The 51834-nt window shown below is 46.8% G+C and carries 43 protein-coding genes and 1 pseudogene; 20 read left to right on the top strand and 24 right to left on the bottom strand.

Features of this window, described 5'->3' with window-relative positions:
- Positions 1–261 precede the first annotated feature (261 nt).
- A complete protein-coding gene (gene rpe, locus PMG71_RS10480) occupies positions 262–948 on the bottom strand; it encodes a ribulose-phosphate 3-epimerase (RefSeq protein WP_283753625.1) in 687 nt (228 codons plus the stop codon).
- A 312-nt stretch (positions 949–1260) separates the two neighbouring features.
- On the opposite strand from rpe, the gene PMG71_RS10485 reads away from it, so the two are divergent.
- Positions 1261–2889, top strand: coding sequence for a S8 family serine peptidase (locus tag PMG71_RS10485; RefSeq protein WP_283753626.1), 1629 nt, complete (start codon positions 1261–1263; stop codon positions 2887–2889).
- Between the two features lies 1 nt (position 2890).
- The gene (locus PMG71_RS10490) at positions 2891–3253 is read left to right on the top strand and encodes a VOC family protein (protein WP_283753627.1); all 363 of its coding nucleotides are present in this window, start codon (positions 2891–2893) and stop codon (positions 3251–3253) included.
- Positions 3254–3364: 111 nt separating this feature from the next.
- On the opposite strand, the gene PMG71_RS10495 is transcribed toward PMG71_RS10490, so the two are convergent.
- The 3 genes from PMG71_RS10495 to dapF all read right to left on the bottom strand — a co-directional run bounded on the left by PMG71_RS10495 (position 3365) and on the right by dapF (position 7969).
- Positions 3365–5008, bottom strand: a complete 1644-nt coding sequence (locus tag PMG71_RS10495) for a glycoside hydrolase family 10-like protein (RefSeq protein WP_283753628.1) — start codon at positions 5006–5008, stop codon at positions 3365–3367.
- A 963-nt stretch (positions 5009–5971) separates the two neighbouring features.
- On the bottom strand, positions 5972–7120 hold the full coding sequence (locus PMG71_RS10500) for a hypothetical protein (RefSeq protein WP_283753629.1): 1149 nt from the start codon (positions 7118–7120) through the stop codon (positions 5972–5974).
- Positions 7121–7132: 12 nt separating this feature from the next.
- The gene (gene dapF, locus PMG71_RS10505; RefSeq protein ID WP_283753630.1) at positions 7133–7969 is read right to left on the bottom strand and encodes a diaminopimelate epimerase; all 837 of its coding nucleotides are present in this window, start codon (positions 7967–7969) and stop codon (positions 7133–7135) included.
- A gap of 175 nt (positions 7970–8144) precedes the next feature.
- Here dapF and PMG71_RS10510 point away from each other — a divergent pair, with 175 nt between their 5' ends.
- The 5 genes from PMG71_RS10510 to PMG71_RS10530 all read left to right on the top strand — a co-directional run bounded on the left by PMG71_RS10510 (position 8145) and on the right by PMG71_RS10530 (position 11468).
- The gene (locus PMG71_RS10510) at positions 8145–8357 is read left to right on the top strand and encodes an Hfq-related RNA-binding protein (protein WP_283753631.1); all 213 of its coding nucleotides are present in this window, start codon (positions 8145–8147) and stop codon (positions 8355–8357) included.
- Between the two features lie 45 nt (positions 8358–8402).
- A complete protein-coding gene (locus PMG71_RS10515) occupies positions 8403–9260 on the top strand; it encodes a M23 family metallopeptidase (RefSeq protein WP_283753632.1) in 858 nt (285 codons plus the stop codon).
- A gap of 142 nt (positions 9261–9402) precedes the next feature.
- Positions 9403–9945 (top strand): late competence development ComFB family protein, encoded by a 543-nt coding sequence (locus PMG71_RS10520; protein ID WP_283753633.1) that lies wholly within the window; start codon positions 9403–9405, stop codon positions 9943–9945.
- A gap of 125 nt (positions 9946–10070) precedes the next feature.
- Positions 10071–10727 carry a sigma-70 family RNA polymerase sigma factor gene (locus PMG71_RS10525; protein WP_283753634.1) on the top strand — a complete coding sequence of 219 codons (657 nt, stop codon included), beginning with the start codon at positions 10071–10073 and terminating at the stop codon, positions 10725–10727.
- Positions 10728–10877: 150 nt separating this feature from the next.
- The gene (locus PMG71_RS10530; RefSeq protein WP_283753635.1) at positions 10878–11468 is read left to right on the top strand and encodes an anti-sigma factor family protein; all 591 of its coding nucleotides are present in this window, start codon (positions 10878–10880) and stop codon (positions 11466–11468) included.
- On the opposite strand, the gene PMG71_RS10535 is transcribed toward PMG71_RS10530, so the two are convergent.
- Positions 11465–11872: a gamma-glutamylcyclotransferase family protein gene (locus PMG71_RS10535; RefSeq protein ID WP_283753636.1), complete on the bottom strand. Its 408-nt coding sequence runs from the start codon at positions 11870–11872 to the stop codon at positions 11465–11467. The genes PMG71_RS10530 and PMG71_RS10535 overlap by 4 nt on opposite strands.
- Positions 11873–11960: 88 nt before the next feature.
- On the opposite strand from PMG71_RS10535, the gene PMG71_RS10540 reads away from it, so the two are divergent.
- Both PMG71_RS10540 and PMG71_RS10545 read left to right on the top strand, forming a co-directional pair.
- Entirely contained in the window at positions 11961–12719 is a 759-nt protein-coding gene (locus PMG71_RS10540; protein ID WP_283753637.1) for a Uma2 family endonuclease, read from the top strand.
- A 104-nt stretch (positions 12720–12823) separates the two neighbouring features.
- Positions 12824–14233, top strand: coding sequence for a reverse transcriptase domain-containing protein (locus PMG71_RS10545; RefSeq protein WP_283753638.1), 1410 nt, complete (start codon positions 12824–12826; stop codon positions 14231–14233).
- Positions 14234–14260: 27 nt separating this feature from the next.
- Here PMG71_RS10545 and PMG71_RS10550 read toward each other — a convergent pair whose 3' ends face one another.
- The 4 genes from PMG71_RS10550 to dapB all read right to left on the bottom strand — a co-directional run bounded on the left by PMG71_RS10550 (position 14261) and on the right by dapB (position 17725).
- On the bottom strand, positions 14261–15244 hold the full coding sequence (locus tag PMG71_RS10550) for a Gfo/Idh/MocA family protein (RefSeq protein WP_283753639.1): 984 nt from the start codon (positions 15242–15244) through the stop codon (positions 14261–14263).
- 7 nt (positions 15245–15251) lie between these two features.
- Positions 15252–15995 (bottom strand): ribonuclease III, encoded by a 744-nt coding sequence (gene rnc, locus PMG71_RS10555; protein WP_283753640.1) that lies wholly within the window; start codon positions 15993–15995, stop codon positions 15252–15254.
- A 77-nt stretch (positions 15996–16072) separates the two neighbouring features.
- Positions 16073–16642, bottom strand: coding sequence for a hypothetical protein (locus tag PMG71_RS10560; RefSeq protein WP_283753641.1), 570 nt, complete (start codon positions 16640–16642; stop codon positions 16073–16075).
- Between the two features lie 255 nt (positions 16643–16897).
- Positions 16898–17725, bottom strand: coding sequence for a 4-hydroxy-tetrahydrodipicolinate reductase (gene dapB, locus PMG71_RS10565; protein ID WP_347179244.1), 828 nt, complete (start codon positions 17723–17725; stop codon positions 16898–16900).
- Positions 17726–18116: 391 nt separating this feature from the next.
- Here dapB and PMG71_RS10570 point away from each other — a divergent pair, with 391 nt between their 5' ends.
- The gene (locus PMG71_RS10570; RefSeq protein WP_283753643.1) at positions 18117–20774 is read left to right on the top strand and encodes an adenylate/guanylate cyclase domain-containing protein; all 2658 of its coding nucleotides are present in this window, start codon (positions 18117–18119) and stop codon (positions 20772–20774) included.
- Between the two features lie 49 nt (positions 20775–20823).
- Here the strand turns inward: PMG71_RS10570 and PMG71_RS10575 are convergent, their stop codons facing one another.
- Positions 20824–21015 (bottom strand): hypothetical protein, encoded by a 192-nt coding sequence (locus PMG71_RS10575; protein ID WP_283753644.1) that lies wholly within the window; start codon positions 21013–21015, stop codon positions 20824–20826.
- A 208-nt stretch (positions 21016–21223) separates the two neighbouring features.
- A complete protein-coding gene (locus tag PMG71_RS10580) occupies positions 21224–21592 on the bottom strand; it encodes a YccF domain-containing protein (protein WP_283753645.1) in 369 nt (122 codons plus the stop codon).
- A 132-nt stretch (positions 21593–21724) separates the two neighbouring features.
- On the opposite strand from PMG71_RS10580, the gene yidD reads away from it, so the two are divergent.
- Together yidD and PMG71_RS10590 are read left to right on the top strand one after the other, a co-directional pair.
- Positions 21725–22726: a membrane protein insertion efficiency factor YidD gene (gene yidD, locus PMG71_RS10585; RefSeq protein ID WP_283753646.1), complete on the top strand. Its 1002-nt coding sequence runs from the start codon at positions 21725–21727 to the stop codon at positions 22724–22726.
- Between the two features lie 57 nt (positions 22727–22783).
- Complete coding sequence (locus PMG71_RS10590; RefSeq protein WP_283753647.1) at positions 22784–22966, top strand: hypothetical protein; 183 nt, start codon at positions 22784–22786, stop codon at positions 22964–22966.
- Between the two features lie 4 nt (positions 22967–22970).
- Here the strand turns inward: PMG71_RS10590 and PMG71_RS10595 are convergent, their stop codons facing one another.
- The 6 genes from PMG71_RS10595 to PMG71_RS10620 form a co-directional block, all read right to left on the bottom strand.
- Complete coding sequence (locus tag PMG71_RS10595) at positions 22971–24152, bottom strand: LptF/LptG family permease (RefSeq protein ID WP_283753648.1); 1182 nt, start codon at positions 24150–24152, stop codon at positions 22971–22973.
- A gap of 28 nt (positions 24153–24180) precedes the next feature.
- Positions 24181–24909: an LPS export ABC transporter ATP-binding protein gene (lptB, locus tag PMG71_RS10600; RefSeq protein WP_347179245.1), complete on the bottom strand. Its 729-nt coding sequence runs from the start codon at positions 24907–24909 to the stop codon at positions 24181–24183.
- A 41-nt stretch (positions 24910–24950) separates the two neighbouring features.
- Positions 24951–25415 (bottom strand): LptA/OstA family protein, encoded by a 465-nt coding sequence (locus PMG71_RS10605; protein ID WP_283753667.1) that lies wholly within the window; start codon positions 25413–25415, stop codon positions 24951–24953.
- 213 nt (positions 25416–25628) lie between these two features.
- Entirely contained in the window at positions 25629–26828 is a 1200-nt protein-coding gene (locus tag PMG71_RS10610; protein ID WP_283753649.1) for a type III secretion system chaperone family protein, read from the bottom strand.
- Positions 26829–26868: 40 nt separating this feature from the next.
- Positions 26869–29448 carry an eCIS core domain-containing protein gene (locus tag PMG71_RS10615; protein ID WP_283753650.1) on the bottom strand — a complete coding sequence of 860 codons (2580 nt, stop codon included), beginning with the start codon at positions 29446–29448 and terminating at the stop codon, positions 26869–26871.
- A 379-nt stretch (positions 29449–29827) separates the two neighbouring features.
- Positions 29828–31912: a hypothetical protein gene (locus PMG71_RS10620; protein ID WP_283753651.1), complete on the bottom strand. Its 2085-nt coding sequence runs from the start codon at positions 31910–31912 to the stop codon at positions 29828–29830.
- A 79-nt stretch (positions 31913–31991) separates the two neighbouring features.
- Here PMG71_RS10620 and PMG71_RS10625 point away from each other — a divergent pair, with 79 nt between their 5' ends.
- On the top strand, positions 31992–34013 hold the full coding sequence (locus PMG71_RS10625) for an ATP-binding protein (protein WP_283753652.1): 2022 nt from the start codon (positions 31992–31994) through the stop codon (positions 34011–34013).
- 24 nt (positions 34014–34037) lie between these two features.
- Positions 34038–34181: a hypothetical protein gene (locus tag PMG71_RS10630; RefSeq protein WP_283753653.1), complete on the top strand. Its 144-nt coding sequence runs from the start codon at positions 34038–34040 to the stop codon at positions 34179–34181.
- Here the strand turns inward: PMG71_RS10630 and PMG71_RS10635 are convergent.
- From PMG71_RS10635 to petM, 3 genes are all read right to left on the bottom strand, one after another.
- Positions 34173–35129, bottom strand: coding sequence for an NAD(+) kinase (locus PMG71_RS10635; RefSeq protein WP_283753654.1), 957 nt, complete (start codon positions 35127–35129; stop codon positions 34173–34175). The two genes, PMG71_RS10630 and PMG71_RS10635, sit on opposite strands and share 9 nt — an antisense overlap.
- A 91-nt stretch (positions 35130–35220) precedes the next feature.
- Positions 35221–36207 (bottom strand): SDR family oxidoreductase, encoded by a 987-nt coding sequence (locus tag PMG71_RS10640; RefSeq protein WP_283753655.1) that lies wholly within the window; start codon positions 36205–36207, stop codon positions 35221–35223.
- Between the two features lie 211 nt (positions 36208–36418).
- A complete protein-coding gene (petM, locus tag PMG71_RS10645) occupies positions 36419–36526 on the bottom strand; it encodes a cytochrome b6-f complex subunit PetM (RefSeq protein ID WP_283753656.1) in 108 nt (35 codons plus the stop codon).
- 126 nt (positions 36527–36652) lie between these two features.
- On the opposite strand from petM, the gene pdxA reads away from it, so the two are divergent.
- Complete coding sequence (gene pdxA, locus PMG71_RS10650) at positions 36653–37696, top strand: 4-hydroxythreonine-4-phosphate dehydrogenase PdxA (RefSeq protein ID WP_283753657.1); 1044 nt, start codon at positions 36653–36655, stop codon at positions 37694–37696.
- A 165-nt stretch (positions 37697–37861) separates the two neighbouring features.
- Positions 37862–38083, top strand: coding sequence for a DUF4327 family protein (locus PMG71_RS10655; protein ID WP_283753658.1), 222 nt, complete (start codon positions 37862–37864; stop codon positions 38081–38083).
- A gap of 52 nt (positions 38084–38135) precedes the next feature.
- Here PMG71_RS10655 and PMG71_RS10660 read toward each other — a convergent pair whose 3' ends face one another.
- Entirely contained in the window at positions 38136–38519 is a 384-nt protein-coding gene (locus tag PMG71_RS10660; RefSeq protein ID WP_283753659.1) for a hypothetical protein, read from the bottom strand.
- Between the two features lie 67 nt (positions 38520–38586).
- On the opposite strand from PMG71_RS10660, the gene PMG71_RS10665 reads away from it, so the two are divergent.
- Together PMG71_RS10665 and PMG71_RS10670 are read left to right on the top strand one after the other, a co-directional pair.
- On the top strand, positions 38587–39750 hold the full coding sequence (locus PMG71_RS10665) for a cysteine desulfurase family protein (protein WP_283753660.1): 1164 nt from the start codon (positions 38587–38589) through the stop codon (positions 39748–39750).
- 250 nt (positions 39751–40000) lie between these two features.
- Positions 40001–46765 carry an Ig-like domain-containing protein gene (locus PMG71_RS10670; RefSeq protein ID WP_283753661.1) on the top strand — a complete coding sequence of 2255 codons (6765 nt, stop codon included), beginning with the start codon at positions 40001–40003 and terminating at the stop codon, positions 46763–46765.
- A gap of 40 nt (positions 46766–46805) precedes the next feature.
- On the opposite strand, the gene PMG71_RS10675 is transcribed toward PMG71_RS10670, so the two are convergent.
- From PMG71_RS10675 to PMG71_RS10685, 3 genes are all read right to left on the bottom strand, one after another.
- On the bottom strand, positions 46806–47627 hold the full coding sequence (locus tag PMG71_RS10675) for an ABC transporter permease (protein WP_283753662.1): 822 nt from the start codon (positions 47625–47627) through the stop codon (positions 46806–46808).
- A gap of 223 nt (positions 47628–47850) precedes the next feature.
- Positions 47851–48609, bottom strand: coding sequence for a DUF5765 domain-containing protein (locus PMG71_RS10680; protein WP_283753663.1), 759 nt, complete (start codon positions 48607–48609; stop codon positions 47851–47853).
- A 107-nt stretch (positions 48610–48716) separates the two neighbouring features.
- Positions 48717–49694, bottom strand: a complete 978-nt coding sequence (locus PMG71_RS10685) for an SDR family NAD(P)-dependent oxidoreductase (protein ID WP_283753664.1) — start codon at positions 49692–49694, stop codon at positions 48717–48719.
- Positions 49695–49983: 289 nt separating this feature from the next.
- Between PMG71_RS10685 and ilvA the strand changes: the two genes are divergently transcribed.
- Both ilvA and PMG71_RS23890 read left to right on the top strand, forming a co-directional pair.
- Entirely contained in the window at positions 49984–51495 is a 1512-nt protein-coding gene (gene ilvA / locus PMG71_RS10690) for a threonine ammonia-lyase, biosynthetic (RefSeq protein ID WP_283753665.1), read from the top strand.
- A gap of 238 nt (positions 51496–51733) precedes the next feature.
- Positions 51734–51834 (top strand): annotated as a pseudogene (locus PMG71_RS23890) (Uma2 family endonuclease); the annotation flags it as partial.

Below are 51834 nucleotides of genomic sequence, written 5' to 3' on the forward strand. Positions count from 1 at the left end.
CGCAAGCGGACATGAAAATTTGTTAAGAAGGGGGCCAGATGCCCGCACTCCTCGAATTCTTTGATATGACTGGAGTGGGAGCATCTTGCTCCCTGGATTTTTAATTAGGGTATTTCCGCTTCGCGGACATGAATAAGCGAACTTGATATGACAACCCTAAAATGGTGGGTTACGGCGGATTGAGAGATTGCTATCACAGTCTAGGTTTTAGCCGCCTAACCCACCCTAGGCTAATGCACTATTTTAGCTGTGTCACAGCAGTTAAGCCGTGACTAGCTCAGGACGCTTACTATTACGAATACCCTCAATTGCCTCAGCATAGCTCGGAGCCTTAAATACGGCAGAACCAGCTACAATTGCATTCGCTCCTGCTTCCAAAACTTGCCAAGTATTATTACCCTTCAAGCCACCATCGACTTCAATCCAAGGATCGAGTCCGCGCTCATCACACATTTGGCGTAACTTGCGAATTTTGGGAACCACTTCGGGAATAAAACTCTGTCCCCCAAACCCAGGGTTAACGCTCATGATCAGAATCAAGTCGCATAATTCCAGAACATACTCAATCAGCTCTAGAGGTGTAGAAGGATTCAGCACCACTCCCGCTTGCTTGCCCAACTCTCTGATCTGTCCTAGAGTCCGGTGTAAGTGAGGAGAAGCATTATGTTCAGCATGAACTGAGATAATATCCGCACCAGCCTTAGCAAAGTCTTCCACATACTTTTCGGGTTCCACAATCATCAGGTGGACATCCAGAGGTTTTTGGGTGACGGGGCGAATGGCATCTACAATTAACGGGCCGATGGTAATATTCGGAACGAACCGGCCATCCATGACATCCACATGAATCCAGTCCGCACCGGCTTCATCCACAGCTTTAATTTCTTCTCCCAGACGGCTGAAATCGGCTGACAAGATCGAAGGGGCAATAACAATGGGTTTGGACATGACGATTGGTATTCTCCAAGGCGTTGTGAGTTTCTATTATTTTAACAAAGTCTTTAGCATTACCCTAGCGATCGCCCAGAAACCCCAGTTTCTTTTCACCTCACCAGCGAAGAGACACAGGAGCGTACCTTAATTGTTCATTGTTAATTGTTCATTGTTCATCTCACTCCCTAGAGAGGGGATGAAGGGAAGGTTTTCCCTGTCCCTAGCCGGTAGCGCTATATTTTGTGTATTACCGAAAATTTGGGTTTAAAGCCCCGTACCTTTAGGTCGGGGAGTGTCAACCAGTGAATTCCATAGGAGTGATGACCGATGATCGACAAGCTGAAATTAATGCTCTGTACCCTAGCGATTTCCGGGTTGGGGATTCCGGTGTTGGCTTTTCCCTTGCTTCGATCCTCAGTGGGAGATGCAGGAATTGAGGCTCAACGGTTGCATGATTTTCCGTATAATTTGACGGGAAAAAAGATCGCCATTGGTCAGGTAGAAATCGGTCGCCCTGGGATGTTTGGCATCGATAAGAAAATAGATCCGAGTCAGCAGATTAGCCCGATGCGGGTGTTTTTTCGGGATGCTTTTGCGGAACATAATAAGCATGTTGATCCCCATGCCCAAAATGTAGCCAGTGTGATGATTAGCTCCAATAAGCAGTTTCCTGGGGTGGCTCCGGATGCGCGGCTATATTCGACTGCTGTGGGGTCTTTGCGGCGCAGTGGGCAAGCGGAGGAGTGTCTGGCTTCCCAGCACCTAGCGATGCAAAATAGTGGGGATTTACGGGCGATGAATTTTAGTTTTGGGGAGTCTTTGAATCAAGACCCCCGGCCGAATGCTCTTTTGGATGGGAATGCGCTGTTGACTCAATGTATTGATTGGTCAGCACGGGTGCATAATGTGTTTTATGTGATTGCGGGGAATCAGGGCCGGGGGGGGATTTCGATTCCGACGGATACTTATAATGGGGTGACGGTGGCCTTCTCGAAGCTCTATGATGACCGTTATTCTAAGATCGATTTTGCCAATATTGGCGATCCAAATTTGGGGAATCCGAGTCGCATTATTGGCTATGAAACGAATACGGATAACCGGCGCTCTATTGGTTTGGTGGCTCCAGGACATCAGGTTCCTTTGGTGAATTTGGATGGTACGGTGGGCTATTCGAGTGGGACGAGTTTTGCGGCTCCCCATGTGACGGCTACGATCGCTTTGTTACAAGAGTATGGCGATCGCCAATTGGCACAGAGTAAAGCCGATCCCTTAAAATCGGAACTGAGTCCTCCCTGGACGATGGCTGCTCGTCAGCAAGAGGTGATGAAAGCGGTTTTACTCAATAGTGCCGATAAGCTTCAAGATTTGGGCGATGGCTTGAATTTGGGCATGTCGCGCACGTTGTACGATCAAAATCATCAGTCTTGGTTAACGTCTGAAGCGTATAATAATGCTCAGATTCCCCTCGATATTCAGATGGGAGCGGGTCATTTAAATGCTAGTCGTGCCTATGAACAGTTTAGTGCGGGCCAGTGGACTCCAGATAACCCGGTTCCGGCGATCGGTTGGAATTATGACCAGATTGAAAATGCGGGCAGTTATCAGGATTATATTTTAGATAGTGCATTGCAACAGGGGAGTATGCTGAGTGTGACCCTGGCTTGGAATCGTTTAGTGGAACTCAACGATCGTAATCAAAATCAGGCCTATGATATCGGGGAAACCTTTGACGACCGGGGTCTGAATAATTTAGATATTTTCTTGATGCCCGCAGAGTCTACGGATATTAGCGATAGTATTTGGTCTTCGATTAGTGATGTGGATAGTGTGGAGCATATTTTCTATCGGATTCCTCGTGCTGGTAAGTATAAAATTAGGGTTTACTATCGTCAACAGGTGAATGAGGCACAACAACCCTATGCGATCGCCTGGTGGACAGTACCGGTTAAAAACTAATATGAAAGTTCTACAATCTTTGCATACAGCCATCTTAGTCTCAGACCTAGACAAAGCCGAACAGTTTTATAGTCGGGTTCTGGGTTTAACCCGAATCGATCGCCAACTCAAATTTCCGGGTATTTGGTATCAAATTGGCAACTATCAACTGCACCTGATGATGCAATCCGATCTAGAAATTACTCGATGGAATGGGCAAAAGTGGGGACGCAATGCCCATATTGCCTTTGCTGTTGATTCCCTAGAGGAAGTGAAGCAACAATTAACTGCCTATGGCTGCGAATTTCAACTGAGTTCCTCCGGGCGATCGGCTTTATTTACAGCAGATCCTGATGGCAATATTGTTGAGTTACAAGAGGTTTGATGGGATGGGGGAGTGGGAGCGTCTCGCTCCCTAGATTTTTAGTTATGGTGTTTAACTGGACTATCACCCCTATTTCCCCATCCCCCCATCACAGTGCGAAGCGCTGTAAGCCTATAGGGAGGGCAGGATTTGCGCTCGTTCGATCAGTTCGGGAAAGAGATGACTAAATTCCGTTTCGGCTTGCTTTTGCGCCAGTAAAGTCATGAGGGTGGTATAGGAAAAGAAACAGACTCCGGCTAAGTTGCGATCGCGAACTTGTTGTAGAGCTTGTTTAATTTGCCCTAGGGAGGTGTTTTGAGTGGAGAGACCGAGACTGACGGGAATTTTATACTTAGCTAGGGCGATCGTCGGATGGTCTAAGGATGGCTTGGAGTCCCAGTAGAGAATCAGTTCTTGAATTAAGTGATCCGTTTGCCACAGTTGCGGATCTTGCAGGGTATCGGAGAGGGAGAGATCGGCTACAAAGCTTAGAATAGCGTAGGGTTTGTGTGCTTTGATGCGGGTAGAAATCTGTTTGAGCAAGTCTGTGAGGCGATCGCCTCTCCATTTCACCCAAGCTGGATCTTGAGGATCGCTGGGGGGACGTTTTCCACCATGGTCTTGTTGATACAGTTGGGTGGTGACAGCATCATAGCCCAATTCAACGGGGGGACAGAAAGAGGAGTCGAGTTGAATGCCTTCTATTTCATACTTACCGATCATGTCCTGGACTAAATCGAGAATAAAGGCTTGGACTTCGGGATGAAAGGGGTTGAGCCAGACATAGCTCGATGCTACTGTGCCGAATTGGAAACTACCATCCGAACGGGTGGCGATCCAATGGCGGCGATTTTCCAGTAAGGGAGAGTTAGCGGGCAGTTTTAGCCCCCCTTGCCACCAGCCAATGATGCTGATCCGGTTTCGTCCAGAGGCTTTGAGCAGTTCCATCAGGGGATCGTCTGAGGGCCCTGCCAAACCCGTGAGCTGTTGCAGGAGGGTGCTGGGGTAGGGGGTTTGCCCTTGAGTCCAGAGGCTGGGATAAAGGGTGTTGAGATTAAATTGGGATAAATAGTCGATCGCCGTTTCGGTGCTGTTGGGAAAGAAGCGTCGGTTCGGAGGCAGTTGGGTTAACCAGAGTCCCCGCAGTTCTCCGGTTAGTTGTACCGGAGGGGAAAGGGTGACTTTGGCAATATATTGGTCGGGAACGGGGGAGACGCTATTGGCGGTTTGTCGCGCTTGGGCGATCATGGCAGCAATTTCGGCACGGGTGGCGATCGCATCGGGACGCAGTTTTTTGACTTCCGGATAGTTAACGACTAATTCATTTTCCGCAGCAGCAGCGATCGCCGATCGCGCATATTCCGGAATCCGATCCGCATCCTCAAATGTTTCATTTAAGGTCATCTCTACCAGGTTTTTCGCTTCATACTTTAAGCCATTACTTAAGGCTAATAAGGCTTGCAAGCGCAAGATCCGATCCGTAGGCTGAAAACGCCCACCGGGATAACCGCGCAGAAATCCAGACTCAGAGGCGCTGCGAATGACTCCATAAGCCCAATAGGAGGGAGGCACATCCTTAAATTGAACCCCGATTTGGCGAGTTGTTGTAGCATGATGGGGAAAAGCACGAGAGAGTACCGCCGCAAACTCTGCCCGGTTCATGGGAGCATCTGGCTTAAATTGTCCATTGAGATAGCCACTGAGGATCTTTTGATCGGCGAGTTGTTCAATCACTGCTTGGGCCCAATGGTTAGTAATATCCGTGAATTTTGCCATAAGAATTTACACTCAAATTTCCCCTATGTAACAGTAGATCATGCTCTTTGTAATCAGATACTTGCACTTGCGTAAAGTTTAGTTGCAATTCCTTGATCTGACCCAAACTAATGTTTATAGTAAGAACATGAAGCAAGTAAAGCTTCATTGGCAGATGAACAGCCACTTTGTACACAACCCAGTTAAAAGTTAAGAGGTAAATCGCTGATTAACTGTTATCTGTCTCATGATAGCACGGCAGCACCCCTACTGAAACTTGGAACTTCCTAAACTGAAGAAGCAGGGAGGAAAATCAACCGGTATTCACGCCCATTTTGGTGAAGAAGGTTGGACTCCAGATAGGCTCAAATAATAAAGGGAAGTTACTCAGGAAGTAAGTCATCCGGGTGCTGCTGTCGTTTTAAATGGCTTTCAATTAACAAAATAGGCTGAAATTCAAAGAGGAGCAATTATGTAAAGTTTGGTTGCAATCCCTTGATCTAATTCCCAGAAGTATTTATAGTAGAAACATGAAGCAAGTAAAGCTTCATTGGCAGATGAACAGCCACTTTGTACACAACCCAGTTAAAAGTTAAGAGGTAAATAAATCGCTGATTAACTGTTATCTGTCTCATGCTAGAACGGCAGCACCCCTACTGAAACTTGAAACTTCCTAAACTAGAGAAGCAGGGAGGAAAATCAACCAGTATTCACGCCCATTTTGGTGAAGAAGGTTGGACTCCAGATAGGCTCAAATAATAAAAGGAAGTCGCTCAGGAAGTAAGTCGTCCGGGTGCTGTTGTCATTTTAAATGGCTTTAATCAATAGCAAATCGTTGACAGTGGAAATGATTATTTAGTGGCAGTCAAGAAAAATCAGCTATCTTTGTATAAAGCATTAGAAAAGAAGGCATTGATGAAAGTGCCGTTCGATGAAAATGTCACCACAGATTGCAGTCTATGAAAAGTGTTAATTGTTAATTGGTTATTGGTTGTTGCCCACCACCTTACCTAGCACAGCTTCTAGGACATCAATCACCCGATTTAGGGCAGATTCATGCTGTAAACTGGATAAGACACAACTGGTTAACCTCGGTTCCACGGGATCGACGGGCAAGGATAAGCCAATGGCACTAAACTGATTTCTGAGATAGTCCCATTCCTTCTTCTGATCGAAAGGAGGTAGGGTAGCATAGCTTCTAGAGGAAACTTGAAGCACACCATCAATACTAATACTAAAAAACTCACTGATTTCTCCATGGGAGGGTGAAATCCAAACCGAAAAACCGCCATAGGTATCTCCCATACCCCATTTAATTCTTAAGGGTTTATGTTGGATGACCCAATCATATAACCGGCGGACAATTTGCGCCTCTTCCTGGCTCTGTCGAGCCTCATATTCCCGGAAAAATGAAGTTTTGTCCCAACGCCTACGCTCTAGAACTGTACTGGCTTTTTTCTGCTGGGATTCGGCGGTTTTGCCAATCACACGAGGGACTAAAGTTTTTAAGCCGTTTTCACTGACATATTGTTTGACTTCTAGGGCTAAAACTTCTAAGGGATCGATTTGGGTATTGAGGAACTCAATCATCACCCGAAACTCTGGGGAAATGTCATCGGAGACAAAAATTAAGCGCACTTGTCCCGCTTGCAGATTGGTTTTAACTTTTTGCCAGAATTTTTCTTCATCTACATCCATTCCTAAAAAGGATTCAAACACCTGCTCAGGATCTCGTCCTTGCTCCCGACAATTGAGTTCAAATTGGGCAATCACGGCTTCTACGGGCCAGTGTAGGGGGAGTTGGGCGGCATATTCTAACATTGTGCCCATCATCTGCCGACGCGATCGCTTACTCTCTTCTTCCTGAACCGCAACTAGGGTAGGAATGCCATCTTGATCGACAAATAGATGATCTAAAGACCAACTGTTATCATCCTCTTCATCTAGGGTGGAGGTGACTTCACGAGCGATCCCTAACCAGCGTCTAGGGGTGGCTCGATCGATTTGATCTCCTGCTAAAAGATTGGGATATTTTTCAATTAATTCTTGCAGGCGCTCTTCTGAATCATAGGATTGTTCCATCATTTCCACCAAATGATCCTCATCCTGAATCAGATAAATTCCCCCACCCATGAATCGTCCTCTTTAGATTACAATTTGGCCAGTAAACACCGCTTGAGCTGGGCCGGTCATGTATAGTCGATTGTTGTCAGCCCACTCGATGTCGAGATCGCCACCGGGCAATTCGACTGTGGTATGGCGATCGCACTTCTTAGAGAGTACCCCAGCTACAACCGTTGCACAAGCCCCCGTTCCACAAGCTAAGGTAATCCCAGCACCCCGTTCCCAAACCCGCATTTTTACCCGGTTAGACGCGATGACCTGTACAAATTCAGCATTAATTCGTTCGGGAAAGACCGGATGATGTTCAAATTGGGGGCCAATTTGTGCTAAGGCGATCGCCTCCACATCCTCCACAAAGGTCACACAATGGGGATTTCCCATACTTACACAGGTGATTAACCAGGATTTTCCCGCCACCTCCAAGGGATGATCCACCACCGGAGCGCTACCCGATCCCAAAGTGGTGGGAATCTCTGCACCCCCCAATCGAGGAATGCCCATATCTACCGTTATCTGCCCCTCTGACCCTAGTTTGGGAATCATTACCCCTGCCAGAGTAGAAATCTGATATTCTGCCTTTCCAGAGCCATCTAGCTCGGCGACAAACTGGGCAAAACAGCGAATCCCATTGCCACACATCTGCGGTTCCGAACCATCAGAATTAAAAATCCGCATGGTGTAATCTGTGCCCTCTTTTCCAGGGAGGGCAAAAATCACCCCATCGGCTCCAATTCCAAAATGGCGATCGCATAACCGCACTGCCTGCTCCGGTGTAATCAGAGGGCGATCGCTTCCCCGATTATCCACCAAAATAAAATCATTCCCCAATCCCTGATACTTCGTAAATTGCAGTTCCATAACCTTACTCTACTCAATTTTCATTATCGTAATGGGTAATGGGTGTCCCCATCCCCCCATTCCCCCATTCCCCCATCCCCCCATCCCCCCATCTCCCATTTTCAGACATCCCTTGTTAAACTTTGTTCGGGAGATCCTAAATTTCCCCATTTCACCTTATATACCTGCTCTAACTATGTCCGAGTTCGATACCAGCTTACCGAGTATTCGCAACATCCAGAACTTCATCCAAGACAAAAATGAAGTGGAACTTAAATTAGTCACCGATGACCTGATTGTAGGTAAAATCGTGTGGCAAGATGCCAACTGTATTTGCTTAATGGATCACTACGAACAACCCACCATCGTCTGGCGACAATCTATTGTCTTCATGAAACCCAAACCCTAAACTTTTTGTTCTTACACCTTAGTTTCCTAGACCCCCGATCGCCTGATGAACATCTTTAAACAACATTCCTTTCCCCTGCTTACCCTAGTCTCTTGGGCGGCCCTAAACCAGCCCCTACAAGCCTTACAAGTTCAAGTGAATCCCCAATCTGCCCAACTCGGAGATACCATTTCTGTACAAATTCAGGTTACTAACCCTGAAACCCCAACCGTACAGATGGGCAATACGACTTATCCGGTATTCCCCTTAAGTGGCAATCGATTTCGGGCCTTGATTCCGTCGAGTCCCTTAGATAGACCCGGTACTTGGTCGATTCAGGTTCAAGGGGATGGAACCAGTCAAACCGTTAGCATTGGAATGGGCGATCGCTCCTTTCCCACCCAAAGAATTTGGTTATCCGAAAGTGATGCCGCTCTTCAAGGAACCGACTACGAATTTGACCGCGTAGACGAATTTAAACGCCTCGTCACCCCTGAAAAATACTGGAATGGCCCCTTCTTACGTCCTAGCTCTGGGTATGTGTCCACCGTCTTTGGGGTTCAAAGGTACTACAATGGCGAATTTGCTAACGATTATTATCATCGGGGAGTCGATTATGCCGCCCCTACCGGTTCCCCTGTGGTAGCTCCGGCTGCGGGAAGAATTGCTCTGGTAGATAAAGAGGCAAACGGGTTTGAAATTCATGGAAACACTATCGGCTTAGATCATGGCCAAGGAATCTTGAGCATTTTTATCCATCTCCACACCATTAATGTTCAAGAAGGAGAAATGGTCAAAGCCGGTCAAGTCATTGGTACAGTAGGATCAACTGGCGCGTCAACTGGCCCCCATCTCCATTGGGGACTTTATGTTAATGGTGTGGCTGTCGATCCCGTGCCTTGGCGCTATCAAGGAATTGAATAAACCCATGAATCCCCAGGCGTGAAAATGTTGCACAATGTCAAATTGATCCCGATCCTAGAAAATCCTGGGGCAAACTAGGGGAAGATGGAAGAACACTATATCGTTAATGGTGAGCAAGGAAACTGTGGAGTAGATTAGCCTTATGAGTATCCAAGAGATTGTGGAACAGGCCCTCAAGGATGGCTATTTAACCCCAGCCATGGAAGCTGAGGTGGGCAATATTTGTGATAACGCTTCCGAGTTATCCATCGAGGAATACATGGCTTTAGACCGGTTAATGGGGTGTTTATTGACCGGGGAAGTGGTGGCCGTTCCCCGGAAACAATTTATTAATGTGATGGAAGAATTAGTGCTAACCGAGTCGATGACACGGGTAGCCACGATCGAGGAAAAAGAAGGAATCAAACTCGATTTAGGGGATGTGGCTGCCTATGCTCTCAATCGTCTTCCTCCTCTATATGCGACTACGGAAGAAGGGGCCCGTTATCAACGCGATCGCGCTAAACAAGAGCTAATGGAGTTAATTCAACAGCAAGTCGATGCGGCGGTGTTTAAAAACCAAGAAAAACCTAAAGAACCGGAACGGCAAGCCTTGGGTAAAACCGAAAATGTTCTCTCTCAGGTCAGCCATTTATTACAAGATTATGCCCGGAATTACGAGAAAAAATCTCAGCCGCTCGAATAATTGATGGGTCAACCCTAGGGAGAATTACCTCATTTCAGGTAAACTAGGGTGAGATTGAACGGGAACCTCAGATCTAAACCTCTCGTCCTCGAAGACTGGAGTGTTGGCGACCTAAAATTGTTTCCATGAGTCAATCTGTTTCTTTATCCTGGTCAACGGTTGGGGCAGGAGTTCCTCAAGCGCCTGTGCAGCCCGAAAAACTCTCAAACACCGATCTTATCCTTCGCTGTCAGGCCGGCCTTCGCCCTGACAAATTGGTGTTTGCTGAATTAGTGAGACGATATCAATCCCATGTCAATCGGATGCTTTATCATTTAGCTCCAGATTGGCAAGACCGGGCAGATCTCGGTCAAGAGGTCTGGATTCGGGTTTATCGTAATGTCAAACGCCTGAACGATCCGGCTAAGTTTCGGGGATGGTTAAGTCGGATTACCACCAATTTGTTTTATGATGAACTTCGTAAACGGAAACGGGTCAGACCCCCAATTTCTTTGGATGCGCCCCGCCACTATGATGGTGAGGAAATCAGTTGGGATATTCCTTCTGATGATCCAGGGCCGCAAGAGAGCCTAACGACAACTGAGTTTTATGAACAATTGCAACAGGCGATCGCCGATTTACCCGAAACATTTCGCACAACAATCATTTTGCGGGAAATTGAGGGGATGGCCTATGAAGAAATTGCCGAAATTACTGGAGTGTCCCTGGGGACGGTGAAATCGCGGATTGCGAGGGCCCGTCAACGGCTGCAAATTCAACTGCAAAAGTATCTCAACAGTTAAGAGTAAAAAATCACCCCCTTAAAAGGGCTGTTGAGAAATCTTAAGATTAATGGGAAACTTAAATACCCCTTTTACGATCATTAGGTGTACACTATCTTGGGTTAGTCACTCAGTGTGATCCTCAGTTTATCAACTTGGTAGGTGACCCCCATGACTCCTCACTTTAATTGCCAACCCCATTCCCAGAAGCAAGGATATTTATCCCGTCTGACTTCCTGGAATGACACCAATCCCAATTCACATATGGGTGTACCGGATATGTTAAAACGCGATCGCTTTGAACTGCTCAGTGCCTATCTTGATGGCGAAGCCAGTGCCTCAGAAAGTAAACAGGTGGAAGAATGGCTAGACAATGACCCCACGGTTCAATGTCTCTATCAACGCCTGCTAAAACTTCGTCAAGGTTTTGAAATGCTACCCACGCCTCCCCAAGATCAACCTGTGGAGGACATGGTGACTCAAGTGATGGGCCGCTTAGAACGACGACCCAAACGTACTGCTCTATTATGGGGTACAGGGGCGATCGCGGCCGCGGCCGTGGCTGCCTTATCAACAACATTTGCTGATTCTGGACAACTGTTCCCCCGAATGGCCGCAACGCCTACCCCCCAAGAAGGAGCTGCTCTGATGCGTATTGCTCTCGATCAACCCCTGATTTCTATTCCTAAATCGGACAGTAATCCCTTGGGAATGCCTAATGCAACCGGAGATCTCCATCAAATGCTCCAAAAAGACCGCTAATTAGAGATGGGAGACCAACAACCATCCGGTAATTCTGTCCCTCCGTATTGCTCAATCTTCGCTACACTCATCAAGTAGGCTAAGGCATCACCCAGGGGTTCACCGGTCGGCCGAAATACAGGAATCGACTGGCGTAGATATTGGTTATCCTCTAAGGGCGAGTCGGGGTGATAGCCCTCTAATTGATCGAGCTGATTGAGCAGGTTGGCATCCTGAAAAGAGAGCAAGTATCCTTGAATGCGGTTGGCTCCCACGGTTAGGGCAGGATAACCCATGGGCATAGGCAGTAAAAATAAACGACCCCAGGCGATCGCCTCCTCTTCCTTCACAATCTTCCCCTCACAGTAGCGCCGGTAATTGACTTCACCCGGTTTGAGCGTCCCATAGACAAAAACTTTGAACATCTGCTTGAGCCAAGTTTGAATAAAACATCAATAATATTATTGACTAATATGTTATACAAGGAAAAGCAGCATGGCTTAACCCTAGACTATGACCTCAACCTTCACCTCTCCTCCACCCGGCGATCCACCCTTACCGGCAAAGGAAACTCTACCCACGATGTATGATTTACCCAGTGAGTACCCGGAGGAACCCGGTTTGGCGGATGAATTCCATATTTGGCAGCCCCAAATTTTGCTTTTGACCTTTAAACCCCCGAACTGGGATCGCGATCGCGTCTTTTCAGCCGCAGATATGAACGTTTATTACAATTCTAGCCATCCTCTATGGCATAAACGTCCAGATTGGTTTGCCGCCATCGATGTACCTCGATTTTATGGCGAAGAACAAGACCTACGGCTCAGTTATGTCTGCTGGCAAGAACCGGTCAATCCCTTTATCGTCGTAGAACTTCTTTCTCCAAGTAGCGAAGATGAAGACCTAGGAAATACCACCCGAAAACCGGGAGAACCCCCAACCAAATGGGAAGTGTACGAACAGATTTTACGCATTCCCTATTACTTCATCTTCAGTCGCTATACTAATGAATTACAAGCCTTTCAGCTCGTGGGAGGTCGTTACCAACGAGTTCCCCTAACTGACGGACGCTTGGTGATTCCTGAAATTGGGTTAAGTTTAGGCTTGTGGCAAGGCACTTATCAGGGTTGCGATCGCCTGTGGTTACGCTGGAGAACCCTAGATGGTGAGTTGGTTCTACTCCCTCAAGAAGAGGCAACTGTCGCTAGAGAAGAGGCAGCTAAACTAGCCGCTAAATTGCAAGAATTGGGCATCGATCCCACACAGATCTAAAACCATGGGCTAGGGATGGGGAGTAATCCAGTAAGGAGTAGCAATAATCAGTTATCTCCACTTCCCCCCATTCCCCCATTCCCCCATTCCCCCATTCCCCTACCATGTCCGATCAACCCCGTACCCGCCAAGAACTCTACGATCGCATTCGCACCATGGGTCGTGAAGCCTTCATCCTCGAAGAAATGATTCGCTATGGATTTTGGCCCGAACAGGGTGAAATGCCCGAAGATCCAGCCGATGAAATTCGCCGTCGTTCAGAACTGTATCAGCAACTGACTGAACTGAGGCAAAAACATCGTCAACTGCAAGACGAACAAGCCATCCGTCGCCAGTTGCGAAAACAACGGTTAGCGGAGTCTCGGCGGAAACGGGAAGAAACGAAACAAAGACACGAACAGGAAAGACAAGCCAGGGCACAAGCTTGGCAAGAGCGCCAACAACAGGAGATTGTTTATTTAGGCGAAGAGGTTTCTGGGGGGTTAAGCGAGCAGGAGAGTAATGTCTCAGAACTCGATCGCCAGGGACTGCCTCAATTGGCCACAGCCGCCGATATTGCCCAAGCGATGGGGATTACACTAGGTGAGCTAAGGTTTTTGGCATTTGACCGGAAAACAGCCACGGTATCCCACTATATCCGCTTCAAAATGCCGAAAAAGACGGGGGGTGAACGGTTAATTTCTGTACCCATGCCCCGGTTAAAACGGGCGCAATACTGGGTATTGAGTCAGATTTTAGAGAAGATTCCGGTTCATGAAGCGGCTCATGGCTTTCGGCGCGATCGCTCCATCATTACCAATGCTACCCCCCATATAGGCGCAGAAGTCGTCATTAACCTAGACCTAAAAGACTTCTTTCCCTCCATCTCCTATCGCCGCGTCAAAGGGTTATTTCGCTCCTTCGGGTACTCAGAAGCCGTAGCCACTATTTTGGCCTTAATTTGTACTGCTCCTGATGTCGAAGAAGTGAGCTTAGATGGTCAAACCTATTATATTGCCCTCAATCAACGCCATCTTCCCCAAGGCTCTCCCGCGAGTCCTGCCATTTCTAATCTCATTTGTCGCCGTTTAGATGAGCGCTTAACCCAGATGGCGGATGACCTGGGCTTTACCTATACCCGCTATGCTGACGATCTCACCTTTTCTGCTTCCGGTGATTCCCTCAGACATATCTGTAGAATTTTGCGCCGCACAGAATCCATTCTGGACTATGAAAGCTTTACCCTTCATCCGGATAAAACCCGGATTTTACGAGGCAAATCTGCTCAACTCGATGTTACCGGAATTGTGGTCAATGAGGGATTAAATATCGACCGAAAAACCTTGAAGAAATTTCGCGCCACCCTACACCAAATCGAAACTCAAGGATTGGAAGGCAAACATTGGGGTCATTCGGGGAATCTGTTGGCTTCCATTCAGGGATATGCTAATTTTGTGGCCATGGTGAATCCAGAAAAAGGCGCTCAATTTCAAGAGCAAGTGAGTCGCATTCGTCAAAAGTATGGGCGAAATTGAATTCTAATGGGGAATGAGGTTCTGTTTTTAATTTTTAATTTTTAATTGGATCTGTTGCAGGGTGCGAACTAAGTCGGCTCCTACCCATCCGGAGGACTGGGGACAAGGTTGGTTCTGCTCCACACACTGGAGGAAGCGATCGCAGACTGCTTTTAAGGGTTCTCCTGCTGGTGTGGAGATGACTTCCCGCTTCATCCCCACAGGGGTAAAATTCCCGTCTTGAGCTTCAAACTGTCCTTGTTGCAGAATCAGAGGATCGGAACTGAGTTCATCAAAAATTAGGGTTCCTTGAGATCCAACGACAGCTAAACGTCTTTGCTTATCGGGGTTGAGCCAGCAGAGGTGAAGGGTTGCCTTAAAGCCGCTCGGATAGATGAGTTTGACCCAAACTACATCGGGTAAACCGGGTTGCAACCAGGTGTCGGCAGTGGCTTCGACTTCTATGGGGGTTTCCCCTAACCAGTGGTTGAATATTGCCAAGTCATGGATGGCTAAGTCCCAGAGGGCGTTTACATCTTGGCGCACGGGGCCTAAATGGGTGCGGGTAGCATATCCATAGCGCAGTTCTCCCACTGCTCCAGAAGAGAGGACTTCTTGGCCTCGCTGCACGACGGGATGGAAGAGATAAGTATGATCGACTACAAGCTGTCTGTGTTGAGTTTCTGCTAGATGGCACAGCTCTAGACATTCTGAGGCATCGAGGGTGAGGGGTTTTTCGGCTAATACGTGACAATTTTGAGTGAGGGCGTATTTAATGATGTCGTAGTGGGTGGAAGCGGGGGTAGCGATCGCCACTAATTCCACTTCTGGACGGGCTAAAATCCCCTGCCAATCCTGGGTTAACTCTACCCCGTCAGGTAAACTATACTGATTTTTCATCACCTCTAGTCGGCTAGGGTTGGGGTCTACTACCGCCACCACTTCCGTCTGGGGATGCTCCCAGAAATTACGGATTAAATGGTTGCCCCATCGACCCGCACCTAAAATGGCAATCTTAAATGGTTTATCCACGCTATCCTTATTTCACCTTTTCTTCAGTTGTTTGTATTTTGAATAAGGCATCTTTAGCGGCTGCTTGTTCGGCTGCTTTACGCGATCGCCCTTTTCCCATACCATAGGGTTCTCCTTGCACCCAAACCTGAGCCGTAAAAGGTTCAGCCGTCCGTTTTTGGGACTCTACTGTAATCAATTTATATTCGGGTAAAACCTTATGAACCGCTTGAGTCCATTCTTGCAGAGCTGATTTATAATCCCGCCGAGCCGGATCTTTACGAATCTCCGTAGACAGAGTGATAAAATGAGTATCGAGCCAAGGTCGGATCAGTTCTAGGGTATGGGTACTCAAATACAGTGCCCCTAAAATCGCTTCAAAGGCATCCGCTAGACGGGAAGCACGGCCGAGTTTATCGCTGGCTGTTCCTCGATCCATGAGCAAATCTTGCTCTAAATTATAACTGTCTGCTAATTGAGCTAAAGTGCGATCGCTCACCAAAATTTTCCGAATCGCTGAAAACTCTCCAACAGATGCATTCGGATACAATTCCATCAATAATTCTGAAGCCGCAATCCGAACCACTGCATCGCCAATAAATTCCAATTGCTCATAGTTATCTGTCGATGAGATACTAGGATGGGTCAGCGCTCTATCGAGTAAGTGCCATTGTACCGGGGAGTTTTCGGGTAACCCCAGCTTCAGAATAACGCTTTGCAACTGCCGTTGTCTTCGCGGATAACTAACTTCTTCAGGGACAGAACTAGACATTATCCATCCAGTATGATTTTCGCCAACTCTCCTATTCTATCTTAAAAAATTAAAAATTAAAAATTAAAAATTAAAACTTAAAACTTAATTTCCAAGGGTGAATTCTTTTTTTGGGGCCGGTTGAGGGTATGAATTTCCAGGGCGCGATCGAAATTGATTTGTCGCCAATAGGACACCCCTTTGAGATAAGTTTCTGAGGTAAAATATCGGCTATTACGAACTTGTGTAACGGTTTGGGGTAACACTCCAATCAGTTGAGCTAGAACTTGACTATTAATCTCTTGAACTATTTCTTGGCCAAAGAAGGCTTCTAGACTCGATAGCAGTTTTTCCGTCCGACAGAAGGGATTAGGAGAAAAGCGAGTCAGTTTATGCAACCAGCGCATCCATTGAAGACGCATACTATAGGCTCGATGGTACTCTTGGCGGTTAGTAATCGGCAACAATTCGGGGGAACCAATAAAAACCAATTCTTGGCCTTGTTCGTGGGAGGTAATTGCCGCACCCGGCCCTAGAAATTCGGCATAATAATCCGTACAGAGGATCAAGGCACTTTTTTTCTGGGGCGAAATGGCAAATACTCCTTTGATTTCCCAGGATTCAATATCATTGGGTATCGATTCTCTATGGCCTTGATTGCACACCATCTCCGTTTTTCTCCCGACCTTAATCATCTGCGAGCAAGTTTTTGGGGGTTTGAGTGAGCCTTTTCACGGCTGTACCCTGTTACCTACACCTGTTCAAATCCTAATTTACCACTTCTTCATCTGTCTTCATCAATTCTTTAATCTTTACGGAATCTACATATTTGCCCCTAGGTTTACTTAGCTTTTATTAAGTCTCCGTAGAAAAACCCTGTAATTTCAGTATCGAAAAAGACTTTCATCCTCCGACTATCCCCACTAAAGAATTTTTTCTAGACCATAAACCAGGGTTTTTAGTTCTAACACTTTGCGGATGGCTAACAGAACGCCGGGCATATAGCAGAGGCGATCGCTGGTATCATGGCGCAAAGTATATAATTCTCCACCAGACCCAAACAAGACCTCCTGATGGGCAATTAACCCCGGAAGGCGCACGCTATGAATGCGAATTCCTTCATCGGCTGATGCTCCCCTCGCTCCAGCTAGATGTTCCTTCTCTGCGACCTTGGCAGGATTATAGGACTTGCCCAACTCACCCAATAATTGAGCGGTTTTAATCGCCGTTCCACTAGGAGCATCAGCTTTTTGGTCGTGATGGAGTTCTATAATTTCCACATGATCGAAATACTTCGACGCTTGGATAGCTGCCTGTTGTAAGAGAACCATACCAATCGAGAAATTGGGAATCACCAAACATCCCGTACTGGCTTTATCCGCAAATTCTGCCAACTCTTGCAACTGCTGGGGACTCAGACCCGTTGTCCCCACTACCGGACGAATTCCATAGGCGATCGCGCTTCGCACATTATCATAAACCGAATCCGGGTGCGTAAAATCCACCATCACCCCCAACTGACGCTCTTGGGTAGCATAAGCCAGCATCGACTCTAACTGATTTAGAATCGGAACCTCTAGGGGGCCACATCCAGCGACCTCCCCCACATCCTGACCATTAAGATCCGGATTGAGATCGACCCCCCCAATCAACTTCATATCCTCAGCTTGGGAAACCGCCTTAACCACCTCTCGGCCCATTTTCCCGGCTGCACCATTAACAATTACTGGAATAGGTTGACCAGTCATCATCAACTCCTGAATCCTAAAATAAATAAGCACAATTAGTCGATCCACCCTTGGCGTTGAGCCTTGTCAAAAGACACAATAGAAAAGTTAGGCGATCGGAGGATTATCCTACCATGACCCTTTCAATTGCAACAGAGGTGAATCTATCCTCTAAGATGATCCGGTTGGTGAAACAATCTCCTCGGAGAGAGGATAATAAACCCCTTTTATCTTTGAGCAAAACTTAAATAGACTGAGAACTCTATGGCCCTAAGCCATCATAAAATCTATTATCATAGCTCAATATTAGAGCAAATCTCAGTCCTGACCTGAGCGGATGTAACTGTACTCCCTCTGAAATGAGTTCTGCCATGGAGTGATCTGATGGCTAGAACTCCAGAAGCTACAGGGTGCAATGAGTAGCAAGCCAATTGGCGTTGCTGATACCAACCCTATAAACCCTAAAAACATGATGCACCGTTCCTTAGAGGTATCTGTTCATGTCGGACTCAGTCCGAAATACCAGCCGATGAGAGACCATGATAAAACAAAAGAAGAATTGGTGCAGGAGCTAGTTAGCCTGCGCCAGCAAGTGGGTAACTTGCAAGATCGACTGCGGTCTACTCAGGCAGACTGGGAAAGACGATGGGAAAAAACAGAAAGTGAACTCAAGGCTGAGGTGGACGCTCGCACGGCGGCCCTTAAAGAGTCTAACGATCAGTTTGTAGCAGAAATTGCCGAACGCTATCAAACCCTTCATGCTTTGCGTACCGCTAAAGACCAATTAGAAGCGATTTTAGAAGCTGTACCAGGTACGGTTTCTTGGATTAGTCACGATCTACGCTATCTAGGAGTGAATCGACATTTGGCGGAAATCTTTAATTTGCCTTCGGAAGAATTTTCGGGCAAGCCTTTAGGATTTTTAGGTAGTAGCGATGGCTTTGATGGATTTGTGCAAGATTTCTTTGCCAGTGATGCTCAAGAAGCCTTCCGGGAAGTGGCGATGCGGATTAAGGGAGAACACCGCATTTTTCTGATTGTGGCCCAAAAGTATGATAATAACCAGGCAGCGTTTACGGTGGGTATTGATATCACTGAGCGCAAACAAGCAGAAGAAGCTCTCCGGGAAGCGGAAAATAAGTATCGGACGATTTTTGAGAATGCGGTAGAGGGTATTTTTCAGATGACTCCGGATGGGCGCTATTTGAGTGCAAATCCGGCTTTGGCTCGAATTTATGGCTATGCTTCGCCAGAGGAGTTGAAAAATACCTTAATTAATGTTCAGGATCGGCTTTATATTAACCCTCAGCAACGCCAAGAATTTATTAATTTGCTGCAACAGTATGATTCTGTGGTGGGGTTTGAGTCCCAGATTCGCCGCTTGGATGGAGAGTTAACGTGGATTTCCGAGAATGGGCGAGCGGTGCGGGATGATAGGGGAAATTTGCTTTACTACGAGGGTACAGTTGAGGATATTACGGAGCGCAAGCAGGCTGAGGAACAACTGTGGCGGCTGAATGAGGAGCTGGAACAACGAGTTGAGGAGAGAACGGTTGAGTTGAAGCAGGCGGTGGATCAGCTAACGGTGGAGGTGGCGGAACGGGAACGGGTGGAAGCGGCGCTACGGGTGTCTGAGGCGGAACTGCGGGCGCTATTTGCGGCAATGACGGATATTATTACGGTGTTTGATGCTGAGGGTCGGTTTATGCGGGTGGTTTCGACGAATTCTGAGACGTTGTTTAGTCCAACGGCCGATCGCATGGGGAAAACGGTGTATGATGTTTTTCCTCCGGAACAAGCGGAAATTTTTGCCCAGCAGATTCAAAGGGTGGTGGAAACGGGGCAAACGATGAATTTGGAGTATTCTTTGCCGGTGGCTTTGATGCCAGGAGTGGCGGAGGAAGATCAAGAATTTTTCTCGCAAGAGATAGGGGAAAATGAGGATAATCAGGTGTGGTTTGCGGCTAGTGTTTCGCCGATGCCGGATAATTGTGTGATTTGGGTGGCTCGGAATATTACGGAACGCAAGCGGGTGGTGGATGCGATGCGAGCGGCGGAAGAAAAGTATCGCAGTATTTTTGAGAATGCGGCTGAAGGCATTTTTCAGTTGACTCCTGATGGCAAGTATTTGAGCGCAAATCCGGCTTTGGCTCGTATGTATGGTTATGCTTCTCCAGAGGAGTTGATGGCACGCTTAGAGAATGTGGGGACAAATCTTTATGTCGATCGGGGCCGTCGGCAGGAGTTTATGATGCTGATTGAGCAGGAAAATGGGGTTTCTAATTTTGAGTCCCAGGTTTATCGTCAGGATCGGACGGTGATTTGGACTTCGGAGAATGCTAGGGGGGTTTGGGATGATGAGGGGAATTTGCTCTTCTGTGAGGGCACGGTAGAAGATATTACTAAGCGGAAGGAGGCGGAAGCGGCCTTAAGGGCGGAGCAACAGAAGTCGGAACAGTTGTTGTTGAATGTGTTGCCGGGGGCGATCGCCCAACGGTTGAAGCAGGAACAACATGCGATCGCCGATCGCTTTGATGAGGTGACGATTTTGTTTGCGGATATTGTCGGATTTACGCGCATGTCTTCGGGCATTTCCGCAACTCAATTGGTTAATTTGCTCAATGATATTTTTTCCCGGTTCGATGAATTGGCCCAAGTGCATGGGGTAGAAAAGATTAAAACGATCGGAGATTCTTATATGGTCGTTAGTGGTATTCCTACTCCTCGTGGGGATCATGCGGAGGCGATCGCCCAAATGGCCTTGGAAATGCAACGGGAAATCAGTAAATTCCGTCAACCTAATGGTCAACCTTTACAATTGCGAATTGGCATGAGTACGGGCCCTGTAGTCGCTGGAGTAATTGGAGTTGCCAAGTTTATTTATGACTTGTGGGGAGATGCGGTGAATGTGGCTTCGCGGATGGAGTCTTTGGGGGTTCCGGGTAAAATTCAGGTTACCCAAGCCACCTATGAACAGCTCAAACATCGTTATTTATTTGAAAAACGGGGAGACATTCAGGTGAAGGGGAAAGGAATGATGACGACCTATTGGCTGATAGGAACGGGCTATTGAAAACTTATCCGCGATTCATCCAACTCATTCACTCCCTTACTCATCATCCTTAGCGAAGCTGACATACCTTTTGTAGGGTATTATCCTCAACCATAAACACATTACACTCCACTCGATCTTGCTCAAGCCGATCAACTAAAGACCTTTTCGACTGCTCTGATAATACCCGATCGGACACCAAAGGATTAAACAAGGCAGCCATCAAGGTAGAAAAGGTTAAAAGAATAAAACTTACATTCATGGGGTGAAATCTCCGTTTGCTGCTTTTGCTAACCGTCTCCTGGATAAATCTGCAATTGCTTGGAGCTTATGGGTTGTCCGTTAGCTGTTATAATCTCATTTTGCAGAAAAAACAAGCAAAAACCCTAGTAGGGTATTCCAGAATTGTAACTGTCTACTCCGAGGGAATAAGGGCTTGGATTTTCCTACTCTCAACGAAAGGATCTGAGCTAACGAAGTTCCCGGCCAAAGGGAAACAGGGCTAAAGGAATTAACTTAAAGTGCTGTTGGGCAAAGGGAATACCGATAATGGTAATCAACAAAATTAGCCCATGGAGGAGATGAGATAGGGCAATTTCCCAACCAAACAAAACTACCCAAACGATATTCAAGATCGTGGGAATCACTCCAGAGGCACGGGGACTGACCTCAATTTCCTTGCCAAAGGGGGTAAAGGTGGCAAAACCAATTTTCATGGTTTGTAGACCAAAGGGAATGCCAATGATGGTCATACACATGCCAATGCCACCGATAATATAGCCCAATCCAGAGACTAAGCCACCAAAAATTAACCAGATCAGGTTACCCAAGAGTGTCATAACGGGTTTATCTCTCCGATAAAATGACTAAATGGGTTGATTGTATCAAACACTGGTTCAATCAGGGTATAACCTTAGATATATTTTTTCAAGAGAGGGAATGACAAAGAATAAGCAAAATGGATAAGATCGATGCTGATGCTCAAACTGAAACTCTGGGAAACTCAACTGCTGAAAGTTTTACTGATTCGCGCCATTCAAGCCTATCGCCAGGGAATTTCGCCTCTCTTTCCTCCGAGTTGTCGATTTTATCCCACTTGCTCCCAATATGCCTTGACAGCAGTGGAACGGTTTGGAGCGATGCGGGGTTTACAATTGGCAGGGGCACGAATTTTAAGGTGTCATCCCTTTCATCCCGGAGGTTACGATCCGGTTCCAGAAGTAAAAAAAGTTAGTCATGAAACAATTGGGCTTATGATACTAAAACCTTATCAGCAGATTCCGATTGCAGATTATCAAGAGCCTTTGGTTCCCATCCCTTTGGAGTCATTTTCGGTGGTTTTGCCCCATCCTTATGAGGCGTTGGGCGCACCTTATGGGGATAAATCCCCCTATTGGTTACGGAAAACGGTTTGCGATCGCCTGTTGATGGCTCAAAAGCAGTTGCAAAGCCATCATCCGGGCTGGAAAATCCAGATTTTTGATGCCTATCGACCGATCGCCGTTCAGGAGTTTATGGTCGAATATAGCTTAATCCAACTGGCCCAAAATCGAGGACTTAATCCGGAAACTCTCACGGAGGAGCAACGGCAAACCCTGCTAGAGGAAGTGTATCAATTTTGGGCGGCTCCTTCCCCCGATCCGGCGACTCCTCCTCCCCATAGTACGGGAGCAGCCGTGGATGTTACCCTGGTGGATCAGACGGGCAGACCGATTGATATGGGATCGCCCATTGATGAAATTTCTCCCCGTTCCTTCCCCGATTATTATGCTCAAGGGGAAACTCCGGATAAACAAAGTTATCATAAACACCGGCAACTGCTGGATCGGATTATGGAGTTTGCCGGGTTTAAGCGTCATCCCCGTGAATGGTGGCATTTTTCCCATGGGGATCAGCTCTGGGTGTGGCTCAAAGTGGAAGAAGGCAGTTGGCATCAGTCGGAGGCGATCGCCCATTACGGTAAAGCTCCCTAATCCTCTCTCAAAATTGCTCCCTTTCGCTACAATAACAGAGAGTATGGGAGGCCTCAGATGTTAGAAATCATCGCGATCGTCATCTTTTCGATTGCCACCTTTGCCCTAGCCTATCTTCTAGGGTTGATGGGTATGGCCTTAACTGCGCTTTTTTTCCTCCTTGAAGACATTCCCGGATGGGTATGGACAGCCCTCTTGTTAGGATTGACGGTAGCAACCTATAGAGGATTAAGGTACTAAGCAATTAACGGACAACTCGCCAGAAGAGGAAAATTCCGACACTAAAGGCGGATACAGTGGGTAACCATCCGGCAATGACTGGGGAAAGTGCGCCGCTTAAACCGAGGGCATCACCAACGGACATGAGGAGATAGTAAGTAAAAATAATTAAAACGCTCAGTCCAAAACCGGTGGCTCTTCCGGCGGTGCGTTGGGGACGAGTGCCTAGGGCGGCTCCCATTAAGCCAAAGGCGATACAGGCGAAGGGAATGGCAAAGCGCTGTTGAATGCGGATTTGCAGTTTGCGAATTTGTTTGTCATCGCCGCTCATTTTGACGATTTCCAGGTAGTTGAGGGATTCAGCAATGTTCATTTCCTCGTATTTTGTGCCAATGGAAGCGAGATCGAGGGGAGCGCGGGGAAGTTTGAGCTGTTGGCGATCGAATTTGACGATATTTTTGAAGGAGCCGGATTGATCGACGACGTAGATCGTGCCGTTGAAGAAGTCCCAGGTGCTTTCCTCGGCGTTCCAGGAAGCGGCTTCGGAGATGATGATTTGTTTAAATTGGGATTGGGAGCGATCGAGGATGGTGAGGCCTTTCATTGCTTTGCCGTCGAAAAATTCGGCATAGAAAAGACGGGTTAACACACGCACTTTTTTCCCGTCAGCGAGTTCTTTGCGCTGATATTCGGGATAAAAGATGTTCATTGCCTCTTGGAGGGGTGTTTCTTGTTTGAGCGCTCGCTCTAGGGTAAGGGTGGCTTCTCGTTTGGCGGCAGGAACGACGAGTTCATTGAAGGTGAAGGTGATACCGGTGAGACAGAGGCTAAAGATGAGGGTGGGTACGAGGAGACGGTAAAGGCTTACGCCACAACTGCGGAGGGCGATCAGTTCGCTGTCGCTTGATAGGCGACTGTAGGCGATGATGCATCCAAGGAGGAGGGCGGTGGGAATGGCGAAGGAGATGAAGTAGGGAAGTTGGAGGAAGAAGACTTTGAGGGCGATCGCCACGGGTAGCCCAACTTCACTGACTTTGCGGACGAGATCGAATACTGTGCCGATCGCCACGCCTACGGAGGTGAAGGCTCCGAGTCCAAAGAGAAAGGGGGAAACTAATTCATGGATCAGATACCGATCCATGACGGAGATGGGGGAAAATTTCGGGCGTTGGGGTTGGGTGTCTTCCTGGGATACGCTAGAAGTCATAGAGGCAGTTGCAGTTAAGGGTTGTGGCTCACCGTTGGAAATTATCGCCTAAATAGTATTGTCGCACTCTGGGATCTTCATAGAGTTCTTCAGCATTGCCAGAGGCGAGGATTTGGCCATCGCGCATAATATAGGCTCGGTCGGTGATGGCGAGGGTTTCGCGGACATTGTGATCGGTAATCACGATGCCTAAATGGCGATCGCGCAAGTTGGCGATTAGGGTTTGAATTTCGGAGACGGCGATCGGATCGACTCCGGCGAAGGGTTCATCTAAAAACAGGAATTTGGGCCCCTCTTTACCCGCAGCGAGAACTCTGGCTAACTCGGTGCGTCGGCGCTCTCCTCCAGAGACTTGAATCCCTTTCGTATGAGCAACGGTAGAGAGGCGAAATTCTTCTAAGAGCTTTTCGGTGCGCCAATGCCATTCCCGGCGGGGGACTTGGGTTTGTTCTAGCACCAGTAAAATATTCTGGCGCACGGTGAGATAGCGGAAGATACTGGCTTCTTGGGGGAGGTAGCCAATACCGAGTTGAGCGCGTTGGGAAATTGAGAGGGCGGTAATATCTTGGTCGCCCAGCCAAACTCTGCCTTGAGTGGGCTTTTCCAACCCCGTGCCCATATAAAATGTGGTGGTTTTTCCGGCTCCATTGGGGCCGAGTAATCCCACGACTTCTCCTTGTGCCACAGAGAGATAGACGCGATTGACCACCTGTCTTTGTCCATAGGATTTATGAACATTATCCAATACCAACTTCACAATACTCCTTACTCCTTACTGAGTGACTGATGAATCATGACTTATAAATCAGGAGTGGGGGGCAGGGGATCGGGATTACCGGCGTTATCGGTGGATTCGGGGACAATGTAGATGGCTTCGACTTGTTGCCCTTGGGTTTGGGGGAGGGCAACAAACCGACCTTCGTCTATCAAGTAGGTGACGGTTTCTCCTCGGAGGCTATTTCCTTCTTGGAGGACATAGACATTACCACTGAGGACGATGCGCCTCTCGCGGCTAAAATATTGGGCTTGGGCGGCTGTGGCTTGAATATTGCGGGCGGGATAGAGGACTTGTACGTTACCCCTAGCGGTGAGGACACCGGTTCTAGCGTTGGCTTCTTGGATGTCTGCTCGCAGGGTGATGGCGCGATTTTGTCCATTTTGGGAATAGGCAGCCGGTAGACGACCGATGCCTAGAGTAATGGGAATCATGAGGGCTAATGTGCCCACTAAATGACTCCAATGGGGCGATCGCAGGTTTCTCATAAGCACAAAGTCCTCTCCGGTTGAGTTAGTCTCTCTTTTTCTTTACCTAGGATACTGTAACCGGAAAGGGGATGTGGAGTGTTGTGGTTGAGATCAAAATCGTAGGGTGTGTTAGTCACAGCGTAACACACCGAAAACAGTCAGCTATAGTAGGTTGGGTTAAACGAAGTGCAACCCAACAGACAAGAGTGGCGATCGCACTACAATATGGCACTACAATAACGTCAGTGCTTCTTCTAGAGACAACTTTTTCTCAAGCATCGTCATAATAATTGGTAAGTAGCGATCCATTGTCATCACATTCGTATAAACCACATTCTTGATTAACGGGCTATAATTATTACAATTCTCCACATCAATCGAAGTCTTAAACCGAAGGATACGCTCCTCAAAATTCAAATCGAAGTTGCCAATCGTTAAATGATAATTGATATTCATCAACAATTTACACAGCTTCGATTCTTGCGCTTTTGGAAACTTGAGGGCAATCATTGAATAAAAAATCAGTTGTTCTAAATCTTCTTTCGCTTCCGCTAAACATACCCATTTTCCATGTTCTCCTTGAAAGAGCAGTTTTAAGGCCGGTTGCTCTGGAATTTTCTCTACCATCCAATCTTCCGACTCAAAGAAACCTAATACATTCTCTAAAATAGAAGGCTTTTTGACTCTTTCAAAGTTGAAATAGTCTAAGTCTTCTTCTCCGTTGTCTGATGCCGAAAAACCAGCTAAAATCGCTTCTTCTAATTCAGATTGGAGATTATCCCGCAATAGATTAGCAAACGCTTCGGCAATAGGTTCGCTTGCTCTGGAATCTTTTGCCATCAGAGTAGGAACTTGTTCTACCAGAGTAGCCATTAACTGATGGGAATTGGCATCAGAAAGGGTCGAGGGGATGCTATCTTGGAGAAAACGAGTCACCGTTTCCAGTGCTAAATGTTCTAGAAGCTCCTCATTTTCCACATCCAATTGAGACCAATCTACATAATCCCACAACGTGCGATAACCCACCACCCCACTTTCCTGTTGCTGTTGCACCGATAAAGTTATCCAACTTTCCGTTTGCACCAGTCGGGCGTTTTTCTGATGTTCCCCCAATTCCTGAAGGTAAGCAAGGGCAGTTTCTGCATGAGCTGCTTCTTGCAAGCGCAGAAGATATTCTGGGTTAAGAGTAACAGTGATTTGAATGGGAAGATTGGGTTGAAAATTGCAGCCTTTTTGGGTGTTCGTCAGTTCTGGTAACAGTTGAAAAAGGTTATTTTTTTCTATAATCCGATAAGTTTCTAGATTAACTTCAAATGTAAGATCGCATTTTTCTAACAACAGATGCGGTTGCCACCACTCCAAGTTGACAGATTCGAGAGAGATGGGCAATGTTTTGGGGCTATGAAAAGTGGGTTGATAATCAGCTCGCATCTCAATTTTGATAACTCATATAAAATTTATCTCAATATTTTTACTTGAGTTGTTGGATAATTTCGACTATTTCTCTATTTTGACTGGAGCTGGAATTTTCCTGTTGATGCAAATTGTTATAAAAGTCTTCCTTTAGAGCCTCAGCCTTATCTTTTATACCTAACTCTTCCTCAATATAATCCAATAGCGACTGTTCTGGAATCGTACCTTCTGTAGATTTAAAAAATTCTCCTATCCATGTAATAATTTTCTTTTGCACTCTTTTTTTTATACCTCCTTGCGGAATTTTTCCTAAAATTTTAATTAAATTGACCACTTTTTGTCCAGTTATATCCATTCTCTTAGATTTAGATTTTTTGGATTTTCCAAATAAGTCTATCAACAATTTTTCTGCGTTCGGTTTTCCATCACTAACCAACAAATATAAGTGTTCAGCATTGATAAAACGGTTTTTTCCTTTAGTGCCACGCACAGCTTTATATATTCCTTTGAGAGCACCATAAAGTTTGTGAGCATACATTGCAGCACTCATGGCAAGATTGATAGTTTCAGAGAATATCGCCAATAAGCCACCTGTAATCAATGTTAAAGTTCTAGCGATAAATTTAGTAATATTGGCAACTGCCATAGATAAACAGTAACTGGCTAACCTAGAAACTTTATTATACCCATATGCAGCTAAAGTAGCTAATTCAGGATCTTTTACAGCTCCGGCAAATTTTGCTAACCTTTTCTTCGCTTTTTTACGCATTTTAATGTATCCTAAGCCAGCGAAGAGATTGGAAATATTAAAAAGATCAAGCACTTCATTAATCGTTCCCATATAGCTAGAAATATCTTGATATATCGCTTCTCCAGACTGAAAATTCTGTTCTATTTTTTCAGGTGAAATATCCTTTGGATTTTTAGCATCTGCTTCCAATTCTTTCATTTTTTCATTAATTTTAGTATAAGTTCCATCAACCTTTTTTTCTATCTCTTCTTTCTTTGTGTCTTTTTCTTTTTTAACATCTGTATTCTTCTGTTTCGCAAATTCATCATCTTCTTCCTTAATTGCTAATGCCCCTTTAGCTCCTTGAATTGCTAGAGATAATTTTCCCTTCTTGAATTCTTTTTGATACTCTGGAGGGGCATAATATTGTAGCATATCTTTTCCATGTTCCTCTGCATCACTTTTTGCTTGTAGAATAGTTTCCAACAAACGATTCATTACATCTTTCTTTGCACTTTTAGCAAGAATATTAATTTCATCACTACTCAACTCTAGACGTTTACCTTTTTGTTGTGTTTTTTTACTATTTTTTTGATTGAATTCTTGTTGACTTTTTGTTGTGTTCTCACCTAGAGAGTATTTATCTTTCACTGAATTAATTTTTTGGATATCATAAAGCTCTTGTGTATGTTTACTTAACCATTCCTGAGTGTAAGAATTAATTTCTCCTAATATTTGGTATGCCTCATAAAAAGATCCAGCCTTATTTTTTTCATGAAATTCAGCTAGTTTTTTATTAATATCTACTCTTACTCCTCCCCCAATTGTCGATGGTGAACCTCCCATAGATCTATCCAGTTGTGTAACTGTTGGAATGTACATATTAGGGTTCACTTCTATAAATGCCTCAGTAATACCATCATCTCCTTTGTTAACCTGAATTGGCGTTGGTTTTATGTGAGGGCCTTGTAGCTGACTTTGACTGTTCCCTATAGCTTCTTCCTCAAGATTATCTATATCACCAACAGCTTGTTCTAGTTGCGATATTTTAGAAGCGTGAGGCGCTCTAGGACCTTCATTTTGGCTACTTTGGCGTTCTCTATTATCTGTTGGAACAAGGTTGGGTTCTATAATTAACTCCCCTTCATCTACCTCACCACTCATACAAAGCTTAATCATCCAATCTGTCAACCAGCTTCCTTGTATTGCATTTCCGATCTGTCCTTGCTGCTGCACGACGTGGGTTAACTCGTGGGCAATTAACTCTTGTCCGCCTCTATTTTGAGGTTGATATTCCCCTTGTTTGAAAAAGATATTTTGTCCGGTGGTAAAGGCTTTGGCTTGGATGGACTCGCTTAACTGATTCGCTTGAGCATCGGTGTGTATTTTCACTCCCGAAAAATCGACTCCCATGGCTTTTCCCATTGACCGTTGTAAACTCGGCTCTAGGAATTTGCCGCCGTTTTTGGCATGGTTAATGGAGGATTCTAATTGAGTTGGAGCTTTTCCTCCGCCTAGGGTGGACTGCTGTCCTGTGGGTTTTAAGCGTAAGAGGAGATTGGATTCTTGGGTTTTTCGTTGTACTGTGGTATGCTGCTGGGCATCATTGGAGACAGGGCTGTTGATCTGTTCGACAACATCACGGGCGACGGTGTTGGCTTGTTGCTCGTAGCGATCGCTGGGTTGTCCAATTTCTAATTTGGCTTGTAGGGTGGCTGAGGGTTGTAGTCGTTGCAGAGGGCTGGGCTTGCCACTACCGCCAGGTTTCCACTCTGGAAGCTCCTGTTCAGTTTTCCTCTGTGCCTTGGGTTGAATTACGGGGGGCGCAGCAAACTGAGGAGAACTGCTTTCTGGGTTTTCTTTCCGACGGGAAATGCGGGTTTTGGTTTGGCGGCGGCGAGGAGACATGGGGAGGCCAAGGGGAGATAGGTTTATTTTCTTAGTATAGTATAGCAGGCCTAAATGAGTTATGTAACGATTGCCCCTCATCCCCCTACCCCCTTCTCCCACAGGAGAAGGGGGAAAGTCCCTCTCCCGTGGGAGAGGGATATAGGGAGAGGGCATTTCCAATTGCACAATTCATTTAGACTAGCTATATATTAGGATCGGGAGGCCAAAAAGGATGAAAATTGAACAGAGAAGCGATCGCTAATCTTTACATCAACAACCAAGAGTTTTAATCTTCAATAATATCGATTGTCTTCCTGTCCACCCTACCTGCCGAGTGCTATTCTATTTCACTTTCAGTTTCTGGTTTATGCCCAATAGTTTTTGCTCGATCCCTATTTTAACCAAATAGCTTGTCTTTTAATTCTGGAGTTGTTTTACCCACTAACTCCGCCGCCGTAATTTGACCATCCTGTATATTTTGTTCAGCATCCTTAAGCTGCTGCAACCAATTGGGGTCTTTAACTTCGGTATGACCTCCCTTCACTTTTTCTTGCTGAACTTTGCCATTTTTATCTATAACTTCTGTATAGCTGCCTTTCGTAAAGTCAACGATTCTGCCTCCAAATTTAGCACCAATTCTGGCCTCCTTACTCGTACCCGTGGGCGAAAATTCGGCACTGGTTCCTTTGGCATCATGATATTGACCATAGACATCCGTGCGACCCATTCTTGATGTTTCTGCTCCAATCAATAAGCCACCGGGTTTGTCGAGAGTTGGAGGTTCATAGAAAATGTACATATGGCCATGACTACCATCGGGTAACGTGACCTCACCCGCTAAATCTTCTCGACCTAAGCCACCCAAAGGTATATCCATGCCATAATGCTCTTCTGATTGACCTTTACTGTTATTACCCATTGGGTTTAGTTCTGTGAATGTTTCGGTTTTCCCGATATCAATATCATGGGTAGAAAAATCTCGAGTATCCACTTGAGCTTTTCCATAGTCAGTATCGGCGATCTTTTCACTGCTCACTTGATTAGGTTTCTTCGATCCTTTAGAATCCTTTTCTTTTGATGTATTTCCTAACAACCAATTAATGAATTCATTCCGGTCTTGCCCTTTAGATATAGCAGGTAATTTAACCATCACTCGCCCGCCATGAGACAGGGCTACTGCTACCGTTTCTGGCCAATCATTTTTGAATATCTTGTCAGCCGTGTCATCGCGATACTTGAGTCCACTATGGAGAACAATAAAAATTCGCCGCAGAATATTTTGAGCGGATTCAGTTTGTTCCCGCAATTGTCTAGCTCTTTCTGTGCCCAACTGAGATACGGCATCTTCAGGAATTGGAGCTAGGGTTTGCTCCCACATTTGCGTATCTTTTTCATAGATATGCTGTTTCACATTAGGATCTGTTTTTGCCATTTCCGCTTCATAACGTAAATAGCCAAGAGTTTGTCGGTATTCAGGATTGCTTATTCCTAAGTCCCTCTGATAAGTGGCAATTTGGAGTCGATGGATACGGGTTAATACATGATTTCCAGTTGCTAATGGCAAGTTTTCTAGGCCTCGATGTTTTTCAGTCCGATGCCAATCGAGGGTTGTTTTCTTTTCTTTGGCAACTTTGTCCAACTTATCGTTGGTCAAAAAGCCTTTCTGGAGTAAAAAACTTTTGCCTTGTTCATCTTGACTCAATGTGGATATGGCCAAAACTTCTTCAACGCTTAGAAAACCTTTATCTTTATCTCTCTTCTCAGCGTTCTTAACTAATTGATCTATGATATTCGTCTGATCTGGATATTTTGTTTTGGCTGGATGTTTGCCAAACAAGCTCGATGATGGGGTTCCATGCTCAGTATAAATGTGTAAGTGTGTGGAGCGAATATATTGTTGAGAATCTGCGACTTTGAACCAAATATTTCCAGCACGGTCTTTCCTATGATCCATGGAATTATTGCTAATTTTAACTTTCTCCCCAGGCGATACCTTCTTGCCTTCATTCTTAAGGGTGTCATCTCTCAAATGAGTGTTATTGTTGACTGTATATTCTGTCCAGTTTCCGGAAGATCCCGTATTTCCAAGATCGAGTTCTGCTGTTGACTCCGTATCTTCAGGATCAAGTTGTATAGTAGGGGCAGTTTTTCCTTGTCCTGTTAATTGAGTGTCTACAGTTTCAGCCATGGGAGCGTGGAGCGCTTGTACGACATTATGGGCAACTTGGTCTGCTTGTTGCTCGTAGCGATCGCTGGGTTGTCCAATTTCTAATTTGGCTTGTAGGGTTGCTGAGGGTTGTAGTCGTTGCAGAGGGCTTGGCTTGCCACTACCGCCAGGTTTCCACTCTGGAAGTTCCTTTTCCATTTTCCTCTGTGCCTTGGGTTGAATTACGGGGGGCGCAGCAAACTGAGGAGAGGTGTTTTCTGAGGTTTCTTTCCGACGAGACACATGGGTTTTGATGTAGCGGCGGCGAGGAGACATGAGGAGGCAAAGGGGAGAGAGATTTATTTTCTTAGTATAGTATATTAGGATCGGGAGGCCAAAAAACTAACTTGAGGCAATGACAATTGAACAGATAAAAGATCGCCCTATTCTAGCCGATCGCCAAGCTACCATAGATGAATTAATTGAAGCAATTAGCCTCATTCGCTCCTTGCTAGATCTCCACATTGCTCGCAACACAGAGGAAGAGGTAACTGATATATCCGACAGCCTCCAGGACACTCCCTTCATTCGCCGTACTCTGGAAAAACCAGGCACGCTCAATACCTTAGCGCGAACCTTTGGGCTATCTCCATTTGAAATCAGTATTTTACTCTGTTGTGTAGGACAAGCCATTAATCCAGACTTTCCGGATGTATTGGCGATCGCCCACAATAAACCTGACTGCAATTATCCCACTTTTCAACTCTGCCTAGACTGTTTTCCTCAACCCCATTGGGATGCCTTCACCGAAACCCGTCCCTTGCGAAAATGGCAACTGATTCATACTGCTACCAGTCCAGAAATTACCCGCGCCTGTTTACAAATTGATGAAGCGATTTTGCACTATTTAATGGGAGAAGCTTATCACGATCCGATTCTGGCCGCAGTCCTTACTCCCCTTCCCCCCTTAAGCACAAGTGTCCTGCAACCCTCCTATGAGACAATTATCCATCAAGCCGTGTCCGTATTTCAGGGAGTGTCCAAGACTCAACCGATTCTTCAACTCTGCGGCCCACTGAGGGAATCTCAAGCAGAAATCGCTACCCATATTAGCGAGTATTTACATTTACCCCTCTATCGTCTGCCCAGTGATGCCATTCCCAAAAATCGCCAGGATCTGCAACGGTTTGTCATGCGGTGGCAGCGCTGGTATGCTCTGGCTCCGAGCTTGTTGTTGGTGGATGTGAATGAATCAATAACAGCAGAAAGTCAACTCTCTTTACTGTTCCCCTTTTTACAGTCTCTTCAAGTCTCGGTCATCATTGCCACCGATGAACGGTTGCCCCTCTCCCATGCGGTTACGTTTGATGTGGGAGGGCTGCAATATGGGGAACAACTGGAACTGTGGCAAAAGGCATGGCAGGATTATCCGGAAGATGTGGATCGATATTTGCCCTCCCTAGCGGCTCAATTTCGCTTATCCGCAGTGATGATTGAAACCGCAAGCGCAGCCGTGCGATCGCAGTTCGATTTAGCCCCTAAAGACATCAGTGAGAGACTTTGGCAGTTTTGCCGCTTACAAGCCAGACCAGAATTAGAAGCGTTAGCCCAACGCATTGAGGTGAAAACCACCTGGGCAGATTTTGTCCTTCCAGAGCGAGAAAAACGGATTTTGGAGCAAATTCTCATTCATGTCCGCCAACAGGCAACGGTGTACCAAAATTGGGGGTTTGCGGCAAAAAATCAGCGCGGGTTAGGGTTAACGGCCTTATTTGCGGGAACCAGTGGCACGGGGAAAACCACGGCGGCGGAAGTGTTAGCCCATGAACTCAAATTAGATTTATTTCGCATTGATTTAAGTGCGGTAATGAGCAAGTATATTGGCGAAACGGAGAAGAATTTACGCCGTATTTTTGATGCTGCGGAAAAAGGGGGCGGAATTTTATTGTTTGATGAAGCGGATGCTCTGTTTGGTTCGCGCACAGAAGTGAAAGATAGCCACGATCGCCACGCTAATATTGAAGTGAGTTATCTGTTGCAGAGAATGGAAGCCTATCAAGGATTAGCCATTTTAACCACTAACTTTAAGGATAATTTGGATCGGGCGTTTTTGCGTCGCCTGCGCTTTATCGTCAATTTCCCCTATCCCAAAGCGCCAGAACGCAGTCAAATTTGGCAGCGCGTTTTTCCCCGACAAACTCCGACAGAGGGCTTGGACTTTAAGCGGTTGGGGCAATTGGATGTGACGGGAGGAAATATTAAATCCATTGCTCTGAATGCGGCATTTTTGGCGGCTGAGGCTCAGGAACCGGTGAAAATGAGCCATATTCTGGAAGCAACGAAAATGGAATATTTGAAAACGGGGCGATCGCTCACTCGCACGGAAACCCAAGGTTGGGAGCTGGATGTAAGCAGATCTGGAGATCATCTATTATAAGGATCATCAATCCGGTGGAAATCGATGATTCAGAGCTTATTCCCTCATCTTCGCCAACAGATTCAATCCTGGTTTACCAAGGCTCAAAATGTCACTCAATCCGATGACGATTTAATTGAACTGCCGGATACGCTCTTAATCGCCCCCAGTCAGGCAACCTTAAGGTAACTCAACTGAAGTCGGTTTAGCAATATGGGGCAATCCCCAGCCCAATTTTTCCCGGAGAATGCGGAAAAATTCGGGATCTTGCAGGCGAATAAACCGAGCTGAATAGGGTGATTTTTCAATTACTACCTCATCTTCAGGAGAAACATAACAGCCTCCATTACCATCAACCACCATCACTAACCGATTGGGATAGACAGGATAGATCGTTACTGGATCGCTATCATTAAAAACTAGAGCGCGTGAGGCCAAGGAATGGGGACAAATGGGCATCAGTTGCAGCACAGGCACTCCAGGGGTGACCACTGCTCCCCCTGCACTCAGGGAATAGGCGGTAGATCCAGTTGGAGTTGATACAATGACTCCATCAGCGGCCATATCAACTGCGGCATGATGACCGATTTGGATTTCAAAATGGCACATACTGGTGAGAGGTTCTCGGTGCAGTACCATTTCGTTTAAGCATAGGGCTTCCCACATACTGGTACGTTGGGAGTTATCTGTAGTCTTGGCAGAATTTTGAGCGCGATCGTTATAGACACGCACGGTTAACATGGTGCGGTCTTCTATGGTGTAATTGTCGTTCTCTACCCGATCGATCGCTTCTGAGAGATGATTAATATACGTTTCCGTCAGAAATCCCATGTGGCCAGTATTGACCGTTAACATGGGAATGCCGCAAGGAGCCACTTGTCGAGCAGCAGAAAGAACCGTACCATCGCCACCCAAGACGATCGCCATTTTCATTTGTGAATGAAAGTTTGGGGGAACCAGATGAGCGATCGCCGTATGGCATGTGGGGCGATCAGGATGGGAATATCCCAAGATCCCCCCTGCACCAGTCGCCAGTTTCACACTCCATCCCCGTTGGATCAGTTGCTGTTCTAGTTCTTCTGCGACTCGGCAGGCGGTTGGTTTAATGTCGTTGTAAATAATCCCAGCTTCGGGCACGCTAATACCAGTATTGAGAAGGTTGTCTAAAGGATTGGTCTAAGAATTGTACTTCAAAGGGGTTAAATCCTGCTCACCCATCTAGGGTTTTCTAAGAACGAGATTTAAACGGGCTTTTGCGTTTTTTGCTTTTTTGCTTCATTTTTTCGCGCTCGTATTCGACTTCCTTGAGTTTCTTCAGAATACGGCTAAAGTATTCCTGCATATAGGAGTCTAAGGTGGTGGTGTCTTTGGGGTCAAGGCCAAACACATTATAGACTTCATCCATGGGAGCGCTGAGGGGTTTACCACTGGCTTGAACCTCAGCAAAGGCGAGGCGATCGCTAATATTCCATGTCCATTGGAAAAATCGCGTCATCCCACGTACCGCTCGCAACAAACCAATTGGCATTCGGGAAACCCTCGCTTGTCTTCCAGAGAGTCTTTCGCACAGAGCAATAATTTCATCCCCATTCCAGGCTTTTGTCCCCACCAGAGGAAACGTGCGCCCTTGAGTTTCTGGCACACTCAAAGCCCGAACCGCAAATTTGGCGATATCCTGGGTATCCATATAGGCAACGGGTGAAGATTTTCCCATCACCCAAACCCCCTGTTGATCCAGGATAGGGATAGCATACTGGGGAATCAGTCCCTGCATGAAGCCCGCTAACTGAAAAATCGTATACTTCAGATCGGCTTGTTTTAGGAACAGTTCTGTACAGTGCTTGATTTCCATCAAAGGCACTTGGGGATATTGATCGGCATCCAGAATCGAGAAAAAGATGTAGCGTTCAATACCCGCTTCTTTAACCGATTGAATTAGGGAGACTTTGGCATCCCAGTCTACTTCTTTCATACTCAGGGAGTCGGTGGGACGGGATGTAGCTGCATCAATAACGGCAGTAACACCTTCTAGGGCTTTTTTAATACTTTCAGGTTTACATAAATGGCCTTGGGCAAGTTCGGCTCCCCGTTCTTTAAGAAATCCCGCTTTTTGCGGATAACGGACTAAACAGCGAACTGAATGGCCTTCTTCTAAGGCGCGGAAGACGATCTGTCTTCCGAGTGTGCCTGTGGCTCCAACAATTAATAAAGTCATTGATTATAGTTTACAAAACGTAACTTTTTATAAGAGTCTATCAGAAAACTTCAAGAATCTTGACATTCATTCATAATTTTTCTGGACTTGGGGGTAGATCTGGGGGTTTGTCCTCCAGGTCTAACGGAGATAAAGAAGGCGGGGAGGCTTCCCCGCCAAGGATGAGAGCATTACAGCCGATCGCTGTGAACTTGAGTTAAGCTACCTCAGATTAGCCTTCGACACTATTCTGAATTTTCAGCAGCAGGAAGCCTAAACCTAGGCCCACCATAATTAAACTGGAAGATAGGAATGCAGCATTAAAGATTTCAGCGCCCATGGTTTAAGTAATATCCTTTAAGGTGAATTGATTGACAAATACAGGCTTAGACTCCAGACCTCTGGGACTAAGCGCCTAGGTTGATTGTAGAACAGTTTTGACCCATGGGGTCATAGGTAATAGGTCATGGGTAATAGGTTGAACCGTTTAGCGATTACACTCGGCGATCCGATGGGAATTGGCCCGGAAGTGATTTTGAAAGCTCTGGCCGATCGCCACTTTCAGGAGCAGATTCAGATTACGGTGGTTGGATCTGCGTCCATTTTACAGGAAACCTACAGCCGTTTAGTATCTCAAGGACAACCTTTAGCCGATCCCGATCGCCTCTCAATTCTGGATATTCCCCTACCTCATGAAGTGTCTAAAGCACTTAAGTTAGGTGTGGGCAATGGGGCGAGTGGATGGGCCAGTTTTGCTTATCTACAGGAGGCCATTTCCCAAACCTTAGCGGGTAACTTCCAAGGGATTGTCACCGGCCCTATTGCCAAATCCGCCTGGAAAGCGGCTGGATATGATTATCCAGGACAAACGGAACTTCTGGCGGAAAAAGCCGGTACAGAGCAATTTGGCATGTTATTTGTGGGGCGATCGCCTCATACCCAGTGGCAACTAATTGTCTTGTTAGCAACCACTCACATCCCCCTGGCAAAAGTTCCAGAAATCTTAACACCAACTCTCCTAAACCAGAAGCTACAATTGTTAGTTAATGTTTTGCGCGACCAGTTTGGTCTTAGCCAACCTCGGATTGCGATCGCCGGACTCAATCCCCATAGCGGCGAACAGGGGCAACTGGGTACAGAAGAGATCGATTGGATCGCTCCCTGGCTGGACGCATCTCGCCAGCTCTATCCCCATCTCACCCTAGATGGCCTCATACCACCAGACACCTTATGGGTTAAACCCGCTCAAGCCTGGTATGACTCATCCTTTGCCGCCCAAATCCATGATGCCTACATCGCACTTTATCATGACCAAGGATTAATCCCGGTGAAAATGATGGCTTTCGATCGAGCAGTCAATACCTCCATTGGTTTACCCTTTGTGCGTACATCACCAGATCATGGCACGGCCTTTGATATTGCGGGCAAAGGACTAGCCCATGCTACCAGCATGAAAGCCGCCATTCAACTGGCTACTGAACTGGTTTACCAGAAAACTGTTATTGGTTGATGACTTTGGCAAGATATCTTAATATAATTAGAGGCGATATAGCGCAAAAATAGAAAAAGTTCAGTATTCAGGAATACAGAACTTAAGTTAAAATCTAATGGATGGCGATCAAACGCCTATCTCCGACCGTTCTCATACACCATTCCAAACATCAAGAGGGTGAAAATGCTTCAATCTATTCGTTACTCCTTAAATATGATTCAAGACGAGGCCCGCAGTCTCGTACAAGACGGAGTGATTAGTCGTCAACAACCGATTTATGTTCTTTGTAAATATATTCCCGCCCGTGAATGGGGTTATGTTGAGTGTGAATTAGAAAACGGCAATTTCTTACTTAGAGACCGGATTGGAGACCTTTTAGGACGCGAAGAATGGGATAATGACTAGATTTCAAAGCCAGACAGGGGATCGATAATCGATCCCCTGTTCGTTGAGAACTCTAACTTTCTTCTTGGCGTAACTTTTCTAACTCAGAGCGTAAAGTGGCCAGTTGTTCCGTCAACTCTTCAATTTCCGCTTGAGGATCTGAATCTATGGGTGTTTCTGGTTCTTGACTGAAGCCAGCAGACTCAGAATCAGCACTAGAATCGGGTGGATTAGTTTTTTCCTTCATCAAATTATCAACAAAATTTCGTGCTTCCTCTTCCGTAATTTTCCCCTTTTCTGACCATTCTTGAGCCAGTTCAGCTAAATTTTCGGTGAGTTTGCGCCAACTTTCTTGCCGCTTCTGCTCATCTTGCAGAACTTCGGCAAAAGAAGCAGTTGCTCCTAGGGTGACATGAAAGCTTTGTTGTAACAGTTGCACTAAGGTTTCAGAATTCATATTCTTGTTTTAGGCTTGAGGATATGGGCAATATCTGTGCCCTGATTCTACTGTAATCTTCAAGAATATGTCTGAGCGACCAATTTATCTTGACTGCCATGCCACCACACCAGTGGATGAAAGGGTTTTAGCGGCCATGCTACCCTACTTCACGGAGCGATTCGGTAATGCTGCTAGTATTACCCACACCTATGGTTGGGAAGCCGAAGCAGCCGTTAGCCGTAGCCGAGAAGTTTTGGCCCAAGCCATCGGTGGTACTCCAGAAGAAATGATCTTTACCAGTGGAGCCACTGAAGCTAACAATTTAGCCATCAAGGGTGTAGCCGAGGCTTACTTTAGCAAAGGTCGCCATCTGATTACTGTTACTACAGAACATAATGCTGTTTTAGATCCTTGTGAGTATTTAAAATCTTTAGGCTTTGAAATCACTTATTTGGGGGTTGATGCTCAAGGGTTAATCGATTTAGAAGAGCTAAAAGCAGCCATTCGGGAGGAGACTATTCTAGTTTCTGTGATGGCGGCCAATAATGAGATTGGGGTGATTCAACCTCTAGCCGAAATCGGCCAAATTTGTCGCGATCGTCAAGTGCTTTTCCACACCGACGCAGCCCAAGCTCTCGGTAAAATCCCCCTGAATGTCCAGGACATGAACATTGACTTAATGTCCCTGACGGCCCATAAACTCTACGGCCCCAAAGGCATTGGAGCCTTATATGTCAGGCGACGCAACCCCAGAGTCAAATTAGCTGCCCAGATCCACGGAGGCGGCCATGAGCGAGGGCTGCGATCGGGCACACTTTATACTCCTCAAATCGTGGGTTTTGCGGAAGCTGTGGGTCTAGGCATCGCAGAACAAGACAGGGAAGCCAAACGCCTAACCCAACTGAGAGAACAACTTTGGAGCGCCCTAAGTTCCCTAGACGGCATTCACCTTAACGGTCATCCCACCCAAAGATTACCCGGTAACCTCAATATCAGTGTAGAAGGGGTAGACGGCTCCGCCCTACTGTTAGGATTGCAACCTGTCGTTGCCCTCTCCTCCGGTTCCGCTTGTACCTCTACTAAAATTGCCCCCTCCCATGTTCTCTTAGCATTAGGCCGAGAAGAAAAACTCGCCTATGCTTCCGTAAGATTCGGTATCGGCCGAGTGAATACTGAACCAGAAATCGAGCAAGTCGCCCAATACTTTATCTCCACCGTGACAGCATTACGCAAAGCCAAACAACATTGATAGGTTGATGTATATCTGGAAAACCCATAAACTGATGTGGAGTTTTATCCTAGTTTTCCCAAGGTGTCATATCAAGTCCGATTGTTCATGTCCGCGAAGCGGAAATACCATGATTAAAAACTTAGGGAGCGAGACGCTCCCGCTCCAGCAATATTAAGGGATTAGAGGAGTGCGGGCATCTTGCCCGCTTCTTCACCCTTTATCCGGACTTGATATCATCCTGCCATTAGCTTCTCATACCTAACCAACCATGAGTTTAATTGACAATACCACTGCTCAATGGACAGTCAATACCCCTATTGGCAATAATAACCACTATCTCAACAACAACTTTTCAGCCGCAGGAAATCCCCTAGCAGGAACCATTGATGGCGGGCCGGTGGAGTATCGAGCCGCCGATGGTACGGTAGTCAATAGTTATAACAATAATATTCCTACATTGCTAGATGGAGCCAAAAGCGCCCTAGAATTCGGCAGCTATATTTTCTTCACTGGAGACAATGCCCAAGGGATTCGCCGTATCGATAATGACTGGTCGAGTAATGTCACTGGGTATCAAGCTACAGCAGAGCAAACTGAGTCCATTACCACCGATGGCACGTATATTTATGGAAATAATGATGTTAATCGCGACCAGATTATTCAATGGTCAGTTACTAATAATCCCGGTGACTTTAGCCTAACGCAACAATGGGCGCAAGATGTGGGAACTGGCGGACGCTTTCGCGGCATTAGCTATTTTGACCATGGCAGTGGAAATGACTATATTTACGCCAGTGATGGGGGAGCGAGTGGTACGGGGGATAAAATTTGGGCCTTTGATGCGGATACAGGGAATGCAACGGCGGTTAACTTTAACGGGACAGATATTACTGTACCCGGTACAGATTTAGTTTATCAGGCGATCGTGCATGAAGTCGGTGGGCGCAAGCTCCTGATGGCTGCAACCACTAGCGAGCTTCATGTGTGGGATATGCTCTCCCCCACCACCACTATCTCCGCAACACCCACGGAAACCTACACCATCGCAGGTCCTAATCCTAATCAACTTCGAGACAGCAGTGCCAATCCTTTAGGCGCAGGTTTTTTAGGTGCTAGTGCAACCGGGTCTCAGTTATTTCTCGGCCATGGTAGTCAAGTCTTGGCCTACGAACTAGCCGCCACTCCTCTGAGTACGGAAGTCACCAATACCAACGATAGCGGCGAGGGTTCCCTTCGACAAGCCCTGATTCATGCTGCGGCCAATCCAGGTGCAGATACGATTACATTTGGCGGGATGATGTTTGGTGGGATATTTCCTAGCATGGTGTTCACCGATCCTATCCCAGATACTATTACTCTCACCTCTGGAGAGCTGACTTATTTCAGCAAGGCTGGGAATGATCTCACCATTCAAGCGCCAGGAAATGCCCCACTGACGGTGAGCGGGAATAACTTATCGAGGGTGTTTAATTTTGATAGTACTTCTGAGATTACCATTGATGGATTGACTATTGCTAATGGTAATGCTAGTGATGGCGGTGGTGGAATTTATAACAACTCGACAGGCACAGTTAATGTAACAAATAGCACTTTATCGAGTAATTTTGCTTCTCCTTTTGGTGGTGGTGGAATTTATAACAACTCGACGGGCACAGTTAATGTGATAAATAGCACTTTGTCGAATAATTTTGCTTCTCCTTTTAGTAGTGGTGGTGGAATTTATAACAACTCGACGGGCACAGTTAATGTGATAAATAGCACTTTGTCGAGTAATTTTGCTTATTTTTTTGGTGGTGGTATTTTTAACAGCTCAACGGGAACAGTTAATGTAAGAAATACCATCATCGCTGGCAACACAGCCAGCAGCCCCGACCCAGATGTAAGCGGAACCTTCACCAGCAATAACCGTAACGTCATTGGCGATACCACAGGAAGCACCGGCTTCGGCGGCACAGACATCATCGGAGTCGCCCCCAACACTGTCATCAATACCACCCTCGCGGACAACGGTGGAACCACCCAAACCCATGCCCTCGTTGCCGGCAGTCCCGCCCTTGATGCCGGTAACAATGCCGATGTCCCCGGCACTATCACCACCGACCAACGAGGAACCGGCTTTGACCGCATCTCCAACAGTACCGTCGATATCGGAGCCTACGAAACCCAAGTTTCTCCCCTAGTCATCTCCGAAATCATGTACGACCCCAACAGTGCTGAAGATGACTGGGAATGGATAGAAGTCTACAACTCCGGCAGCAGCACCATCGATTTATCCGGCTACTTCCTCGACGATAATAACACTCTTGAGCATTTCTTCCCTAACATCGCCAGTGGTTCTATTGCTGCTGGCAGTAGCGCCATCCTCTTCAACGACGACGACCTTGATGCTTCTGACTTTGAAGCCGCCTGGGGAACCGGCATCACCTTAATCGGCGTTACCAATTGGGGTGCCATGGGACTCAACAACGGTGGCGATACCGTTGGTTTATGGGATAGCTTTACCAGCTATAGCGGTGACCATACCACTCATGCTAACGCCATTGAAACCGTAAACTACGGTAGCGCAGGCTTTCCCGACCCCGTAGGCGCGTCCATTTATCTCACCAACCTAACCGCCAATAATACCGTCAGCTCCAACTGGGCAACCAGCACCACTGGCGGCTCCACTCCCCTCGGAACCGGCTATCTCAGTGCTAATGCCGGTGGAAACAGTGGCAGTGATATCGGCTCCCCTGGTGGCACACTCTCTGCCGTCACCCTCTCCTCCGGAACCATTGCCGCCGCCAGCGTCCCATCAGGCACAACCAACCATCCCCTCTATCAACTCGACCTAGCCGTAACCACCGCCAACGCCCAATTAACCGGCGCAACCTTCACCACTGGCGGTAGTTATGTTACCGCCGATATCGTCCCCAACAGCTTTGAACTCTTCTACTCCACTGACACTATCTTCGACGCGGGCGACACCTCCCTCGGCACTCAAGCCGTTGTCACCTCCGGCAACACCCTCGCCTTCACCGGACTCTCCCAAACCATCAACAACGGCAACACCGGCACACTCTTCCTCGTCGCCGACATCGCCACCGGAGCCACTGCGGGCAACACCATCAATATTGCCGCTCCCAACCTCAGTGACATCACCTTCACCTCCGCCAGCAAAACCGGAACCCCCACTGCTGCCGGAGCGCAAACCTTCGACGCACTCCCCACCCTCACCTCCATCACCTCCACCACCAGCGATGGCACATTCGGAGTCGGAGGCACTCTCAACGTCACCGTCAACTTCTCCGAAAACGTCACCCTTGCTGGTGGCAACCTTACCTTAAATTTGGATAGTGGCGGCACAGTCACTATTACTCCTTTTACCAACGCCAACAGTGCATCAGGAACCTACACCGTTGGTGCAGGACAAAACAGCACAGACTTAAACTCAACCGGACTAACCCTAGCTGGTGGTGCAACCCTACAAGATGCCACCGCAAACAACGTTACCCTCACCATTCCCCCAGGACAGTCCCTGGCGGATAATAAAGCTCTAGTCATCGACACCACCGCACCAGCCGCACCCTCGACTCCCGATATGACGGCGGCTACCGATACGGGCAGTTCAAACAGCGATAACACTACCAGCGACACAACTCCCACATTCACCGGCACGGCAGAAGCGAACAGCACTGTCACTCTCACTAGCAGTGTTGATGGCACAGTGGGAACCACCACAGCAGATGGTTTAGGCAACTGGACTATTACTGCCAGCACGTTAAACGCAGTAGCTCACAATATCACGGCTACAGCTACCGATACGGCGGGAAATACCAGTAGTGCTTCTCTCCCTCTTGGTATTACGGTTGACACGACTGCACCCACGGTGACGGTCGAACAGGCAGTAGGTCAAGGAGATCCTACCACGGGTTCGCCCATCAACTACACGGTGACGTTCAGCGAACCGGTGACGGGTTTTGCTACGGGAGATGTAACCCTCGGCGGCACGGCAGGAGCAACTACCGATGCAGTGACGGGTAGCGGCACAACGTATAATATTGCCGTTAGCGGTATGACGGCATCAGGAACCGTTATCGCTAGTCTTGCCGCAGGAGTCGCCACGGACATCGCCGGAAATGCCAACACTGCCAGCACTAGCACAGATAATACAGTTACGTTTAATAATGACCCGACAGCACCAACACTAACCAGCATCACTCGCCAAACTCCGAGTATTACCCCCACCAATGCCGATACTCTGGTTTTCCGAGCCACGTTTGATGAAGATGTGCAGAGTGTAGACGCGAGTGACTTTTCGGTAATGGGAACAACGGCGACCATCACCGGAGTAAACGCCGTGAGTGCCTCTGTTTACGATATCACGGTGTCGGGAGGGGATTTAGCCGGTCTGAATGGAACTGTAGGATTAGATGTTGCAGTAGGACAAAATATTACTGATTTGTCCGCAAATGCGCTACCGACGGCAGAACCAGGGACGGATGAAGTCTATACGGTGGATAATACGGCTCCAAGTACGCCAACCACCAGCAGCATCACCACAGACACGGGGACGAGCAGCAGTGACGGAGTGACGAGCGATAGTACGTTAGTATTCGCCGGAACAGCAGAAGCCAATAGCACGATAGAGGTGTTTATTAATGGGAGTTCTATCGGCACAACTACAGCCGATGGTTTTGGAAGCTGGAGTTTTGACCATACGGGGACGACTCTAGCTGACGGGAATTATAACCTGACGGCGGTGGCCACAGATAGCGCAGGAAATGTGGGTTCAGCCTCCAGCGCTTTTGCCATAACGGTTGATACTATAGCACCGGCTGCACCTTTAGCTGCGGATATGAGCGCGGCTTCGGATACGGGAAGTTCCAACAGCGATAATATTACCAGCAATACCACACCCACGTTTACGGGAACGGCTGAAGCCAATAGTATCGTAACGCTTACGAGTAGTGTTGATGGCACAATTGGCACAGCTACTGCCGATGGTTCTGGCAACTGGAGTATTACGGCGAGTGCATTAAGTGCAGGCAATCATAATATTACGGCTACGGTTAGTGATGCTGCTGGCAATACGAGCGCTGCTTCATCTGCTCTTGGCATTACTGTAGATACGACTGCACCGACGGTTACGGTTAATTCTCTGTCTACGTTGGATACGACTCCGGCTTTGACGGGGACGGTGGATGATAACAGCGCTTCGATTCAGGTTACGGTTAATGGAAATTCTTACACGGGAACGAATAATGGGGATGGAACTTGGACGCTGGCTGATAATACGATTAGTCTGGCTCTGAGTGCTGGGACTTATGAGGTGGCTGTGGCAGCTACGGATAGTGCGGGTAATGCTGGTAATGATAGCAGCAGTAATGAGTTGGTTGTTGCGACTCCAGAAATCCAGTTTTCTGAAGCGAGTTATGCTGCCAATGAAGGGGATGGGACAACGAATCTGATTACGCTTACCCGGAATACAACCGTTGGCATTTCTGAGGTTCAAGTGAGCGTGACGGGGGGAGAGGCAACGGGAAATGCCGATTATACGGATAGTGATTTTCCGTTAACGGTTGTGTTTAATGAGGGAGAAGATAGCAAAACGGTTGCTGTTCCGATTATTGATGATACGGTTGATGAACCTGATGAGACGATATCGTTTGAGGTTACTGCTCAGAATAATGCCACGATTGGCGCTCAAAGTACGACAACGTTAAATATTGCTGATAATGATGCTGAACCTAACTTATCTATTAATGATGTTACGGTTAATGAAGATGCAGGAACTTTAACGTTTACGGTTTCTCTGGATGCAGCGAGCGCTCAGGAGATTACGGTAGATTATGCCACGGCAGATGGCACGGCTACAGCCGGAAGTGATTACACGAGTATCAATGGTACGTTAACGTTTGCAGCCGGAGAAACGAGTCAAGGGATTACGATTAATATCACGGATGACAGCTTGGACGAAACCAATGAAACGTTTACCGTTGACTTATCGAGCGCCAATAATGCGACGATTAGCGATGCACAGGGGGTGGGAACTATTACAGATAATGATGTTGCTGTAACTCCGTCTCCGGTTCCTTCTCCGTCTCCAATAACTCCGCCTTCTCCGGTAGTTCCTCCCTCTCCAGTAACTCCTCCCTCTCCTCCTGCTAATGCTCCAGTATCTGTAAGTTGTCCATTGCTCAATTCTCCTCCTGTTTTTCCGGCGCTGAATCTGACGGAAATGACGCGAGAAGGAACGAGTTTTGCTGATATTTTATTCGGAAATAATCAGGGGGAAACGTTCTTGGCGCGAGAGGGTGATGATTGGGCGATCGCGCTGCAAGGTGATGATAATATTTATGGTGAAAGTGGGGATGATTGGTTAATTGCGAATCAAGGAATGGATTGGGTGGATGGGGGGTTGGGGAATGATTGGATTCATGGGGGACAGGGAAATGATGGGGTGCGCGGGGGAGAAGGAAATGATGTGTTGTTTGGGGATAGGGGGGATGATTTTGTCGAGGGGAATGATGGCGATGATTTTCTCTCTGGTAATATGGGTAATGATTTTCTGGATGGCGGTTTAGGGGATGATGTTGTTCATGGTGGACAGGATAGCGATCGCCTGCGCGGGGATGATGGCAAGGATACGTTATTGGGAGATTTAGGCAACGATTGCATTCAAGGTAATTTAGGTGACGATTGGCTTCTGGGAAATCAAGGAGATGATAAGTTATGGGGAAATGCTGGGAATGATTGCCTCTGGGGAGGTCAAGGCAATGATATCCTGATGGGTGGAGTCGGAGAGGATGTATTATTTGGAGATGGGGGTAATGATATCTTTGTGCTGGGGATGGGAGAAGGAATAGATCGGATCATGGACTTTGGAGTGGGCGATCGCCTGGGTTTATCTAATGGCTTAAGCTATACTCAGCTCACCCTATCCCAAAATGGTCAGAATGCGATCGTTTCCATCAACAACCAAGTTTTAGCCATCCTAGAAGGGGTAAGCTCTGGGACTATTCAAGAGAGTCACTTTGTTAGTGTGGCTTAGGTTTTTAATTTTTAATTTTTAATTTTTAATTTTTAATTGATTAGTCTTGTTGTGTGGTGAATTCACGAGCGCCGACTAGGGAAAGGGCGATCGCCATCGCCAGCAGTACTGGGATAGAATACCAGGGAAACTGAGCCATATTATAAGCCGCAGATCGCAAGCCCAAGGTCGTATAGGTGAGCGGCAGTAAGTAGACAATGCCTTTGAGAATACTGGGAAGAGTAGAGGGATCGAAAAATGTACCGCCTAAAAAGGACATGGGAATAATCAGAAAGTTGTTGTAAAGTCCCACCGTTTCCAAGGATTTGACCTGCAAACCCACTAATACGCCTAATCCGGCAAAAACAGCGCAATTGAGGATAATCAGCAGTAAAAATAACGGATTCAAGAAACTCCAAGCCTTACCCGTAAACAGAACAGCCACCAAAATCACCGAACCCGAAGTCATTAACCCACGCACCACTCCCGCCAGCATTTTCCCCAAGTATAAAGCCAAGGGATGAACGGGCATGAGTAACATTTCCTCAAAGTTTTTCGTATACAGACGTTCCCCACAAATAGAAAATACGGTTCCGGCAAAACTAATGGTCATCGAAGAGAGCGCCACCATTCCCGGTAAGATAAACTCTAAATAGGTATCACCGACGGGTGGAGTCATTGCCCTATCTAGGGTTGAACCGAGTCCGAGACCAAAGGCAAGGATATAGATGAGGGGAGAAACTAACCCGGAAGCCGCCACTGGTGCAAGTCTGACGCGCAAATCAAGCCATTCTCCCCATAAAATGGTTATGCTATCGGCCCAGAGGGTAGAGAGTTCGTAGAGTGAGGGATAACGACGATATAGAGGTTTGAGAAAAGCCACGGCGAGTTAGGGAACGGTCAAAGTTAACGAATTTTAATATATCACTTGAGGTGGATTGTGGGTCAGGATCAATAGATATAGCGCTTCGCGATAGTATGTTTACAATAATCCGTAGGGGCGAACGCCAGAAAGTCCCTACATGCGCCTTTATCTGTAAACATTATAGCGCACAGTGCTGTATTCAAATTGATTATTAGGAGATCGGTTTGATCTAGAATCTCAGCTAGATTTCCTCCTGAAGCTCAGGCTCATCCCCAGGCAATACTAACTCAGGCAACACCAACTTTAAGGGCTTCCATAATATCCAGTTTTGGATATATAGGAGTTGTCGCAGAGGACTTTTAATCACAACTAACAATAATCCAATCGACATCAAACACCAAACTGCTGGCCATTCATTAATATTATTGGTCAACAGTCGAGCAAGAACAGGCCCCACCATAATATGGTAAACTGTAAACTTCCAAGAACCATAGAGGAGAGGAACCAGGAAAACGGGAATAAAATACCCTAAATATAGCCATTTGATATCATTAAGAGGCGCTCCCCAAGCGATGTGCCAGTTTCCAGAAACGGAACATAAATGTTCGCTACAAAACGGAACATGGCCAATGTCACATCGATTCGCCCATTCAAAGGGGTAAATCATCAGGAATAGCAGGATTGTCCCTACAAAACAGGTTCCATAAACAAAGGGACGAATTTGCTTATAAACGGATTCTGGTATGAAATGCATGGAAAACGCATTCACAAAAAAGGGTTGGAAGGCAATATGTAAGCTTCCTAGTAGAGTTAAGATTTGGTTTAAAGGTAAACCACATTGATCGATTACCGTATACGTGGCTGCCTGTAGCATTTCCATTAGGGAAAAATAAGCTAAAGGCATCCATAGTTTCTTGTCTTCACCCTTGATAGCAATATAGAGAGTGCTTGTCAACCCTAATGTCGCTAATGTGGCCGAAGCTTGTCCATTCCAACACATAATGGTAGGTTCCTAATCAGTACCAGTATTTTAAACAAAAATGCTAATTCTGGATCTTTGAAGGCTCCCCATGGGGATGAACCTGGACTAAATCCTCAGTCAATCTCTCAAACTTGTGGAGATTTCAGCACGCTAGGAACTAAGATCCACCAGGGAACATAGAGACTCGGAAGCCAGGAAGAATAGGGACGTAACTGGGGCAAAATCATGGGCAAAATAAACTGTAAGGAGCGCAAAGAGGCGGGTTGATTTCCGTCTCGGTCTACGACACCATAGCGCCGGGCTTGTTCGGCGACAATCTGTACTTTTCCGGTGCGTTTTATGATGTGAGAATCGGCAGCAAGACAGGCAATTACTCGACCTGTTAATAGGGGAGTTTCCCAGTTAAAACCGTCGGCAAAAGGGTTGCCTCTCTCTGGTGGGGTTCCGCTCGATTCTTGTTCTTGAGCAAATTGGGTAAATTTTTCTGTGCCGACGATTCCCGGCCAAATGGAGAGGGAGGTAATGTTATGGGGTTTAAGTTCTAAGGCTAATTCTAGGGCTAGGCGATCGCACGCTGTTTTACCCACTCCATACAGTACCCCAAATAGGGGAAACAATCCCCCCCAAGAAGACAGGGTACAAATGAGTCCTTGTTTCCGAGGAACCATCATCCGCGCTGCATACACACTGGCAATATAATGCCCCCGCAACCCCACATGATTGACCCGATCCCATAAATTGGGTTCTAATTCCCAAAAAGATTGACCATAGGTTTCTTTGAGCATAGATACGGCAGAATAAGCATTATTCACCAACAGATCGAGTTGTCCTTTTTGTTCATCCGCAATACGCTCGAATAACAAACGCACCTGCTCATCATCACCATGATCCACTTGTACCGGAATGGCTGCCCCACTCACTTTTTCTAGTTCCTTTTGGGTTTCTTCTAAGCTCCCCATTCCTGGCTCAGAACTGTACAGAGTTCTGCCAGTAATATAAACGGTTGCGCCAGCTTCTGCCAAACCGATGGCAATTCCTTTTCCTAACCCACGAGAGGCTCCGGTAACTAGGGCAATTTTTCCTTCGAGTGGTTTTGATGTCATTATGTTCTGCGGTTATTTCTATGTCCACAATTATTGTTCTGCTTTAGATGATAAATCAGTTCTTCTTTAGAAAGGTAGGGAGCATTAAAGGCAGCGAGGATCAAAGGTAGGGAGCATTAAAGGCAGCAAGGATCAAAGGTAGGGAGCATTAAAGGCAGCAAGGATCAAAGGTAGGGAGCATTAAAGGCAGCGAGCAGGATGCTCGCACTCCTTCGATTTTGCCCAGAGGATCGGAAGATGATACAGTAAAATATTGTGCCCATGCTCTCCACCCCGTTCCCCAGATCTCATGTTTTGTGATTATCTCGTCCAAATTCTCACGGCTCGCGTGTATGATGTTGCCCAAGAAACGCCCCTCGAAGTGGCAAGCAACCTTTCGCGGCGACTGGGGAATCGACTGCTGCTGAAACGGGAAGATATGCAATCGGTATTTTCGTTTAAGCTGCGGGGAGCCTATAACCGGATGGCGAAATTGCCCCCAGAGCAGTTGGAACAGGGGGTAATTGCCTCTTCTGCGGGGAATCATGCCCAAGGAGTGGCTCTGGCGGCGCGGCATTTGGGAAGTCGGGCGTTAATTGTGATGCCGGTAACGACACCGCAGGTAAAAGTGGATGCGGTGCGATCGCATGGTGGAGAAGTAGTATTATACGGTGAAACCTATGATGAAGCCTATGGCCATGCCCGCGAACTCGAAGCCCAGAAAGGCTTGACGTTTATTCATCCGTTTAATGATCCGGATGTGATTGCGGGACAGGGAACCATCGGTATGGAGATTTTACGCCAATATCAACAGCCCATCCATGCTATTTTTGTGGCCATTGGTGGCGGCGGTCTCATTTCTGGCATTGCTGCCTACGTGAAACGCTTACATCCAGAAACTAAGATTATTGGCGTAGAGCCAGTGGACTCGGATGCCATGAATCAATCCTTGAAAGCGGGAAAGCGCGTAAGATTGCCCCAAGTGGGCTTGTTTGCTGATGGGGTAGCGGTGCGGGAAGTGGGAGAGGAAACCTTCCGTCTCTGTCAGCAATATGTGGATGAGATTATTTTGGTGGAAACCGATGATACTTGTGCGGCGATTAAGGATGTATTTGAAGATACGAGATCTATTGTGGAACCTGCGGGGGCTTTGGCGATCGCCGGCGCGAAAGCCTATGTAGAGCGCGAAAAGATCCAAGGACAAACCCTCGTCGCCATTACCTGCGGTGCGAATATGAACTTCGATCGCCTGCGGTTTGTCGCCGAACGAGCGGAATTTGGGGAACGCCGAGAAGCCATTTTTGCCGTCACCATTCCCGAAAAACCGGGCAGTTTACGCCGCTTCTGCGACTGTTTAGGCACGCGCAATCTCACAGAATTTAACTATAGAATCGCCGATCGCACTCGCGCCCATATCTTTGTGGGCGTGCAAATAAAAGACCGCTTGGATGCCGCCCAAATCGCTAAAACCTTTGAAGAAACGGGGTTTAAGACCCTAGAATTAACCGATGATGAACTCACCAAAATGCACCTACGGCATATGGTGGGCGGGCGATCGCCCCTAGCCGAACATGAATTAATATACCGCTTTGAATTCCCCGAACGTCCCGGCGCACTGATGAAATTTGTCGCCTCCATGAGTCCAAACTGGAATATTAGCCTTTTCCACTATCGCAATAATGGTGCAGACTATGGGCGTATTGTGGTTGGGATGCAAGTTCCGCCGGAAGAAATGGCAGAATGGCAAGCCTTTTTAGACAGTTTGGGCTATCGCTATTGGGACGAAAATCATAATCCTGCCTATAAATTATTCTTGGCTTGATTCATGCAAGGCTTTCTGTTCTGATGAGATACGTTAAAATCTCTATAGCTAGTCTAAATGATTTGTGCAACAGGAAATGCCCTCTCCCTATATCCCTCTCCCACGGGATTCTTGACTTTTTCCCCTTCTCCTGCGGGAGAAGGGGGCAGGGGGATGAGGGGCAGCTATTACATAACTCATTTAGGTTTGCTCTATATCATAAACTGACCCCCTTAATTAACCATTGCATGTGAGCATCATGGTTCAAACTCCTCTTTCTACAGAACTCCTCTATCCAGATTCTGACGGGTTACCGATGGCAGAAAATACAGAACAATATGAGTGGATTGTACGTTTAGT

The sequence above is a fragment of the Roseofilum acuticapitatum BLCC-M154 genome, assembly GCF_030068475.1.
GTDB classification, from domain to species: domain Bacteria; phylum Cyanobacteriota; class Cyanobacteriia; order Cyanobacteriales; family Desertifilaceae; genus Roseofilum; species Roseofilum acuticapitatum.

Bases quoted from the DNA above. Each gene is read 5' to 3' on its own strand.
- rpe (WP_283753625.1), bottom strand. From the start codon at position 948: ATGTCCAAACCCATTGTTATTGCCCCTTCGATCTTGTCAGCCGATTTC.
- PMG71_RS10485 (WP_283753626.1), top strand. From the start codon at position 1,261: ATGATCGACAAGCTGAAATTAATGCTCTGTACCCTAGCGATTTCCGGG.
- PMG71_RS10490 (WP_283753627.1), top strand. From the start codon at position 2,891: ATGAAAGTTCTACAATCTTTGCATACAGCCATCTTAGTCTCAGACCTA.
- PMG71_RS10495 (WP_283753628.1), bottom strand. From the start codon at position 5,008: ATGGCAAAATTCACGGATATTACTAACCATTGGGCCCAAGCAGTGATT.
- PMG71_RS10500 (WP_283753629.1), bottom strand. From the start codon at position 7,120: ATGGGTGGGGGAATTTATCTGATTCAGGATGAGGATCATTTGGTGGAA.
- dapF (WP_283753630.1), bottom strand. From the start codon at position 7,969: ATGGAACTGCAATTTACGAAGTATCAGGGATTGGGGAATGATTTTATT.
- PMG71_RS10510 (WP_283753631.1), top strand. From the start codon at position 8,145: ATGTCCGAGTTCGATACCAGCTTACCGAGTATTCGCAACATCCAGAAC.
- PMG71_RS10515 (WP_283753632.1), top strand. From the start codon at position 8,403: ATGAACATCTTTAAACAACATTCCTTTCCCCTGCTTACCCTAGTCTCT.
- PMG71_RS10520 (WP_283753633.1), top strand. From the start codon at position 9,403: ATGAGTATCCAAGAGATTGTGGAACAGGCCCTCAAGGATGGCTATTTA.
- PMG71_RS10525 (WP_283753634.1), top strand. From the start codon at position 10,071: ATGAGTCAATCTGTTTCTTTATCCTGGTCAACGGTTGGGGCAGGAGTT.
- PMG71_RS10530 (WP_283753635.1), top strand. From the start codon at position 10,878: ATGACTCCTCACTTTAATTGCCAACCCCATTCCCAGAAGCAAGGATAT.
- PMG71_RS10535 (WP_283753636.1), bottom strand. From the start codon at position 11,872: ATGTTCAAAGTTTTTGTCTATGGGACGCTCAAACCGGGTGAAGTCAAT.
- PMG71_RS10540 (WP_283753637.1), top strand. From the start codon at position 11,961: ATGACCTCAACCTTCACCTCTCCTCCACCCGGCGATCCACCCTTACCG.
- PMG71_RS10545 (WP_283753638.1), top strand. From the start codon at position 12,824: ATGTCCGATCAACCCCGTACCCGCCAAGAACTCTACGATCGCATTCGC.
- rnc (WP_283753640.1), bottom strand. From the start codon at position 15,995: ATGTCTAGTTCTGTCCCTGAAGAAGTTAGTTATCCGCGAAGACAACGG.
- PMG71_RS10560 (WP_283753641.1), bottom strand. From the start codon at position 16,642: ATGGTGTGCAATCAAGGCCATAGAGAATCGATACCCAATGATATTGAA.
- dapB (WP_347179244.1), bottom strand. From the start codon at position 17,725: ATGATGACTGGTCAACCTATTCCAGTAATTGTTAATGGTGCAGCCGGG.
- PMG71_RS10570 (WP_283753643.1), top strand. From the start codon at position 18,117: ATGAGTAGCAAGCCAATTGGCGTTGCTGATACCAACCCTATAAACCCT.
- PMG71_RS10575 (WP_283753644.1), bottom strand. From the start codon at position 21,015: ATGAATGTAAGTTTTATTCTTTTAACCTTTTCTACCTTGATGGCTGCC.
- PMG71_RS10580 (WP_283753645.1), bottom strand. From the start codon at position 21,592: ATGACACTCTTGGGTAACCTGATCTGGTTAATTTTTGGTGGCTTAGTC.
- yidD (WP_283753646.1), top strand. From the start codon at position 21,725: ATGCTGATGCTCAAACTGAAACTCTGGGAAACTCAACTGCTGAAAGTT.
- PMG71_RS10590 (WP_283753647.1), top strand. From the start codon at position 22,784: ATGTTAGAAATCATCGCGATCGTCATCTTTTCGATTGCCACCTTTGCC.
- PMG71_RS10595 (WP_283753648.1), bottom strand. From the start codon at position 24,152: ATGACTTCTAGCGTATCCCAGGAAGACACCCAACCCCAACGCCCGAAA.
- PMG71_RS10605 (WP_283753667.1), bottom strand. From the start codon at position 25,415: ATGAGAAACCTGCGATCGCCCCATTGGAGTCATTTAGTGGGCACATTA.
- PMG71_RS10610 (WP_283753649.1), bottom strand. From the start codon at position 26,828: ATGCGAGCTGATTATCAACCCACTTTTCATAGCCCCAAAACATTGCCC.
- PMG71_RS10615 (WP_283753650.1), bottom strand. From the start codon at position 29,448: ATGTCTCCTCGCCGCCGCCAAACCAAAACCCGCATTTCCCGTCGGAAA.
- PMG71_RS10620 (WP_283753651.1), bottom strand. From the start codon at position 31,912: ATGTCTCCTCGCCGCCGCTACATCAAAACCCATGTGTCTCGTCGGAAA.
- PMG71_RS10625 (WP_283753652.1), top strand. From the start codon at position 31,992: ATGACAATTGAACAGATAAAAGATCGCCCTATTCTAGCCGATCGCCAA.
- PMG71_RS10630 (WP_283753653.1), top strand. From the start codon at position 34,038: ATGATTCAGAGCTTATTCCCTCATCTTCGCCAACAGATTCAATCCTGG.
- PMG71_RS10640 (WP_283753655.1), bottom strand. From the start codon at position 36,207: ATGACTTTATTAATTGTTGGAGCCACAGGCACACTCGGAAGACAGATC.
- petM (WP_283753656.1), bottom strand. From the start codon at position 36,526: ATGGGCGCTGAAATCTTTAATGCTGCATTCCTATCTTCCAGTTTAATT.
- pdxA (WP_283753657.1), top strand. From the start codon at position 36,653: ATGGGTAATAGGTTGAACCGTTTAGCGATTACACTCGGCGATCCGATG.
- PMG71_RS10655 (WP_283753658.1), top strand. From the start codon at position 37,862: ATGCTTCAATCTATTCGTTACTCCTTAAATATGATTCAAGACGAGGCC.
- PMG71_RS10660 (WP_283753659.1), bottom strand. From the start codon at position 38,519: ATGAATTCTGAAACCTTAGTGCAACTGTTACAACAAAGCTTTCATGTC.
- PMG71_RS10665 (WP_283753660.1), top strand. From the start codon at position 38,587: ATGTCTGAGCGACCAATTTATCTTGACTGCCATGCCACCACACCAGTG.
- PMG71_RS10670 (WP_283753661.1), top strand. From the start codon at position 40,001: ATGAGTTTAATTGACAATACCACTGCTCAATGGACAGTCAATACCCCT.
- PMG71_RS10680 (WP_283753663.1), bottom strand. From the start codon at position 48,609: ATGTGTTGGAATGGACAAGCTTCGGCCACATTAGCGACATTAGGGTTG.
- PMG71_RS10685 (WP_283753664.1), bottom strand. From the start codon at position 49,694: ATGACATCAAAACCACTCGAAGGAAAAATTGCCCTAGTTACCGGAGCC.
- ilvA (WP_283753665.1), top strand. From the start codon at position 49,984: ATGTTTTGTGATTATCTCGTCCAAATTCTCACGGCTCGCGTGTATGAT.